37 protein-coding genes are annotated in these 42475 nt (G+C 61.4%); 19 read left to right on the forward strand and 18 right to left on the reverse strand.

Annotated elements, in window-relative coordinates; genetic code table 11:
- The first annotated feature begins 50 nt into the window (after positions 1-50).
- The 4 genes from HX801_RS15975 to HX801_RS15990 all read left to right on the forward strand — a co-directional run bounded on the left by HX801_RS15975 (position 51) and on the right by HX801_RS15990 (position 5443).
- The gene (locus tag HX801_RS15975; protein WP_177022360.1) at positions 51-500 is read left to right on the forward strand and encodes an EVE domain-containing protein; all 450 of its coding nucleotides are present in this window, start codon (positions 51-53) and stop codon (positions 498-500) included.
- Between the two features lie 140 nt (positions 501-640).
- Positions 641-1606: an HlyD family secretion protein gene (locus HX801_RS15980; protein WP_003213963.1), complete on the forward strand. Its 966-nt coding sequence runs from the start codon at positions 641-643 to the stop codon at positions 1604-1606.
- The gene (rbbA, locus tag HX801_RS15985; RefSeq protein WP_177022361.1) at positions 1603-4323 is read left to right on the forward strand and encodes a ribosome-associated ATPase/putative transporter RbbA; all 2721 of its coding nucleotides are present in this window, start codon (positions 1603-1605) and stop codon (positions 4321-4323) included. Before HX801_RS15980 ends, rbbA begins: the two co-directional genes overlap by 4 nt.
- A gap of 1 nt (position 4324) precedes the next feature.
- Entirely contained in the window at positions 4325-5443 is a 1119-nt protein-coding gene (locus HX801_RS15990) for an ABC transporter permease (RefSeq protein WP_003213965.1), read from the forward strand.
- A 118-nt stretch (positions 5444-5561) separates the two neighbouring features.
- Here the strand turns inward: HX801_RS15990 and HX801_RS15995 are convergent, their stop codons facing one another.
- Entirely contained in the window at positions 5562-5969 is a 408-nt protein-coding gene (locus HX801_RS15995) for a flagellar basal body-associated protein FliL (RefSeq protein ID WP_003213967.1), read from the reverse strand.
- A gap of 149 nt (positions 5970-6118) precedes the next feature.
- Between HX801_RS15995 and HX801_RS16000 the strand changes: the two genes are divergently transcribed.
- The 3 genes from HX801_RS16000 (at position 6119) to glpT (ending at position 9348) form a co-directional block, all read left to right on the forward strand.
- The gene (locus HX801_RS16000) at positions 6119-7096 is read left to right on the forward strand and encodes an NADPH:quinone oxidoreductase family protein (protein ID WP_003213968.1); all 978 of its coding nucleotides are present in this window, start codon (positions 6119-6121) and stop codon (positions 7094-7096) included.
- Positions 7097-7172: 76 nt separating this feature from the next.
- Complete coding sequence (locus HX801_RS16005; protein ID WP_177022362.1) at positions 7173-7790, forward strand: flagellar basal body-associated protein FliL; 618 nt, start codon at positions 7173-7175, stop codon at positions 7788-7790.
- A gap of 220 nt (positions 7791-8010) precedes the next feature.
- Positions 8011-9348, forward strand: coding sequence for a glycerol-3-phosphate transporter (gene glpT / locus HX801_RS16010; RefSeq protein WP_177022363.1), 1338 nt, complete (start codon positions 8011-8013; stop codon positions 9346-9348).
- Here the strand turns inward: glpT and HX801_RS16015 are convergent.
- Together HX801_RS16015 and HX801_RS16020 are read right to left on the reverse strand one after the other, a co-directional pair.
- On the reverse strand, positions 9345-9998 hold the full coding sequence (locus HX801_RS16015; protein WP_003213974.1) for a gamma-glutamylcyclotransferase: 654 nt from the start codon (positions 9996-9998) through the stop codon (positions 9345-9347). The genes glpT and HX801_RS16015 overlap by 4 nt on opposite strands.
- Positions 9999-10038: 40 nt before the next feature.
- Complete coding sequence (locus HX801_RS16020; protein WP_177022364.1) at positions 10039-12432, reverse strand: TonB-dependent siderophore receptor; 2394 nt, start codon at positions 12430-12432, stop codon at positions 10039-10041.
- A 329-nt stretch (positions 12433-12761) separates the two neighbouring features.
- Here HX801_RS16020 and HX801_RS16025 point away from each other — a divergent pair, with 329 nt between their 5' ends.
- The gene (locus HX801_RS16025) at positions 12762-13238 is read left to right on the forward strand and encodes a sn-glycerol-3-phosphate transporter (RefSeq protein ID WP_177020277.1); all 477 of its coding nucleotides are present in this window, start codon (positions 12762-12764) and stop codon (positions 13236-13238) included.
- A 151-nt stretch (positions 13239-13389) separates the two neighbouring features.
- Here HX801_RS16025 and HX801_RS16030 read toward each other — a convergent pair whose 3' ends face one another.
- The 6 genes from HX801_RS16030 to HX801_RS16055 all read right to left on the reverse strand — a co-directional run bounded on the left by HX801_RS16030 (position 13390) and on the right by HX801_RS16055 (position 20696).
- Entirely contained in the window at positions 13390-14358 is a 969-nt protein-coding gene (locus tag HX801_RS16030; protein ID WP_003213981.1) for a CDP-6-deoxy-delta-3,4-glucoseen reductase, read from the reverse strand.
- Positions 14358-15824, reverse strand: coding sequence for a 4-hydroxy-3-polyprenylbenzoate decarboxylase (gene ubiD, locus HX801_RS16035; RefSeq protein WP_008438879.1), 1467 nt, complete (start codon positions 15822-15824; stop codon positions 14358-14360). The genes HX801_RS16030 and ubiD overlap by 1 nt, the downstream gene beginning before the upstream one ends.
- Before the next feature lie 89 nt (positions 15825-15913).
- The gene (locus HX801_RS16040) at positions 15914-17899 is read right to left on the reverse strand and encodes an acyltransferase family protein (protein WP_177022365.1); all 1986 of its coding nucleotides are present in this window, start codon (positions 17897-17899) and stop codon (positions 15914-15916) included.
- 156 nt (positions 17900-18055) lie between these two features.
- The gene (gene rho, locus HX801_RS16045) at positions 18056-19315 is read right to left on the reverse strand and encodes a transcription termination factor Rho (RefSeq protein WP_008438874.1); all 1260 of its coding nucleotides are present in this window, start codon (positions 19313-19315) and stop codon (positions 18056-18058) included.
- 234 nt (positions 19316-19549) lie between these two features.
- Positions 19550-19879 (reverse strand): thioredoxin TrxA, encoded by a 330-nt coding sequence (trxA, locus tag HX801_RS16050; RefSeq protein ID WP_003213989.1) that lies wholly within the window; start codon positions 19877-19879, stop codon positions 19550-19552.
- A 121-nt stretch (positions 19880-20000) separates the two neighbouring features.
- Positions 20001-20696, reverse strand: coding sequence for a FadR/GntR family transcriptional regulator (locus HX801_RS16055; RefSeq protein WP_008438871.1), 696 nt, complete (start codon positions 20694-20696; stop codon positions 20001-20003).
- A 255-nt stretch (positions 20697-20951) separates the two neighbouring features.
- Between HX801_RS16055 and HX801_RS16060 the strand changes: the two genes are divergently transcribed.
- Genes HX801_RS16060 through HX801_RS16075 form a run of 4 tightly spaced genes read left to right on the forward strand, consistent with a single transcriptional unit; the run spans position 20952 to position 23799 of the window.
- Positions 20952-21737, forward strand: coding sequence for a transporter substrate-binding domain-containing protein (locus HX801_RS16060; protein WP_003213993.1), 786 nt, complete (start codon positions 20952-20954; stop codon positions 21735-21737).
- Positions 21738-21759: 22 nt separating this feature from the next.
- The gene (locus tag HX801_RS16065; RefSeq protein WP_177022366.1) at positions 21760-22428 is read left to right on the forward strand and encodes an amino acid ABC transporter permease; all 669 of its coding nucleotides are present in this window, start codon (positions 21760-21762) and stop codon (positions 22426-22428) included.
- Positions 22425-23075, forward strand: a complete 651-nt coding sequence (locus HX801_RS16070) for an amino acid ABC transporter permease (protein WP_003213996.1) — start codon at positions 22425-22427, stop codon at positions 23073-23075. Before HX801_RS16065 ends, HX801_RS16070 begins: the two co-directional genes overlap by 4 nt.
- Entirely contained in the window at positions 23062-23799 is a 738-nt protein-coding gene (locus HX801_RS16075; protein ID WP_003213999.1) for an amino acid ABC transporter ATP-binding protein, read from the forward strand. The genes HX801_RS16070 and HX801_RS16075 overlap by 14 nt, the downstream gene beginning before the upstream one ends.
- A gap of 4 nt (positions 23800-23803) precedes the next feature.
- Here HX801_RS16075 and HX801_RS16080 read toward each other — a convergent pair whose 3' ends face one another.
- From HX801_RS16080 to HX801_RS16095, 4 genes are all read right to left on the reverse strand, one after another.
- The gene (locus HX801_RS16080) at positions 23804-24394 is read right to left on the reverse strand and encodes a hypothetical protein (RefSeq protein WP_177022367.1); all 591 of its coding nucleotides are present in this window, start codon (positions 24392-24394) and stop codon (positions 23804-23806) included.
- Positions 24360-26864, reverse strand: coding sequence for a fimbria/pilus outer membrane usher protein (locus HX801_RS16085; protein ID WP_256344259.1), 2505 nt, complete (start codon positions 26862-26864; stop codon positions 24360-24362). The genes HX801_RS16080 and HX801_RS16085 overlap by 35 nt, the downstream gene beginning before the upstream one ends.
- A 7-nt stretch (positions 26865-26871) precedes the next feature.
- Positions 26872-27588, reverse strand: coding sequence for a fimbria/pilus chaperone family protein (locus tag HX801_RS16090; protein WP_177022369.1), 717 nt, complete (start codon positions 27586-27588; stop codon positions 26872-26874).
- A 123-nt stretch (positions 27589-27711) separates the two neighbouring features.
- Positions 27712-28371 (reverse strand): DUF1120 domain-containing protein, encoded by a 660-nt coding sequence (locus HX801_RS16095; protein WP_102604076.1) that lies wholly within the window; start codon positions 28369-28371, stop codon positions 27712-27714.
- 472 nt (positions 28372-28843) lie between these two features.
- Here HX801_RS16095 and ppx point away from each other — a divergent pair, with 472 nt between their 5' ends.
- Positions 28844-30346: an exopolyphosphatase gene (gene ppx / locus HX801_RS16100; protein WP_003214007.1), complete on the forward strand. Its 1503-nt coding sequence runs from the start codon at positions 28844-28846 to the stop codon at positions 30344-30346.
- A gap of 186 nt (positions 30347-30532) precedes the next feature.
- On the opposite strand, the gene ppk1 is transcribed toward ppx, so the two are convergent.
- On the reverse strand, positions 30533-32761 hold the full coding sequence (gene ppk1 / locus HX801_RS16105; RefSeq protein ID WP_003214009.1) for a polyphosphate kinase 1: 2229 nt from the start codon (positions 32759-32761) through the stop codon (positions 30533-30535).
- A gap of 18 nt (positions 32762-32779) precedes the next feature.
- Positions 32780-33793, reverse strand: coding sequence for a porphobilinogen synthase (hemB, locus tag HX801_RS16110; RefSeq protein ID WP_087693295.1), 1014 nt, complete (start codon positions 33791-33793; stop codon positions 32780-32782).
- A gap of 229 nt (positions 33794-34022) precedes the next feature.
- Between hemB and HX801_RS16115 the strand changes: the two genes are divergently transcribed.
- Positions 34023-34661: a DedA family protein gene (locus HX801_RS16115; protein WP_003214015.1), complete on the forward strand. Its 639-nt coding sequence runs from the start codon at positions 34023-34025 to the stop codon at positions 34659-34661.
- On the opposite strand, the gene HX801_RS16120 is transcribed toward HX801_RS16115, so the two are convergent.
- A complete protein-coding gene (locus tag HX801_RS16120) occupies positions 34642-35877 on the reverse strand; it encodes a sterol desaturase family protein (RefSeq protein ID WP_177022370.1) in 1236 nt (411 codons plus the stop codon). The two genes, HX801_RS16115 and HX801_RS16120, sit on opposite strands and share 20 nt — an antisense overlap.
- A gap of 115 nt (positions 35878-35992) precedes the next feature.
- Here HX801_RS16120 and elbB point away from each other — a divergent pair, with 115 nt between their 5' ends.
- Positions 35993-36658, forward strand: a complete 666-nt coding sequence (gene elbB, locus HX801_RS16125) for an isoprenoid biosynthesis glyoxalase ElbB (protein ID WP_003214018.1) — start codon at positions 35993-35995, stop codon at positions 36656-36658.
- On the opposite strand, the gene HX801_RS16130 is transcribed toward elbB, so the two are convergent.
- Positions 36655-37107 carry a YaiI/YqxD family protein gene (locus tag HX801_RS16130; protein WP_003214020.1) on the reverse strand — a complete coding sequence of 151 codons (453 nt, stop codon included), beginning with the start codon at positions 37105-37107 and terminating at the stop codon, positions 36655-36657. The two genes, elbB and HX801_RS16130, sit on opposite strands and share 4 nt — an antisense overlap.
- Positions 37108-37109: 2 nt before the next feature.
- Positions 37110-39005, reverse strand: coding sequence for an FTR1 family protein (locus tag HX801_RS16135; RefSeq protein ID WP_177022371.1), 1896 nt, complete (start codon positions 39003-39005; stop codon positions 37110-37112).
- 306 nt (positions 39006-39311) lie between these two features.
- On the opposite strand from HX801_RS16135, the gene HX801_RS16140 reads away from it, so the two are divergent.
- From HX801_RS16140 to HX801_RS16155, 4 genes are read left to right on the forward strand one after another with little or no spacing between them, the layout of a single operon-like run.
- The gene (locus HX801_RS16140; RefSeq protein WP_003214023.1) at positions 39312-40709 is read left to right on the forward strand and encodes a COG3014 family protein; all 1398 of its coding nucleotides are present in this window, start codon (positions 39312-39314) and stop codon (positions 40707-40709) included.
- A 10-nt stretch (positions 40710-40719) separates the two neighbouring features.
- A complete protein-coding gene (locus tag HX801_RS16145; RefSeq protein ID WP_003214024.1) occupies positions 40720-41091 on the forward strand; it encodes a YcfL family protein in 372 nt (123 codons plus the stop codon).
- A gap of 35 nt (positions 41092-41126) precedes the next feature.
- Complete coding sequence (gene lpoB, locus HX801_RS16150) at positions 41127-41714, forward strand: penicillin-binding protein activator LpoB (RefSeq protein ID WP_003214026.1); 588 nt, start codon at positions 41127-41129, stop codon at positions 41712-41714.
- A gap of 3 nt (positions 41715-41717) precedes the next feature.
- On the forward strand, positions 41718-42461 hold the full coding sequence (locus HX801_RS16155; RefSeq protein WP_008439305.1) for a hypothetical protein: 744 nt from the start codon (positions 41718-41720) through the stop codon (positions 42459-42461).
- Positions 42462-42475 lie beyond the last annotated feature (14 nt).

Here is a 42475-nt window from a genome sequence, read left to right on the forward strand (position 1 = left end):
TCATAAAATTGCAGGACAACTTTCCCAATCGACTTTTGAGGAGCGAAAACATGGCCTATTGGCTGATGAAATCCGAGCCCGATGAACTGTCCATCAAGGGCCTGGAAAAGCTCGGCGAGGCCCGGTGGGACGGGGTGCGCAACTACCAGGCGCGGAACTTCCTGCGGGCGATGGCGGTGGGTGACCAGTTCTTCTTCTACCACTCCAGCTGCCCGGAACCGGGGATTGCCGGCATCGGTAAAATCGTCGAGGCAGCCTACCCGGACCCGACCGCGCTGGAGCCCGACAGTCATTATTTCGACGCCAAGGCCAGCCCTGAAAAAAACCCGTGGAGCGCGATCAATGTTGCCCACGTCGAGACCTTTGCGGAGGTCCTGGGGCTGGGCTATCTGAAACAGCAAACCGCCCTCGCCGAGTTGCCCCTGGTGCAAAAAGGCAGCCGCCTTTCGGTGATGCCGGTCACCGCCGAGCAATGGGCCGCCGTACTCGGCCTGCGCTGAAACAGCAGAACCCTGCGGTCACGCCCATGGCGCATGCATCTGCGCGCCAACCGGGTTAGGCTGGCGCTTCATTTGACCCGCATCAAGGGCCTCCGGGCAGGATCGGTCAAACTAGGACGCTAACGCCGCAGGATGCACCCATGTCGACGAACCACCGTACCTCCCATCTTTTCGCCATTCCATTGATTGTCTTGCTGCTGGCCGCCGGCGGCTTCGGCTATTGGCAATCCACCCAGGACCGCCTGCCCGAAGGCTTGAGCATGGGCAATGGCCGGCTGGAATCGACTGAAGTGCAGATCGCCGCCAAGATCCCCGGTCGCCTCGCCGAAGTGCGGGTGGACGAAGGCGACAAGGTGCTCAAGGGCCAACTGCTGGCGCGCATGGACACCCGCACCCTGGAAGCCCAGCGCGCCCAAGCCGAAGCCGAAGTGCTGCGGGCCAGGGAGAATTTCGCTGCTGCCGAAGCCAATGTGCAACTGCGCCGGAGCGAACAACTGCTGGCCAGCCAGGAACTCAAGCGCACCCAGGAGCTGTACAAGCGCGGCTTCGCCAGCGGCCAGCTGATCGACCAGCAGCAGGCCCGGCAAAACACCGGCAACGCTGCCGTGGTCGCCGCCCAGGCCCAGGTCAATTCGGTAAAGGCCGCCATCGGCGCCGCCCAGGCTCAGGTCGCCCAGCTCACCAGTGAAATCGAAGACAGCAGCCTGCGGGCGCCTATCGACGGCATCATCCAGCTGCGCCTGGCCGAACCCGGCGAAGTGCTCGGCGCGGGTGGTCGCGTGTTACTGCTGATCGACCCCAACGACCAATACATGAACCTGTATCTGCCCGCTTCGGTAACCGGCGCCCTGACCGTCGGCAGTGAGGCTCGGATCGTCCTCGACGCCCTGCCGAAGCAACCGCTGCCGGCGAAAATCAGCTTCGTCGCCGCCAAATCGCAGTTCACCCCCAAGGAAGTGGAAACCCGCGACGAACGTCAGAAGCTGGTGTTCCGGGTCAAGCTGCGCCTGACCCAACCAAGCGCCGTGCCCCAAGCCAAACCGGGCATGCCCGGCGCCGGCTATGTGCGCACCGCTGACCTGGACTGGCCGGCCAACCTGCAATGAGCGGCCTGGCGCTGCACGCCACGGGGATCAACCATCGCTACGGCAAGCAACAGGCGCTGATCGACATCGCCTTCAGCCTGCCTGCCGGCACACGCTGCGGCCTGATCGGCCCGGACGGCGCCGGCAAGTCGAGCCTGCTGGGCTTGATCGCCGGGGTCAAAAAGCTTCAACAGGGCGAGCTGGAAGTACTCGGTGGCGCCATCGAAGACCGCCGCCACCGCAACAGCCTGTACCCGCGTATCGCCTTCATGCCTCAAGGCCTGGGCGGTAACCTCTACCCCGAGCTGTCCATCAGCGAAAACATCCGGTTCTTTGCCACGCTGTTCGGCCTGTCAAAAGCCGATTGCGACCAGCGCATGCACAACCTGCTGCTGGCCACTGACCTCGCACGCTTCGCCGAGCGACCTGCCGGCAAGCTCTCCGGCGGCATGAAGCAGAAACTCGGCCTGTGCTGTGCGCTGATCCACGACCCGGACCTGTTGATCCTCGACGAACCCACCACCGGCGTCGACCCGCTGTCCCGTCGACGCTTCTGGGAACTGGTGGAAACCGTACGCAGCGAACGCCCGCAGCTCACACTGCTGGTGGCCACCGCCTACATGGAAGAAGCCGAGCAGTTTGAACACTGCCTGATGCTCGACCGCGGCAAGCTGATCGCCGACGGCCTGAGCAGCGAACTCGCCGCCGCGACGCCCAGCGGCAAACTGGATGAAGCCTTCACCCATTTCCAGGGCGACAGTGCCCATAACAATGAACCGCTGGTGATTCCGCCCCGGCAAAGCGACAACACCGACATCGCCATCGAAGCCCACGACCTGACCCTGCGCTTCGGCGACTTCACGGCAGTCAACAAGGTCAGCTTCGCGATTGGCCGGGGCGAGATCTTTGGTTTCCTCGGCTCCAACGGCTGCGGCAAGACCACCACCATGAAAGTCCTCACCGGGTTGATGCCCGCCACCGAGGGCACCGCCACGCTGCTGGGCAACCCGGTCAACGCCAAGGACCTGGCCACCCGCAAGCGCGTGGGTTTCATGTCGCAAAGCTTCTCGCTGTACGGCGAACTCAGCGTGCGCCAGAACCTGGTGCTGCATGCGCAGTTGTTCGACCTGCCCAAGGCCGAGAGCGGCCAGCGCATCGACGAATTGATCAAGCGTTTTGACCTGGGCGACGTTGCCGAGCAGCCGTCCGGCGAGTTGCCGCTGGGCCTGCGCCAGCGCTTGTCCCTGGCGGTGGCGGTGCTGCACCGCCCGGAAGTGCTGATCCTCGATGAGCCGACCTCGGGCGTCGACCCGGCCGCGCGGGATGACTTCTGGCGGCTGCTGATCGAACTGTCCCGGGAACAGGGCGTGACGATCTTCCTGTCCACCCACTTCATGAACGAAGCCCAGCGCTGCGACCGCATCTCGCTGATGCACGCGGGCAAGGTGCTGGCCTGCGACACGCCGGACGCGCTGCAACAGCAGTTCCACGGCGAAACCCTGGAAGCGGCGTTCGTCACCTGCCTCGAACAGGCCCAAGGCGCGCCCGAAGCGACCACCGCGCCCTCCGAAACCGTCAGCGAACCCATGGCCCCACCCGTCAGCAAACGCGGGTTCAGCGTCGCCCGCCTGTTGGCCGTGGCCAGCCGCGAAGGCAAGGAACTGCTGCGGGACAAAGTGCGCATGGCCTTCGCCCTGTTGGGGGCGATTTTCATGATGGTGATCTTCGGCTACGGCATTTCCCTGGACGTGGAGAAACTCGCCTTCGCCGTCTACGACCAGGATCAGACGCCGCAAAGCCGGGCCTACTTGGAAGCCTTTCGCAGTTCGCGCTATTTCGCCGAACAGTCGCCGATCACTGACTCCAACGAACTGCACAAACGCCTGCAGCGCTCGGAGATCAAACTGGCGCTGGAGATTCCGCCAGGGTTCGGCCGCGATCTCTACGCCGGCCGCCAACCCGCCGTGGCCGCCTGGCTCGATGGCGGCATGCCGTTCCGTGCGGAAACCAGCCGCAATTATGTCGAGGCCGTGCACCAGGCCAACCTCCAACAACTGGCCGAACTGAACAGCACACCACTGAATCAGCAAGCCGCCGCCAAACTGGAAACCCGCTTTCGCTACAACCAGGACGTGGTCAGCGTGAACGCTATCGGTCCCGGCGTGATGGCGCTGATCCTCGCGTTTATCCCGGCGATGCTCACGGCCCTGGGGATCGTGCGCGAGAAGGAACTGGGCTCCATCACCAACTTCTACGCCACACCCCTGACCCGCCTGGAATTCCTGTTGGGCAAGCAGGCGCCGTACCTGGCCGTGAGCCTGATCAACCTGGGCCTGCTGGTGGCGATGAACCGCTGGCTGTTCGGCGTGCCGTTCAAGGGCAGCGGCGTGACCCTGGCTTTCGGCGGCCTGCTGTATGTGCTGGCCACCACCAGCATGGGCCTGCTGATTTCCGCGTTCACCCGCACCCAGATCGCAGCGATCCTCGGCACCATGATCATCACCAGCCTGCCGACCATCCAGTTCTCCGGGCTGATCGTGCCGCGCTCGTCCCTGGAAGGCGCCGCCGCGTTGATGGGCATGTTGTTCCCGGCGGGCTACTTCCTCGACATTGCGGTGGGCACCTTTACCAAGGCCCTGGACCTGCGTCAGCTATGGCCACAGTGCCTGGCGCTGTTCGGGTTTTTCCTGGGGTTCACCGGGCTTAGCCTGATCATGCTCAAGAAGCAGGAGGCCTGAGATGCACAAGTTCGCCCATATCCTGCGCCTCGGCATCAAGGAACTGACTAGCCTGCGTCACGACAGCGTGTTGCTGCTGTTCCTGTTCTACGCCTTTACCGTCGCCATCTATATGCCCGCCGCCGGCTCGGTGATCGGCGTGCACAACGCCAGCGTGGCCTTTGTGGATGAAGACCACAGCGCGCTTTCCCGGCAACTGGCCGAAGCGCTGCAACCGCCGGAATTCCAGGCGGCGGTGCCGTTGCCGTACGACCAACTGGACAAGGTGATGGACAGCGGCCAGTACACCTTCGTGATCAACGTGCCGGCGAATTTCCAGGCCGACCTGTTGGCCGGGCGCCAGCCGGGGGTGCAGGTCAACGTCGATGCCACGGCCATGAGCCAGGCATTCATGGGTGCCGGGTATATCGGACGGATTTTCCAGCGGGAATTGCTGACCTATGGCAACCAGGCCGATGCCGCCCAAAAGGCGCCGGCGCTGCTGACCACCCGGGCGTTGTTCAACACGAACCTGGAAGGCGGCTGGTTTCTGGCGGTGATCCAGATCGTCAACAACATCACCATCCTCGCCATCGTGCTGACCGGCACCGCGCTGCTGCGTGAGCGCGAACACGGCACCCTCGACCATTTGCTGGTGCTGCCGCTGACTGCGCTGGAAATCATGCTGGCGAAAATCTGGAGCAACATGCTGGTGGTGGTGCTGTGCACCTGGCTGTCACTGGAAGTGGTGGTGAAAGGCTTGCTCGGCGTGCCGCTGGCCGGGTCGCTGACTTTGTTTTTGCTGGTGACGGCGCTGTACCTGTTTGCCAGTACTGCCCTCGGCATCTTCCTCGCCACCCTCGCCCGCTCGACGCCGCAGTTTGGCCTGCTGGCGATCCCGGTGATTATCCCGATGCTGCTGTTGTCCGGCGGCAGCACGCCGCTGGACAGCATGCCGCAGTGGTTGCAATGGGTGATGCAGGGCTCGCCGTCGACGCACTTTGTGAGCCTGAGTGCGGCGATTCTGTTCCGGGATGCGGGTGTGAATGTGGTGTGGCCGGACTTGCTGGCGCTGGCGGGGATTGGGTTGCTGTTCTTTGCGGTGGCGTTGGCGCGGTTCAGGAAGAGCCTGGCTTCCTGAGGTGTCTGTCAGGGCCTCTTCGCGAGCAAGCCCGCTCCCACATTCAACCGCATTCTCATGTTAGAACTCGGTCAAGTGTGGGAGCGGGCTTGCTCGCGAAGGGCGCGAAGCGACCGGCTTACTGGATGATCAGGTTGTTGAACAACAGATCCTCAACCTGCGGCTTGCCGGTTTCGTCGTTCATCACTTGCTGGGTCTGCTTCAGGGCTTCCTGGCGCAGTTTTTCCTTCCCATCAACGCTGCTCATGGTGTCGTTGGTCTGCTGGGTAAACAGCGCCACCAACTGGTTGCGAATCAGCGCGTCGTTGGCTTTCACGGCAGCGGCTGCCTCGGGACCGGTGACCCGCAGGGCGATATCCGCCTTGAACACCCGCAGCTTCGCGGTGCCATCCAGGCCGTAGTTACCGACAAACGGCGGGCTCAGGCTGATATAGCTGACCTTCGGCGCTTCGCCTTCTTTGGCTTCTTCGGCCAGGGCTGCCGTCGGCAGTGTCAGGGCCAGCATCAACAGGATCCACGCTTTCACAGTTCATTCCTCAATTCGGTTGCCCAGTAGCATAACGGTAGCAGCCCTGAGCACAAGCTTATGGCGACTTATCAGGCCGGGGCATGCTCGTTGACCCGTCGCCCTGCCCACCTACACTTATCGGCCAACACGCCAAAAGGAATAGTCCGATGAAAGCTGTGCTGTGCAAAGCCTTCGGCCCCGCCGAAAACCTGGTGCTGGAAGACGTCGAAAGCCCGGCGATCAAGAAGAACGAAATCCTGTTGGACGTGCATGCGGCCGGGGTCAATTTCCCGGACACCCTGATCATCGAGGGCAAGTACCAGTTCAAGCCGCCCTTCCCATTTTCGCCAGGCGGTGAAGCGGCAGGCGTGATCAGCCAAGTCGGTGAGAACGTCAGCCACCTGAAGGTCGGTGACCGGGTGATGGCCCTGACCGGCTGGGGCAGCTTCGCCGAGCAGGTCGCGGTGCCGGGCTACAACGTGCTGCCGATCCCGCCGAGCATGGACTTCAACACCGCCGCCGCCTTCAGCATGACCTACGGCACGTCGATGCACGCCCTGAAGCAACGGGCCAACCTGCAACCCGGGGAAACCCTGCTGGTGCTCGGTGCCTCCGGCGGCGTCGGCCTGGCTGCGGTGGAAATCGGCAAGGCCATGGGCGCCCGGGTGATCGCCGCGGCCAGCAGCGCCGACAAGCTGGCGGTGGCCAAGGCTGCCGGTGCCGATGAGTTGATCAACTACAGCGAAGCCAGCCTCAAGGACGAGATCAAACGCCTTACCGGCGGCAACGGCGTGGATGTGATCTACGACCCGGTGGGCGGCGACCTGTTTGACCAGGCCATTCGCGGCATCGCCTGGAATGGCCGGCTGCTGGTGGTGGGCTTTGCCAGCGGGCGCATTCCTGAGTTGCCAGTAAACCTGGCGCTGCTCAAGGGCGCGGCGGTGGTCGGGGTGTTCTGGGGTTCGTTTGCCCAGCGCCAGCCGCAAGACAATGCCGCCAACTTCCAGCAACTGTTCGGCTGGTTCGCCGAGGGCAAGTTGAAGCCGCTGGTGTCCCAGGTGTACCCGCTGGAGCAGGCGGCGCAGGCGATCAACGACCTCGGCCAGCGCAAGGCTGTGGGCAAGGTCGTGGTGCAGCTACGCTGACTATTGTTTCATTTTGTCCGCGGAGTGCCTGGGCCCATGATCGGCCGAGGCACTCACTCACTGGCAGGAATGAATAATGGTCACACCGCTGCGCGCGCTGTTTCTGGGGTTGTTGATGATGGTGTCGGCTCACGCCTTTGCCCATAAAGAGGGCAAGGATGTACGCGGGCTGAACAACGTGACGGTGCTGATCGTGCGCCATGCGGAAAAACCCGATGAAGGTCCGTTGCTGAGCCCCAAGGGCGAACAGCGGGCGGCGGCCTACGCCAGCTATTTCGACCCGCTGCTGTTGAACGGCATCTCCGTGGTGCCCCAGCGGCTGATCGCTACCAGCGACAGCAAGGAAAGCTCCCGCCCGCGCCTGACCCTGACACCCCTGGCCCAGCGCCTGCAGCTCCCGCTTGAAACACCCTACTCAGACGATCAAGTCGGCAAGCTGGTGAAGTCCCTGCGCAAGTCCAACCAGGCGCAGACCGTGTTGATCGCCTGGCATCACGGGCATATCGACAAGTTGATCGAGGCCTTCGGCGGTGACGGCGCGGCGCTGACCGGCATGAAGAAATGGCCGGAAAATGTGTATGACTGGCTGATCGTGTTGCGCTTCGACGACCAGGGTCAACTGGTGGAATCCCGCAGCCAGAAGATCCAGGAACAGCTGCTTCCAGGTGATATCGCAGCCGCCAACGGCAACTGAACCGAATCACTGCCTGTGGTAAGGGAGCTTGCTCCCTCACCACAGCTTCTTGGCATCCCCTCCTGAAAACGCCCCTCACTTGCCTCTAAGCGACATGTTCGTAAAAGAACATGCAATTGCACTCAATTCCTATGCCCGCAGATAAGAGGCGGTGCTATTTTCGGTAACGAAACTGTAACATTCGCATCCGCAGTCAAAACAAGAAATCTGGAGCTCTTGAATGTTTGCTTTCTTCCGTCCTGCCGCACATCAGGCGCCCCTGCCTGAAGAAAAAATAGACAGCACGTACCGACGCCTGCGCTGGCAGATCTTCGCCGGTATTTTCTTCGGTTACGCCGGGTACTACCTGCTGCGCAAGAACTTCTCCCTGGCCATGCCGTACCTGATCGACGAGGGTTACACCCGTGGCCAGCTGGGCCTGGCAATGTCGGCGATCGCAATTGCCTACGGCCTGTCCAAGTTCCTCATGGGCCTGGTGTCCGACCGCTCCAACCCGCGCTACTTCCTGCCCTTCGGCCTGTTGATGTCCGCCGGGGTGATGTTCATTTTCGGTTTCGCACCTTGGGCTACCTCCAGCGTGACCATGATGTTCATTCTGCTGTTCATCAACGGCTGGGCCCAGGGCATGGGCTGGCCGCCAAGTGGGCGGACCATGGTGCACTGGTGGTCGCAGAAAGAACGTGGCGGTGTGGTTTCCGTATGGAACGTGGCGCATAACGTCGGCGGCGGCTTGATCGGCCCGCTGTTCCTGCTGGGCATGGCCTGGTTCAACGACTGGCACGCGGCGTTCTACGTCCCGGCTACCGTGGCCCTGCTGGTGGCGGCATTTGCCTTCATCACCATGCGCGACACCCCGCAATCGGTGGGCCTGCCGCCCATCGAGCAATACAAGAACGACTACCCGGAAGGCTACGACGCCAGCCACGAGGACGAATTCAGCGCCAAGGAAATCTTCGTCAAGTACGTGCTGCGCAACAAAATGCTCTGGTACATCGCCTTCGCCAACGTCTTCGTCTACCTGCTGCGCTACGGCGTGCTGGACTGGGCACCGACGTACCTCAAGGAAGCCAAGCACTTCGACGTGGATAAAACCTCGTGGGCGTACTTCTTCTACGAGTGGGCGGGCATTCCGGGCACGCTGCTGTGCGGCTGGATGTCGGACAAGATCTTCCGTGGCAACCGTGGCCTGACCGGCATTGTGTTCATGGGCCTGGTCACCGTGGCGACCCTGGTTTACTGGCTCAACCCGCCGGGCAACCCGATGATCGACATGATCGCGCTGTTCTCCATCGGCTTCCTGATCTACGGCCCGGTGATGCTGATCGGCCTGCAGGCGCTGGAACTGGCACCGAAGAAAGCCGCCGGTACCGCAGCGGGCTTTACGGGCCTGTTCGGTTACCTGGGTGGTTCAGTGGCAGCGAGTGCGGCCATGGGCTACACCGTTGACCATTTCGGTTGGGACGGTGGTTTCGTGCTGCTGATCGGCGCGTGCCTGCTGGCCATCGCGTTCCTGATCCCCACCTTGTGGCACACCAATAGCGTCAGTGCCGCACGTTAATCGTCGGAACAGCCTTTGGAACACCGCTTGAGCCGCGCCTCCAGATTCTTGTCTGGCATGGCGTGGCTACGCAGGGCGTTGACGGTCTGCTCGACATAATCGCGCGTAGTGCCGTAACGCCCGCAAGCGCTTTGCAACACGTGATTCAGCACGATGTCGGGCAAATTGCCAGCATAACTGGGCAGGTGCCGCTCCAGGACAAATCCCAATGCCTGCACCTGGCTGCCATCTTCCAGACGACAGCTGAGCCAGTGCGGCCGGTACGAGGGGTACGGCATCTCGCGCTGCCACAGGGCATAGAGCGAGGCCTCCAGTTGATCTTCCGGCAAGCGGTAGGCAAACCCGCTGCACGAGCCGCCGCGATCCAGGCCAAACACCAACCCCGGTATTTCCGGCGTGCCCCGGTGCTCATGAGACCACAGGTACAAGCCCCGGTGATAACCGTGGACCCGCGCCCGCATCCGCTGTGTCGACGAACATTCAGGCCGCCAGATCAGCGAACCGTAAGCGAATAGCCAGACCGGCCCACCCTTGTGCAGCGCCATGGTGGCTTGCATCGAGCTCATCAACTGTTCGTGAGTGAGTTGCGGCCCCAGATCGAGCCGCGGAGGGTAAGCCAATTGCAAAAGATCAGATTCAATGGCGGTCATGGCAGATCGCTTAGGTCTCCTTTGTTGTTACGAGAAGCTGTTACCAGTTGTAAGCAACTTTACCGTAATAGAACGCGCCGCTGTAACCGTACGGCGAAAAAGTGCTATAGGCCAGATTGCCACCACTGCTGGCGTAGGCATTGAGTTTTTCCGGGTATTTGTCGGTGACGTTGTCGCCGCCAACGGTGAAGGTCCAGTTTTTCAGCTTGTAGTCGGCTGACAGATCCAACAGCCAGGCGGCCTTGAAGCGCTGGTCGTTGGTCGGGTCGGCCTGGTAGCTGGTGAATGAACCATAGCGCACCAAATTACTGTGCAGCGCCCAGTTGCCAAAACTCAGGTCGTTGCCCAGGCTCAGCTTGTGCTGTGGCGTGGTATCGCCCAGCAGGCCGATGCGCTCGCGACGATCCACCCGAACCAGGCTCGCGCCCAGGCTATCCAGTACAGCCGGGTTGGCTTTTACGTCGGTGACCTTGGTGTGGTTGTAGTTGTAGCCCACGGTGCTGTTCCAGCGCACACCGTTGTCCAGTTGGTAGCGATAGTTGGCCACCAGGTCGACGCCATTGGTGGTGGTGTCGGTGGCGTTGGTGAAGTAGCGCACCGTGGTGTAGTTGATGTTGCCGACGCCATTGGCCTGCAGATACGCGAGCGCAGCCGGGTTCTTGCTCAGGTCCAGGTTGGAGGACAGGCTGATGCGGTCGCTGATGTCGATACGGTAGACATCGGCGGTCACGGTCAGGTTGTCGGTCGGCTCCAGCACCAGGCCGAGACTGTAGTTGCGGGACTTCTCGGCTTTCAGGTCTTCAGCGCCGAGCAGGCGCGCCACCTGGCTGTTGGCCGGGAAGGTGCCGGCTTCCTGGATGGTGTTGCCGATCAGTTGCGACGAGGTGTAGGCGAAGTTTTGCTGGGCCAGGGACGGCGCACGGAAACCGTTGGAAACACTGCCGCGCAAGGCCACTTGCGGGGTGAAGTCGTAGCGCGCCGAGAGCGAGCCGCTGACGTTGGAGCCAAAATCACTGTAGTCCTCGTGACGCACGGCGGCGGAGGCACTGAGTTTTTCGGTGAAGTTGGTTTCCAGGTCCAGGTACTGCGCCCAGTTGTGGCGCGTGCTGGTGCCGGCGTCGGAATCACGGAAGCCGCCCAGGCCCGAGCTGCCGGTCTGGTAGTAGGACGCCGGGTCGCCCGCCTTGATCTGGTAACCCTGGTCCAGGTATTCGCCGCCAAACGCCACCGACACTGGATACGGCAACCAGCCCAGGCTGAATTCCCGCGACAGGTCCAGGCTGAGTTGCTTCTGGTCATTGACCAACGTGCCGTTGTCGAACTTGCGCGGCGTGGCCAGGCCCAGCGAGGTGTTGATGGTTTCGGTACCGATCTGGTACTGGTTCTTGCCGTAGTTGACCGACACATCGTAGTGCCAGTCATAGGCCAACAAGCCGCGCAAGCCGACCGCCAGGGACGTGTCTTCCACGTCACCGCGAATCAACGGCAGGTAACCATTGGGGTTGAGCGCAGGAATGTTGTTGCTCGCGTTGCTGGCCCGGTAGAACGCCGCCGTCTCGCCGCGGGTCTTGCTGTAGCCGCCAAACGCATAGAACTCGGCCGCATCGCTGAAGGAATATTCCGAGTTGAGAAACAGCTTGCCCTGGTCAGTGGCCGGCTCGCCCTGGCGGAACACCCGCTGGCCGTAGGTCGTCGAACCAACGCTGCCCGGACGCAGGTCCTTGCCGGCGCGGTTGGTGTAATCGTTGTCGGCGCCTTCGGCAGAGATGTTGATAAACCCGTTATCGCCCAGCGCCACACCGGTGTTGCCGCTGAGGTTGCGCTGGATACCGTCGCCCTTCTTGTACTCACCAAACTTGCTGGTGATCGAGCCGCCGTGGTCGTCATGCTTGAGGATCACGTTGATCACCCCGGCAATCGCATCGGAGCCGTAGCGGGCCGATGCGCCGTCACGCAGCACCTCGATATGGTCGACCGCCGACAACGGGATCGCATTCAAATCCGCCGGCGCCGAGCCACGCCCAACCGCACCGCCGAGATTGACGAAGGCACTGGTGTGGCGGCGCTTGCCGTTGACCAGCACCAACACCTGGTCCGGTGACAGGCCACGCAGCTGCGCCGGGCGCACCAGTTCGGCACCGTCTACCAGGCTCGGGCGTGGAAAGTTGATGGAAGGAATCAATCGGGCCAACACCGCGCCCAACTCATCAGAGCCGGTGCTGCGCAAGGTGTCGCCGGAAATCACATCGATAGGTGACAACGAGGCACTGGCGGTGCGCTCTTGGGCGCGGGTGCCGGTGACAATGACTGTATCGAGTTTGGGTACATCGGCAGTGGCCGTTTCGGCGGATGCCACTGGACTGAATCCCACAGCGGTCAGCAAATTAGCCGAAAAAATCGCCGTGTACAGCAGGTGCTGCTTGTTGCTCCCCATACCGCTCCCCTTGGAATCAAAAGCCAGAACGTCAATGCTCTGAGCTCGTACGATCGATCCGTGTGGCGGACGGTGGCGGTCATTTATTGGTTATTGGCAGAAAGTCGGTAGTCCGTTGGCATATAGCTTAATGATATTTATGTAACAAATTAAATACCTTTAAAGAATAAGCGAATGCATAAGCCCAGGCCGCTCCGCTCATCAGGATTGGCTGCCTCAATCCCTGTAGTTTCAGCGCAGGTTCAGCCTGGGGGCACGCTGAGCCTTCAAAATAGGCGCCTGTCACGACCCACCTGGCCGCCAACCGAATCGACTACCGAGGTCACTCCATGAAATACCGACTGCCCAGCCTGTTGTTCCTGGCACAGGCCACCACCGCCCTGGCGGCGGAAGTGCCGACCCAGGACGAAAAAGGCTTCTGGTATGCCCAGACGAGCGTCTACACCCGGCATTTTGCGCCGGACAAGGACCACAACAACAACCAGGACCTGATCGGCCTGGAGCGCAATGAAGCGTCAGGCCTGGTGTATGGCGGGGCGACGTTTCGCAACTCGTTCAGCCAGCGTTCGTACTACGCCTATGCCGGCAAACGCTACGACATGCCCGATTACCCGGTGTACGTGAAGCTGACAGGGGGTTTGATTCAGGGCTATCGCGGCAAGTACCGCGACAAGATTCCGCTGAATGGACTGGGGGTAGCGCCGGTGATCATCCCCTCGGTGGGCACCCACTACGGGCCGGTCGCCGCCGAGCTGGTGTTGCTCGGGTTCAATGCGGCGATGGTGACCACGGGCGTTCGTTTCTGATCGAGCCGCTGAAGGGCTTCTGTGGCGAGGGAGCTTGCTCCCGCTGGGTCGCGAAGCGGCCCCTGAAGTTCATGCGGTCTTACAGATAGAACCCAGCGACTGTTTCGGGGCCGCTGCGCAGCCCAGCGGGAGCAAGCTCCCTCGCCACACGTTACGGGCGGGGTGCGTAGGCAAATACGTCAGCACGCATCTGGTGTGCATCCATGCCGGCCTCGACAAGCGCATCCAGGGTGCCGTAGATCATCGCCGGTGAACCGCTGGCGTAGACATGCACGGCCTTGAGGTCGCTGATGTCTTCGCACACCGCTTCATGCAACAGCCCGCAGCGCCCTTCCCAGCCACACAGGTCGCTGACCACTTTGTGCAGGAACAGGTTGGGCAGTTGCAGCCACTGGTCCCAGTGCTCGATGTCGTAGAAGTCTTCCGGTCGACGTACACCCCAATACAGATGCACCGGGTGCTTGAAGCCACTGGCGCGACAGTGTTCGATCAGGCTATGCATCTGGGCCATGCCGGTGCCGGCGGCGATCAGCACCAGCGGCCCGTCGGGCAGTTCCGCCAGGTGGGTGTCGCCAAACGGCATTTCGATGCGGGCCATCTGGTTGCGCTGCAACTGCTCCAGCAGGCTGCGGGCGCTGTCTTCCCGGGCCAGCACGTGCAATTCCAGCTCGCGCCCGGCGTGGGGCGCCGAGGCCAGGGAGAATGCCGACTTCTCGCCGTTTTCCCGCTCGATCATCAGGTATTGCCCGGCGTGGTAGCGCACCGCCTTGCCGGCCGGAGCCCGCAGGCGCACGCGCCATACGTCACCGCCCACCTCGACGCATTCACTCAGTTGGCAAGACAGTTTGCGCACCGGCAACTCTCCCGGCGCCAGCACGCCATCCCACAACACAATGCAATCTTCCAGCGGTTCGGCAATGCAGGTATAGAACTCGCCATGGTCACGCACCTCACCGGCTTGCTGCACCCGGCCTTCCACCAGCAGCGCCGCGCACACGTGGCACACGCCATTGCGGCAGGCCTGGGGGCAATCGTAGCCCAGGCGGCGCGCGCCCTCGAGGATCCGCTCGCCAGGCGTCAGTTCAAGTACCGCACCGGAAGGCTGCAGGGTTACACGCATCAATCTATTCCTAATTCTTTCCAGAGCGCATCGACACGGGCAGTGACCGCTTCGTCCTTGACGATCACGCGGCCCCATTCGCGGGTGGTTTCACCCGGCCATTTATGGGTGGCGTCCAGGCCCATTTTCGAGCCGAGGCCCGATACCGGGGAAGCAAAGTCGAGGTAGTCGATCGGCGTGTTGTCGATCATCACCGTGTCGCGCTTGGGGTCCATACGCGTGGTGATGGCCCAGATCACGTCGTTCCAGTCCCGGGCGTTGATGTCGTCGTCGGTGACAATAACGAACTTGGTGTACATGAACTGTCGCAAAAACGACCACACACCCAGCATTACCCGCTTGGCGTGGCCGGGGTACGACTTCTTCATCGTCACGATGGCCATGCGATACGAGCAGCCTTCGGGCGGCAGGTAGAAGTCAGTGATTTCCGGAAACTGCTTTTGCAGGATCGGCACAAACACTTCGTTCAACGCCACGCCGAGGATCGCCGGCTCATCCGGCGGGCGGCCGGTGTAGGTGCTGTGGTAGATCGGCTTGATCCGGTGGGTGATGCGCTCGACGGTGAACACCGGGAAGCTGTCGACTTCGTTGTAGTAGCCGGTGTGGTCGCCGTAGGGGCCTTCATCGGCCATCTCGCCCGGGTGAATCACGCCTTCGAGGATGATTTCGGCGGTGGCCGGCACTTGCAGGTCGTTACCGCGGCACTTCACCAGCTCAGTGCGATTGCCGCGCAACAGGCCCGCGAAAGCGTACTCGGACAGGCTGTCGGGCACCGGCGTGACGGCGCCAAGGATGGTCGCCGGGTCGGCGCCCAGGGCCACGGAAACAGGGAATGGCTGGCCGGGGTGCTTTTCGCACCACTCACGGAAATCCAGGGCGCCGCCACGGTGGCTCAGCCAGCGCATGATGACCTTGTTGCGGCCGATCACTTGCTGACGGTAGATGCCGAGGTTCTGGCGGTCCTTGTTCGGGCCCTTGGTGACGGTCAGGCCCCATGTGATCAGCGGGCCGACATCGCCAGGCCAACAGGTCTGCACGGGGAGCATGCCGAGGTCGACATCCTCGCCTTCGATCACCACTTCCTGGCAAACCGCGTCTTTCACGACCTTGGGGGCCATGGCGATGATCTTGCGGAAGATGGGCAGCTTCGACCAGGCGTCCTTGAGCCCCTTGGGTGGCTCGGGTTCCTTGAGGAAGGCCAGCAGCTTGCCGATCTCGCGCAGTTCGCTGACCGACTCGGCGCCCATGCCAAACGCCACGCGGTCGGGGGTGCCGAACAGGTTGCCGAGCACCGGTATATCAAAGCCCACCGGGTTTTCGAACAGCAGCGCCGGGCCCTTGTTGCGCAAGGTGCGGTCGCAAATCTCAGTCATCTCCAGGACCGGGGAAATCGGCACCTGGATACGTTTCAACTCTCCGCGCTGCTCAAGTTGCTGCACGAAATCCCGAAGATCCTTGAATTTCATTAACCATGCCACCCGTAAAATAGGCGTACATCCTACCTGCTCTTACGGTCGCTGGCAGCTTATTGAGCAGCATTGCCGACGACACAGACTCAAAGAGCCGATGCCTGGGTTTCATCGCGCAAGGCTTTGAACAAGGGTTCAAGAAACGCCTCGACATACCGCGAACCAACCGCCGAGAGGTGATTGTCGTCGGTGTACAGCGACTGACCGTCCAGTTCCACCCGGCACCAGTCATTCGCACTGCATAACTTGGGCGCCGGATCCATTACCTTTACCCCGGGATCAGCCGCCGCCATGCGCTCGAATACGCTGCTGATATAGGCCTGGCGCTGGAGGTGCTCATCCAGGGGCATGCCTTCTTTGTCGGTGGGCCGGCCGAGCATCGCCAGGCGACTCAGGCGGTAAGGCGGACTGAATTCCTGCAGGGGGACTTCCTTGACCAGCCACACCCGATGACCGCTGGCGCGCAATTGCTGCACAAGGGCGCCCAGACTTTCAGCGAAGCGCCGCTCGGCGAAGGCGCGGTCATAGGTTCCGGTCGCCGGGTCCAGCAACGAAGCCTCGGTATCACCATCGCGCTGCCCATAGACATACAGGCTCCAGCGCGCCACCAGCACCACGTCGCTAAAGGTTTCCTTGCCGAGCAGCTGCGTGACCTGCTGGTTAAAGGCCAGGCAGCCCGGAACGCTTTCCTTGCGATTAAACGGCAGGCAACCGGCATAACCTGCCTGGGTGACGCTGACACCGTACTTGCTCGCGCCGTCTTGCAACGCCGGAACCAGCGCCGTGGCATGGCTATCGCCCCAGACCAGCGCGCGCGTCGGCGCGGACTGAGGCCCGAAATGACAAAATCCATGGTGGCGATTTTTCCCACCATCCACCAGGCAGGCCATAAGGTCCGGGCTCCACTCGCGCGCCTGGGCAAATTGCAGCGCCTCGGGCGACAGGCGCCAAGGCAAGCCCTTCGTCATGACCAGGCCTTTGCCGAGCAGTCCCACCCCAAGCAGCGCGATACCCGCCGCCACCAGGATTTGCTTGCGCCCTGCCAACAGCCGACGTTCACGGAACGGCGCCTCGACAAACCGCCAGGACGCATAACCCAGCACCAGGCTCAACACAAACAGTGCACCAAGCTCCCACGGGCCCAGCCCGTCGACACTGGCGTACTTGCCAAACACGTACACCGGCCAGTGCCACAGGTACCAGGAGTAGGAGATCAGGCCAATCCCCACCAGCAAGCGGCTACCCAGCAGCTTGCTCGTCAGGGTAGTTTGCTGGCCGTTGGCCCAAATCAGGCAGACCACGCCCACCACCGGCAACAGCGCTGCGGCGCCGGGAAACGGCGTGCTCGGGTCATACGCGAAGACCGCCAGCAGGATCAGGCCGAGGCCGGCAAGGCTGACGGCCTGCGCCAACGCCGGGCTGGCGCGGTACTCGCGTACCGGCATTACCGCCAGCATTGCGCCCGCCAACAGCTCCCAGGCACGCATCTGCAGCAGGAAAAAGGCTCTTTCCGGAGCGTGGGCCACCGCCCATGTACTCATGCCGAATGACACCAGCAACAACACGAACAGCGCCGTGCGCCAATATTTGAGCCGGCTCGACAGCAGTGTCAGCAGGAGTGGGAAGAGGATGTAGAACTGTTCTTCAACCGACAATGACCAGGTATGCAGCAACGGTTTGATATCGGAGGCCACATCAAAGTAACCGTCCTGACGCATGAAAAACAGGTTGGAGATAAACACCACCTGGTTATGTATCGAGCGCCCCAACTCGCTGTAATCCTTGGGCGCCAGCAGGAACCAGCCCACCACCAGCGCGCCGAGCATCATCACGAACAGTGCCGGCAGGATACGCCGCGCTCGCCTGGCCCAGAAGCTGACAAAACTGAAACGGCCGGCCTCACGCTCGCGCCAGATGATCGAGGTGATCAAGTAGCCGGAGATCACGAAAAACACGTCGACGCCGACAAAGCCGCCGGTAAAGCCCGGTACACCAAAATGAAACAGCACAACAGCGAGCACAGCTATGGCACGCAGGCCGTCAATGTCCCTGCGATAAGCGAGAATGGTCATAAAATCTTGTAATTTGCCTGATCGGATGGACAGCGAGTGTAGTAACACACGCGAATTTGTTTCTAAACAGACACACACTAAAGCCAAAACTCCTTTTCCAGAAACAAAAAAAATGGCGCCCCATGGGGCGCCATCCTTTTTGACCGAAGCGTCGTGTTACTTGCGCTTCATCGACAGGAAGAACTCGTCGTTGGTCTTGGTGGTTTTCAGCTTGTCGATCAGGAACTCGATGGCCGCAACTTCGTCCATCGGGTGCAGCAGCTTGCGCAGGATCCACATGCGCTGCAGTTCGTCATCGGCGGTCAGCAACTCTTCGCGCCGCGTGCCGGAACGGTTGATGTTGATGGCCGGGAACACCCGCTTCTCGGCGATACGACGGTCCAAAGGCAGTTCCATGTTGCCGGTACCTTTGAACTCTTCGTAGATCACTTCATCCATCTTCGAACCGGTTTCAACCAGTGCGGTGGCGATGATGGTCAGCGAGCCGCCTTCTTCGATGTTCCGCGCAGCGCCGAAGAAACGTTTCGGTTTCTCCAGGGCGTGGGCATCGACACCACCGGTAAGCACCTTGCCGGAGCTTGGGATCACGGTGTTGTAGGCACGGGCCAGACGGGTGATGGAGTCGAGCAGGATCACCACGTCTTTCTTGTGTTCGACCAGGCGCTTGGCCTTCTCGATCACCATTTCGGCAACCTGCACGTGGCGGGTTGGCGGCTCATCGAACGTCGAGGCAACCACTTCGCCGCGCACGGTGCGCTGCATTTCGGTTACTTCTTCCGGACGCTCATCGATCAGCAACACGATCAGGTGAACTTCAGGGTTATTACGGGCGATGTTCGCTGCGATGTTCTGCAGCATGATGGTCTTGCCGGCTTTCGGCGGGGCCACGATCAGGCCGCGCTGGCCTTTGCCGATCGGGGCACACAGGTCGATGACGCGACCGGTCAAGTCTTCGGTGGAACCGTTGCCGGCTTCCATCTTCATGCGCACGGTCGGGAACAGCGGCGTCAGGTTCTCGAAGAGAATCTTGTTTTTCGCGTTCTCGGGACGATCGTAGTTGATCGTGTCGACCTTGAGCAGGGCGAAATAACGCTCGCCTTCCTTTGGAGGGCGGATCTTGCCAACGATGGTGTCACCGGTGCGCAAGTTGAAGCGACGGATCTGGCTCGGCGAGACGTAGATATCGTCTGGGCCGGCGAGATAGGAAGCGTCTGCAGAGCGGAGGAAGCCGAAGCCGTCCTGGAGAATCTCCAGCACGCCATCACCGGAGATTTCCTCGCCGCTTTTCGCGTGCTTTTTCAGCAGGGAGAAAATCACGTCCTGCTTGCGCGAACGGGCCATATTTTCTATGCCCATCTGTTCGGCCAATTCGAGCAGTTCGGTAATCGGCTTTTGCTTGAGTTCAGTCAGATTCATATAGGAATGACGTAATCATTTATGGAGGGGGGGAAATTAAGCTTTTGGCTTAATGAGGCCGCGCCGCAGAGAAGGCGACAGGATCGCGTACTAATCGAAAAGGAGAGCGTCGGCGACGGCTTGCAGGGGGCAGTGGAGAAACCAGTGCGGGGCCGAATGTACCACCTGAGTTTCAGAGCGTCTAGCCCTGTTTCACGAAAAAGCCCCGCAAATTGCGGGGCTTTTTGAGGACGCTTAGATATTGGCGTCGAGGAAAGCTTGCAGCTGGGACTTCGACAGCGCGCCGACCTTGGTGGCCTCGACGTTGCCGTTCTTGAACAGCATCAGGGTCGGGATACCACGCACGCCGTGCTTGGCCGGAGTTTCCTGGTTGTCATCGATGTTCAGCTTGGCAATGGTCAACTTGCCTTCGTAAGTGGTGGCAATGTCGTCCAGGACCGGAGCGATCATTTTGCAAGGACCGCACCACTCAGCCCAGTAGTCAACCAGCACCGGGCCCTGGGCCTTCAGTACTTCGGCCTCGAAGGTCGCGTCGGTGACGTGCTTGATAAGATCGTTGCTCATGGATGTCTCCGGGTTGTAAGCAAAAAAAACGTTGCCCATCATAGCCGCCCTTCCCGCGTTCAGGAAGCTGCAGCTGATTGACTCTTCCTATGATGGCGCATGAGTTTGGGTATAGCCCAACTCATGGGGTTACGGGAGTGATGAAGGCAATCCCTGTACGCAACGCCGCGTTACGCACATGTTCCTGCATGCTTTTCTGCGCCGCCCCGCTGGCGCGTCGGGCCAGGGCACGGAGGACCTTGCGGTGCTCCTGCCAGGTCTCCATGGCCCGCTCCGGCCGGATGAACGGTAGTTTCTGGCTCTCCAGGAACACCTCGGCACTGGCGCTGAGGATGCTCACCATCGCCTGATTGCCGCTGGCCAGCAGGATGCGCCGGTGGAATTCGAAGTCCAGCCGGGCGGCTGCCTCGAAATCACCGGCCTTCAGCTCCTTGCGCATCGCCTCGACGTTATCTTCCAGGATGTCCAACTCCCCGGTGGTCAGCGTCACCGCCGCCAGCCCCGCCGCAAAACCTTCCAGGGCGTAGCGCAGTTGAAAGATATCCAGCGGCGTCGCCTGTGCCGTAAACGGCCAGGCCAACCCCGGCAGCTCTTCGACTGCTTGCACGAACACGCCTTTGCCCGGCTGCACACTTACCACGCCCAAGGCACTGAGTGACGACAAGGCTTCACGCAAAGAGGCCCGGCTCACGCCCAATTGCAGCGCCAGGTCGCGCTGGGAGGGCAACGCATCACCCGGCCCGAAGCCCTCGTCAGCGATCAATTTGCGGATGGCCTGTAGCGCCACTTCCGGTACGGCTTGGGCGATGGAATTCATAAGAAACTCAGGTTTCCAGTCAACTGAGCGGCTAGTTGTAAAGCTATTCGCAGCGCCCGGCAAGCCACGCCCCAAAGGGGCTCGCGCGGTTTTGACGGCGCTCGAAAAGGGTGCAGAAAACCCAGTAACTGTTCAGACCAGTAAGACCGCCAAGACTCAACAGCCACCGGCTCTGGCGCGAAATACGGCGGTGCTGGCATGGGCTGTGCACTGGCAAAAACCGGAAAATCCTTTCGTCCTTTTCGGAGAGTCGCCATGACCAAGCGTTGCAGCGCCCTGCTCACTGCCCTGTTTGCCAGCCTGATGCTGAGCCAGGCGCCCGCCCAGGCCAACGGTCTGGACGATATCGTCGCCCGTGGCACCCTCAAGGTGGCCGTGCCCCAGGATTTCCCGCCGTTCGGCTCGGTCGGCCCGGACATGAAGCCCCGCGGCCTGGACATCGACACCGCAAAGCTTTTGGCCGACCAGCTCAAGGTCAAGCTTGAACTGACCCCGGTCAACAGCACCAACCGCATCCCGTTCCTCACCACCGGCAAGGTCGACCTGGTGATTTCCAGCCTGGGCAAGAACGCCGAGCGCGAGAAGGTCATCGACTTCTCCAAGGCCTACGCGCCCTTCTACCTCGCCGTATTCGGCCCTCCCGATGCGCCGATCAGCACCGTTGACGACCTCAAGGGCAAAACCATCAGCGTGACCCGTGGCGCCATCGAAGACATCGAGCTGACCGCCGTGGCGCCTAAAGAGGCGACGATCAAGCGCTTTGAAGACAACAACTCGACCATCGCCGCCTACCTCGCCGGCCAGGTGGACCTGATCGCCAGCGGCAACGTGGTGATGGTGGCCATCAGCGAACGCAACCCCAAGCGCGTGCCGGCACTGAAGGTGAAGCTCAAGGACTCGCCGGTGTACGTGGGCGTGAACAAGAACGAGCCGGCGCTGCTGGACAAGGTGAACCAGATCCTGGTCGCGGCCAAGGCCGACGGCAGCCTGGAAAAGAATGCATTGCAGTGGCTCAAAGAGCCGCTGCCGGCTGATCTCTGAGCGCGGTAACGAGGGTTAGCCTATGGCCTATCAATTCAACTTTGTGCCGGTCCTGGCCAATACCGATCTGTTGCTGCGCGGCGCGCTGTTCACACTTGAACTGACCGCCATCGGCGCCGTGCTGGGTGTGGCGCTGGGAATCGTCGGCGCTGTGGTGCGGGCGTGGAAGATCCAGCCGTTCAGTTGGATCTTCGGCGTGTACGTCGAGTTGATCCGCAACACGCCGTTCCTGGTGCAGTTGTTTTTCATCTTCTTCGGCCTGCCGTCCCTCGGCCTGAAAATCACCGAATGGCAGGCGGCAGTGCTGGCGATGGTGATCAACCTGGGGGCGTACTCCACCGAGATCATCCGCGCCGGGATCCAGGCGATCCCCCGCGGGCAACTGGAAGCGGCGGCCGCGCTGGCGATGACACGTTTCGAGGCGTTCCGCCATGTGGTGTTGCTGCCCGCGCTGGGCAAGGTCTGGCCGGCCCTGAGCAGCCAGATCATCATCGTGATGCTCGGCTCGGCGGTCTGCTCGCAGATCGCCACCGAGGAACTGAGCTTTGCCGCCAACTTTATCCAGTCGCGCAACTTCCGCGCCTTTGAAACCTATGCGCTGACGACCCTGGTCTACCTGTGCATGGCGCTGATGATCCGCCAATTGCTGAACTGGATCGGCCGGCGCTATGTCATGAGGAACGCCCGATGAGTGATTTTTCGTTCTGGGACATCGTGCGCAACCTGCTCACCGGTTTGCAGTGGACCTTGCTGCTGTCGCTGGTAGCGTTCATCGGCGGCGGCGTGATCGGTTTGCTGGTGATGACTATGCGCATCAGCACCAAGGCGTTCCCGCGCAATGTCGCCCGCACCTATATCGAACTGTTCCAGGGCACGCCGCTGTTGATGCAACTGTTCCTGGTGTTCTTCGGCATCGCCTTGCTCGGCGTGGACATTTCGCCCTGGCTGGCGGCGGCGATTGCCTTGACCCTGTTCACCAGCGCCTACCTGGCCGAAATCTGGCGTGGCTGCGTCGACTCCATCGCCCACGGCCAATGGGAGGCGTCCGCGAGCCTGGCCCTGAACCCGCTGGAGCAATTGCGCTATGTAATCCTGCCCCAGGCCCTGCGCATTGCCGTGGCGCCAACCGTGGGTTTCTCGGTGCAAGTGGTCAAGGGCACCGCCGTGACCTCGATCATCGGCTTCACCGAGCTGACCAAGACCGGCGGCATGCTCGCCAACGCTACCTTCGAACCCTTCATGGTCTATGGCCTGGTGGCGCTGGGTTACTTCCTGCTCTGCTACCCCTTGTCCCTCAGTGCGCGCTACCTGGAAAGGAGACTGCATGCCTCTGCTTAGAATTTCCGCCCTGCATAAGTATTACGGCGATCACCACGTACTCAAGGGCATCGACCTGAGTGTCGAAGAAGGCCAGGTGGTGGCGATCATCGGTCGCAGCGGCTCGGGCAAATCCACCCTGCTGCGCACCCTCAATGGCCTGGAGTCGATCAACGACGGCGTGATCGAGGTCGACGGCGAATACCTCGACGCCGCCCGCGCCGACCTGCGCACCCTGCGGCAGAAAGTCGGCATGGTGTTCCAGCAGTTCAACCTGTTCCCACACCTGACGGTGGGCGAAAACGTCATGCTTGCGCCGCAAGTGGTGCAGAAAGTGCCGAAAGCCAAGGCCGCACAATTGGCGCGACAGATGCTTGAGCGCGTTGGGCTGGGGGAGAAGTTCGACGCGTTCCCCGATCGTTTGTCCGGCGGCCAGCAGCAGCGGGTAGCAATCGCCCGGGCTCTGGCGATGTCGCCCAAAGTGCTGCTGTGCGATGAAATCACCTCGGCCCTGGACCCGGAGCTGGTCAACGAAGTGCTCAGCGTAGTGCGCCAACTGGCCAAGGATGGCATGACACTGATCATGGTCACCCATGAGATGCGTTTTGCCCGGGAAGTGGGTGACAAGCTGGTGTTCATGCACCAGGGCAAGGTGCATGAAGTGGGCGACCCGAAAATCCTGTTTGCCAATCCGCAGACCGCCGAGCTGGCCAACTTCATTGGTTCGGTGGAGCGCACGGACTGAGGCATCAAGCCCCGGGCGCCCACTCAAAACCGCCCTGCCCCTCAAATGTCGTTTCATCCCTGACGGCCAGCAAAGCCGCAGGCAGGAAGGTCTCGACGTTGACCAGGGCGGTGAAGCGGCGCCCATGCACCGGCATATCCGCTACGTGTGCAACAAGCCTATGGCCCGGCAGCAATCGTCCGGTCGCCGGCTCTTCAGACAGGTGCGGCATTACCAGCTCAACGGATTTTCCATCGACTTGAGCGGACTGCAGGCTCAGGGTGAAATGCCCCTGGCGCCCAAACCGAAAGCCCTCCAGGCCTGCGGGTACGCCCGTAAAGCGCAGCGCCATGGATACCGGCACCTCACAGGCCATGCTCAGGCGAAGCGTGCGCTTGCCCAGCGCGATCTGTGGGTCGCCCCGCTCGGCCTGGCGAACCAGACCGTAATCAACCCGGGGCTGGCTCAAGGACACCTGGCAGTTATTTGCCCGCGCCTCATTGGCCAACACCACGACAAACAGCAGCAGGTAAAGGATAAGCCCATGACGCAGGCGTCCACCGTCAAAAGGCCCCACCGGCTCAGAGGGTACGGCAGAGCGCCGAACCTGTTTCATAGAATTTGTCGTCATTGGATTCTGGCTCAAGGTTCAGTTGCAACAAGCAGGTGCTTGAATCTGGCAAGGAGATGTTCAGCGCTCGCGACTCATCCAGGCTGTTAAGGAAGACCATGCCCTCGCCCACGACGCTGGTCAGGAAAGCATTGTTGCTGTCGAAAACCGAGGCTCCCTGGGGCAAGGGTTGGCCCCGCGCGTCACGGACCTCAAGCAATACACGGCGCACTTTCACTACTTCGAAATCGATCGTGTTGAAAGAACCGCGTCCGGCCGCAAGGACCTTGGTGCCGTTTTTCAGATCGATGCGCTTGGGCAGGGATTGGGTTTGCACCTCGACATTGCTGCTGCGGTAGGCAGGCAGGCTGGCGATCACCGCCTGCCCGCGGTAGTCAGTCCAGACCGGCCCCTGCGGCGTCGAAACCTTGGCTGCCCCGACATTACCCACCGAGACAATTCCAAAGGTGTCCTGGACGGCATATGGCGAGAACGTCATGCCTCTGTCGTGGGCCACCACGCCGCCCTGCAATTGGCCGTTATACCCGGTGCTCAATGAATCATGTCGCACACCCAACCCTATCTGGGTGTAACGCGGCATGGCATTCACGCGGGCGTGAACAGCCTGTGTACGGCTCGCCTGTTCACGCGCACCCCCCACTTCATAGTTCACATAGTCGTTGACCCGATCGCTGAAGGCGGTCCCAAGATCGAACCTGTCGCCCCGCCGACTGGCATACGAGGTGACGCGGCGATCCCCACCGAACGGCACGGTGACCTGCAACCGAAGCGAAAGCCCCTTATCCGACACATCGCTGCGCTCATCTCGAACGGTGTTCTTGACCTTGCGCGGTCGAGAGCCGCCCACCCGGGAATCCGCAATCAAAGCCACCTGGGTGCCATTGAACTGCTGGTTCCATGAGGCAAAGACGTGTTCGGCGGAGCGATCATCAAATTGCGAGCTGCGGGAATAACTGACGGAAAAGCCTCCCAGGGACGGGTCGACCCAACTCAAACCTACCGTGTATTGGTCCTTGAAGCGGGCATCCCGCTGGTCACGCCGCGTCGACTGCCCCACTTCCAGTACTTCGCGATAATCCCGCGTCTGGGTAGTGGCACTCGACGTCATTTCAATGCCGGCGAACAGCGGACTTCCCACGGTGACTGAGCTGCGAGCCCCGGTAACTTCGTCCCGGCCATCGCGAGACAGGTTCTGGCGCACGCCAACCGAAAGGTGCTGGAAAAAAACACTGCTCCACACGCCACCCGCCGCCTGGTATTCGTCGGTACTCAACAGGCCGAATCCCAGTGACGAGTTGCGCCCCAATCCCCAGGTCCCACTGCCCATCGCCACGACCGGAGGCTCCCCGGCACCCGGATTTGCCCCGCGCACCTTGCCCAGGGAGAAGTAATAACCGGGCTCTATCGGTACCGCCCCCGCAAAGGACGCGGCAGGGACGGTGAACCCATGCCTGCCACCGCGAGTGCCAATGACACTGACCTCAAGATCGCTGGTGCCATTGAGTATGGGTAATCCGGTCAACGTGAACGGGCCTTCCGGTACCAGTGTGGTATGGATCAACACCCCGGCCTGGCGCACCTCGACCCGGGATGGGCTCTGGGCCAAACCTTCGACCACCACGCTGCTGCCACCCGGGCTGCGCGATTGGCCATCCGGCGAGAGCTGGAAACCCGACAGCTGTAACCCACCGAACACCGGGTTGTTGCTGGAAATCTGCCCGACCTGGAAGGTCGACTTCAGGGGCGCGAAATCGCGTTGGGCGTAGGCATTCACATGCTCGCTGCTGCGCTTGCCGTTATCGGAGACAAAGAATTGGCGGCTTCGGACGATCCAGTTGCCGATATTGAATCCCGCCTCGGTGTAGGCCGAAACCGAGCGGGAAGAGCCGCTGTTGAAGCGCTCTTCGAATCCCTGCACATCGTAATTGAACAAGGCTGCCGTGCCGCCCTGGGAGAAACTGCCGACATCCCATTCGGCCTCGCGCATTGACTGAGTAGGCACCACCAGCGATACCTCATCGCTGCCGGGGCGCAACTTGACGATGGTCGCGGGGTAAGCACCGAGAAAGTCATGACACGCCTGATCGGGCGCGATACCCGGCCGAATAATCGCGGCTGGCAACCGCAACCCGGCCTTGTCCAGCAGGACCGGGGTAAAACACAACTGCCCCTGGTAGTCGAAGCGTGCCTCCACCAGGCCCAATGAGGTGCCGTTGACCTGCAGCCCCACCACGTGCACGCCCTCGCGGAATCGCGCAGCACTGCGAAAATAATGGGCAACCTTCGGGTCGATCCCGTTCGCCGACAAGACCGCCAGATCAAAACCCGATCCGAGCTCCAGCGCGTAGGCGGGAAGGCTCCACAGCGTTGCCAGGCCGATACAAGTCCGGGAAACCGAGGTTCGAATGGGTCGTACAGAGAGGCTCCAATCGTTTGCATGGGTAGCATTTCTCATAGACCGCTCAACCCGCCTCGACAACAACGGAGGCTTCGTAGGCGGTTGCCGAATACCCGTAGACCGTCGCCGGTTGAATCTCGACACCACTGACCTGGGCCACCGCCTCTTCGATGCGGGTCGATAACACTTCGCCAGGCAGGATATAGGTGCGCGGCAATATCGCCGGGTGCCTCGACGGCAGCAGGTGCACCTCCAGCCCCATCCGGACCACGTAGGCACTGTCGTTATGAACCGTCAGCCGATTACCCCGCAGCTTCCACTTCAGCAACTTCCATGGCTCCTGATGCCGCGGCAAGCCCTGGGGATGCAGGATCAGCGGTAAGTCCTGTCGAATGGTCACTCCAATGGTCGAGCGCCCTTCGGCGCGCGCCTGCGGAATACCTTCAAAGGTGACGCGCTTCAATCGCTGAGTCTTGAGCGGCTGCTTCAAGGTACTGATAAACCGCACAAGTTGTGTTTCGCCCGGTTCGACACGGGCGATAGGGGGCGTAACGATCAAGAGTGTCTCCGGATCTTCCGGGACGTTTTGAATGACTGTGTGAAGTAAAGCAGGGCCAGCGTCCGTATTTTTTACGTTGATCGTCGCTTCACCGTTCTCTTCATAAAGAATAACAACGGATGTTTCCGGCTCCATCCCATCCGCTCTTACACTGCCAGAAACCAAAAAACAAAGATTCGCACACCAGAACAGAGCATTAACTGTATTTAAAAGACGACTCATCGAACTCTACCCGCAACCAGATAACGCACCGTTGACAATCACGAAATACCTATACGCATATAAAGAGCCAGCACGAAGCCACGGTGCGCGACCGCCTGCTAAATGCTGGCCATGTTTATAGAGTTAGATTCGAGTTACTACCAAAGTAGCAGCTCCATTCAATTGAATATCCCTGCTGAGATCCAGTGCATCGCCGCGATTGATCACAGCCTTGACTACGAGAGTGCCGGTAACGGAAGAGACCGCGGCTGGAGTTGTGTTGTTATTACGGCTCCAGGAGTGCTGGTAAGGAGATTTTTCGACCTTGCCGTCACTGGTGCTCCAGGCACCGCCGGAGCTTGTCCTTCTAAGCGGGTACAGCGTAGCGCCGACAGTGGTCAAGGTGGCGAGCCTGATCGAATAGCCACCGGTATTCCTGGTTCCGACCGCGCCAAGACCAAAGTTGTGGTTGTCGGTGAAGCCGGTTCCCAGGATCCCCCTTACGACACTGTTTGTTTGTGAGTCAGTAACGGACAGTGCCATCTGGGCAGCCGCCGCACCACAGTTGACGTTTAACGGCAGCGACTTTTCCGGCAGAGGATAGAAAGAGGTCAGCGGAATGCTCGACGCATTGATCGTACCGTAATCAACGGTGCCGCCTGTGGCGCCGAGGTTTACCGTGCATGCAGCTGGTTTAATGGTTCCGGTGACTCTCAGGTTTCCGGCACCACTTGTATTTGCTTGAGCACCCATGCTTACCGCCAGGCCAACGACCACTATTGCCAAACCAAATGTTCTGTTCATGTTCATCCTGTCACTGAAGTTCTCAGGTGCATGTGGTTCGCCGGGCTATTCCATGCCCAACTTCTATCAACCTTGATAGGCAAACTACAAATAGTTAACACCACGGCTTAATTGCCGAGTGACAGTCTCTCTCGTAAACACCCGAAGAAAGAATGAGACGACGCCTGAACTAGTGTCAGAGCGGTAAAAAAACAATGTCCCCTTAGATCATCCTTGCAGTAGTCCTGACTTAATTATCGACTGGAACAAATAACCCAGCCATGTAGGCATATTCAGGAAGCCTATTAAAGCTGGAGATTTCCGTTACTCCACTTGCCCTACGGAACAATCGCCAGGCGCATCAAGAATCGCCCTACATATCCTGCAGATTTTCCTCCAAGACACCGATGAGCGAATTCCGGAAGCACTACGCGTTGGCGTCAGCGGTTGATCGTGGCACGATGGCGAGGTTATCGACCGAGACCCCTTAACCATGCCGCAATCCCAAGCCAAGAATCTGTCCCTGATCGCCGCCATCGACCTGGGCTCCAACAGCTTTCACATGGTCGTGGCCAAGGCCCAGAACGGCGAAATCCGCATCCTTGAGCGGCTCGGCGAGAAAGTGCAGCTGGCTGCCGGGATCGACGACGAGCGTCAGCTCAATGAAGAATCCATGCAGCGCGGGCTCGATTGCCTGAAGCGCTTTGCCCAACTGATCAACGGCATGCCCCCGGGCGCCGTGCGGATCGTCGGCACCAACGCCCTGCGCGAAGCCCGCAACCGGGGCGAGTTCATCCGCCGCGCCGAGGAGATCCTCGGGCACCCGGTAGAGGTCATCTCCGGCCGCGAGGAAGCACGCCTGATCTACCTCGGCGTGTCCCACACCCTGGCCGACACTCCGGGCAAGCGCCTGGTGGCCGACATCGGCGGTGGCAGTACCGAATTCATTATTGGCCAGCGCTTCGAGCCGCTGCTGCGCGAAAGCCTGCAAATGGGCTGCGTCAGCTACACCCAGCGCTATTTCAAGGACGGCAAGATCACCCCGGCCCGCTACGCCCAGGCTTATACGGCGGCGCGGCTGGAGATCATGAGCATCGAGCACGCCCTGCACCGCCTGACCTGGGATGAGGCCATCGGTTCGTCCGGCACCATCCGCGCCATCGGCCTGGCCCTCAAGGCCGGCGGCCATGGCACTGGCGAGGTCAACGCCGAAGGCCTGGCCTGGCTCAAGCGCAAGCTGTTCAAGCTGGGGGATGCCGAGAAGATCGACTTCGAAGGCATCAAGCCTGATCGCCGCACCATTTTCCCGGCGGGCCTGGCGATTCTCGAAGCGATTTTCGACGCCCTTGAACTGCAACGCATGGACCACTGCGATGGCGCCCTGCGTGAAGGGGTGCTCTACGACCTGCTGGGCCGTCATCATCATGAAGACGTCCGTGAGCGCACCCTCAGCTCGTTGATGGAGCGTTACCACGTCGACCTGGAACAGGCGGCGCGGGTTGAACGCAAGGCGCTGCATGCTTTCGACCAGGTCGCAGCGGATTGGGACCTGGAAGACGGCGTGTGGCGTGAACTGCTGGGCTGGGCGGCCAAGGTCCATGAAGTGGGGCTGGACATCGCCCACTACCATTACCACAAGCACGGCGCCTACCTGATCGAGCACTCGGACCTGGCGGGTTTCTCCCGTGAAGACCAGCAGATGCTCGCGCTGCTGGTACGCGGCCACCGCCGCAACATCCCCCGGGACAAGTTTGCCGAGTTCGGTGCCGAGGGCATCAAGCTGATTCGCCTGTGCGCGCTGCTGCGGTTTGCGATCCTGTTCCACCACATCCGTGGTACCCAGGAAATGCCGCAAGTGGTCCTGCGGGCCAATGCCGACAGCCTGGACGTGGTATTCCCGAAGAACTGGCTGGATGAAAACCAGCTGACCCAGGCGGATTTCGCCCAGGAAGCCGAGTGGCTGACGCGGGTTGGGTTCACGCTGAACGTGCGCTGATATGAGTGAGTGACGCGGAGCGTCACAGGATGTATTCCCACGCAGAGCGTGGGAACAATCCAACGCCACAAAACAAATGTGGGAGCGGGCTTGCTCGCGAAGGCGGTGGATCAGTCGATGAATCTGTTGACTGAAACTCCGCTATCGCGAGCAAGCCCGCTCCCACATTTTTGACCGCGTCGGTTTTTAGTTCACCGTCAGAATCGGGCTGCCCAGCTTCTCCAGCAACGTCGCCTGGGCGCTGCGCGGGTTCTGGTTGCCGGTCGGGGTGTTGCGCACGTAGCGCCCGTCCGACTGCAGGCTCCAGCTGTGGGTGTTATCGGTGAGATAACTTTCCAGCTCCTTCTTGACCCGCATGATCAGTTTCTTGCCTTCCACCGGGAAGCAGGTCTCCACGCGTTTGTCGAGGTTGCGCTCCATCCAGTCGGCACTGGAGAGGAACATCTGCTCCTCGCCGCCATTGAGGAAGTAGAACACCCGCGTGTGCTCCAGGAAGCGCCCGATGATCGAACGCACGTGGATGTTATGGGAGACCCCGGCGATGCCCGGCCGCAGGCAGCACATGCCACGCACCACCAAATCGATACGCACACCCGACTGGCTGGCCTTGTACAACGCGCGGATGATCTTCGGATCGGTCAGCGAGTTGAACTTGGCGATGATGTGCGCCGGCTTGCCTTCGAGGGCGAACTGGGTCTCGCGGGCAATCATGTCGAGCATGCCCTTCTTCAGGGTGAACGGCGCGTGCAGCAGTTTCTTCATGCGCAAGGTCTTGCCCATGCCGATCAACTGGCTGAACAGCTTGCCGACGTCTTCACACAAGGCGTCGTCGGAGGTCAGGAGGCTGTAGTCGGTGTAGAGCTTGGCGTTGCCGGCGTGGTAGTTGCCGGTGCCCAAGTGGGCGTAGCGCACGATCTCACCGGCTTCGCGGCGCAGGATCAGCATCATCTTGGCGTGGGTCTTGAAGCCGACCACGCCGTAGATCACCACCGCGCCGGCCGCTTGCAGGCGGCTGGCCAGTTGCAGGTTGGACTCTTCGTCGAACCGCGCCCGCAGTTCGATCACCGCCGTCACTTCCTTGCCGTTACGCGCGGCGTCTACCAGCGCATCGACGATTTCCGAGTTGGCGCCGGAGCGGTACAGGGTTTGGCGCACAGCCAGCACGTGCGGGTCCTTGGCGGCCTGGCGCAGCAGGTCGACCACCGGGGTGAAGGACTCGAACGGGTGCAGCAGCAGAATGTCCTGCTTGCTCACCACACTGAAGATGTTCTCGCTGTTTTGCAGCAGTTTCGGGATCTGCGGGGTGAACGGCGTGTATTGCAGCTCCGGGTGGCTGTCCAGGCCAGTAATGCTGAACAGGCGCGTCAGGTTCACCGGGCCATTGACCTGGTACAGCTCGGTCTCGCTCAGGTTGAACTGCTTGAGCAGGTAGTCGGACAGGTGTTTCGGGCAGGTGTCTGCCACTTCCAGGCGCACCGCATCACCGTAGCGACGGGAGAACAGCTCGCCGCGCAGGGCACGGGCCAGGTCTTCGACGTCTTCGGAGTCCAGCGCCAGGTCGGCGTTACGGGTCAGGCGGAACTGGTAGCAGCCCTTGACCTTCATGCCCTGGAACAGGTCATCGGCGTGGGCGTGGATCATCGACGAAAGGAATACATAGTTATCGCCAGCGCCCCCCACCTCTTCCGGTACCTTGATGATCCTTGGCAACAGGCGCGGTGCCGGAATGATCGCAAGGCCCGAGTCGCGACCGAAGGCATCGATACCTTCCAGCTCGACGATGAAGTTCAGGCTCTTGTTCACCAGCAGCGGGAACGGGTGCGTCGGGTCGAGGCCGATGGGGGTGATGATCGGCGAGATTTCGTCGCGGAAGTAGCGGCGCACCCAGGTCTTGATCTTGGTGGTCCAGTGACGGCGCCGGATGAAGCGCACGTGATGCTTTTCCAGTTCCGGCAGGAGGATGTCATTGAGGATCGCGTATTGGCGGTCCACGTGGCCGTGTACCAGCTCGCTGATGCGGGCCAGGGCCTGATGCGGTTGCAGGCCGTCGGCACCGGCTTGTTCACGGGCGAACGTGATCTGCTTCTTCAGGCCGGCGACACGGATCTCGAAGAACTCGTCCAGGTTGCTGGAGAAGATCAGCAGGAATTTCAGCCGCTCCAGCAACGGATAGGACTCATCCAGTGCCTGTTCCAGCACGCGGATGTTGAATTGCAGTTGTGACAGCTCGCGATGGATGTACAGGCTGCTGTCATCCAGGTTGGTAACCGCAACCACCGGTACCGGCGCGGCAGCGGGCGCTTCGGCCACCACGGCAGGCGGGGCCGGCTCCAGCTCCGGCGGGGTCTCGGTAGCTTGTTCGACCACCGGGTGAGCGTCTTTTACGGCAACTTCTGTGAGTCCTTCGGTATTCATCGAGTGTTCCTGTGAGGGCTAGTGTTGCTCTCTAAGCAATTGGGCAGCGCGGGCGGCGAAGTAAGTCAGGATGCCATCGGCACCCGCGCGTTTAAAGGCAGTCAGGGATTCAAGGATCACCCCTTCACTCAACCAACCATTCTGGATCGCGGCCATGTGCATGGCGTATTCACCGCTGACCTGATAGACAAAGGTCGGCACCTTGAATTCCTCTTTGACCCGATAAAGGATGTCGAGGTACGGCATCCCGGGCTTGACCATCACCATGTCGGCGCCTTCGGCCAGGTCCGCGGCCACTTCGTGCAGGGCTTCGTGGCTGTTGGCCGGGTCCATCTGGTACGAGGCCTTGTTGGCCTTGCCCAGGTTCAGCGCCGAACCCACCGCATCGCGGAACGGGCCGTAATAGGCGCTGGCGTACTTGGCCGAGTAGGCCATGATGCGCACGTTGACGTGACCGGCCAGCTCCAGGGCTTCGCGAATCGCCTGGATGCGACCGTCCATCATGTCCGAGGGGGCCACCACCTGGGCGCCCGCTGCGGCGTGGGACAAGGCCTGTTTTACCAGCGCATCAACGGTGATGTCGTTCTGAACATAGCCTTCTTCGTCGAGAATGCCATCCTGCCCGTGGGTGGTGAACGGGTCCAGCGCCACATCGGTAATCACCCCCAGCTCCGGAAAGCGTTCACGCAAGGCGCGGGTGGCGCGCTGGGCGATGCCGTCGGGGTTCCAGGCTTCGGCGGCGTCCAGGGACTTGAGCCCGGACGGCGTGACCGGGAACAGCGCCAGCGCCGGAATCCCCAGTTCAACCCAGTTCGCGGCCTCTTCGAGCAGCAAATCAATGGTCAAGCGCTCCACGCCCGGCATCGACGCCACCGCTTCCCGACGATTTTCACCGTCCAGCACAAACACCGGCAGGATCAGATCATTCACCGTCAGCACGTTTTCACGCACCAGGCGCCGGGAAAAATCATCACGACGGTTGCGACGCAGACGAGTGGCGGGAAACAGGCGGTTGGCGGGGGTAAAGCTCACGGCAGACTCCTGAGCCCGGCTTGACGGGCGAGCGTGACAGTTATAAGCGGCCATTATGACGAAGGAATTACAGTTGTGGTTAGCTCATGCGCCGTAAGGCAACCGGCGTGCGACCTGTAGTCGCATTCGTCGTTTATGTAGGAATTGTTCACTTCGTGACACATCTCGATACTTTCATGAATGTTCACGAAGGCGTAGGCTGCGCGTTCATTTCGCCAGCACCCAGACCATGCTTCAACAATTTCTGCATGACTTCGGCTACTTTGCGCTGTTCCTAGGCACCTTCTTCGAAGGCGAAACCATCCTGGTTCTCGCAGGCTTCCTGGCGTTCCGTGGATACATGGATATCAACCTGGTGGTGGTCGTTGCCTTTTTCGGCAGCTACGCCGGCGACCAGTTGTGGTACTTCCTGGGACGCAAGCACGGCCGCAAACTGTTGGCGCGCAAGCCGCGCTGGCAACTGCTGGGCGACAAGGCCCTGGAGCATATTCGCAAGCACCCGGACATCTGGGTGCTGAGCTTCCGGTTTGTCTACGGTTTGCGCACGGTGATGCCTGTGGCCATTGGTTTGTCGGGCTATCCGCCGGGCCGCTACCTGTTGCTCAACGGGATTGGCGCCGCCGTGTGGGCCGCAGCGCTGGGGGCTGCGGCTTACCATTTCGGCGCGGTACTGGAAGGCATGCTGGGCAGCGTCAAGAAATACGAGCTGTGGGTGCTGGGCGCACTGCTGGTGCTGGGCCTGGGCTTGTGGATTCGCCGGCGCGTCAAGAACGCCCGCCTGACCCGCGAAGCCTGTGCCGCCGAGAAGGTTCGCCTGGCGGCCGGCGAACCTGAAAAAGCCGAAAAGCCTACGACGCCAGTCGAGTAAGCCGGTCTCTGCAACAGTAGAGGCCGATGCCGCTGAGCAAGCTGTAACTGACCAGCCCCAGCCAGCCCAACGCGCTGGCCGGCCACAGCCCCACCAGCGGCGCCAGCCACACCAAAGGCACATTCAGTGCCAGGCGCAGCAGTTCAGCCTTCAACGCCCACGGGCGGTTCTCCAGCGCCACCCCCAGGGTAAACAACCCCAATGCCATCGCGCTCCAGCCCAACACCAGGGCAGCGGTCGGCAAGCCCTCGCCGAAATTCATCAGGTAGCTGCCAAAACCCACGTACGCGGCAAACTGCAGCGCGATGTAAATCTGTTGGCGCCCATCCAGCGGCACCTCGAACTTGCGGAACTGGCTCAAGTCCGGCTTGGCCATCGGGTACTTTGCCGCCACATCCGCCGGGCGCCAACCGGTGCGCATGAACCAGATCCGCAGCTTGTCCCACCCACTTTCGGTGCGCCGTGCATCACTCCACAGCTGCGCATAAAACTGCAGGTTGGCCCACAGCGGGTTCCAACTGGCCAAGGGCGTGGTCACGCCAAAGATTACCGGCTCGTTATCGTCTTCTTCCTGGAAGGAGCCAAACAGGCGGTCCCAAATAATGAACACCCCGCCGTAGTTGCGATCCATGTAGAGAGCGTTCTGTGCATGGTGGGCCCGATGATTGGATGGCGTGACGAAGAACCACTCGTACCAGCCGAGCTTCGGCACATGCCGCGTATGCACCCAGAATTGATACAGCAGGTTGAGGGACGCCACGCTGATAAACACCACCAGCGGCACGCCCAACACGGCCAGCGGCAAGTAGAAGATCCAGCTCAGCAGGAAGCCGGTGCTGGTCTGGCGCAAGGCGGTGCTGAGGTTGTAGTCCTCGCTCTGGTGATGCACGGAATGCGCGGCCCAGAGGATGTTGCGCTCATGGCCCATGCGATGCAGCCAGTAGTAGCAGAAGTCATAGAACACAAAGGCGAACACCCAGGTCCAGACGCTCTGGACCGACAGCTCGATGATCGCCAGGTGCTTGAGGGCGAAGGCATAGGTGAGGATGCCCACCCCTTTGGTCAGCAGCCCTGTGGTGGTGGACAGCACGCCGGTGCTGAGGCTGTTGATGGCGTCAGCCACCCGGTAGTTGCGTTGGCCGCGCCGGTAGTCGGCCAGCAGCTCGACCACGATCAAGGCAATGAAAAACGGTACCGCGTAAGGGACGAAGTCCATGGGCAAGTCCGGTCAATTGTTGTTACATCTAGAGTAGGTGTAGCGGCTGGATATCCCATTGGCAATGAGTGACAAATGAGTAGACATTTAACGCCATGAATCAGGAGAAATGCCCATGAGCAAAAAGATTGCAGTGATCCTTTCCGGCTGTGGCGTGTACGACGGGGCTGAGGTTCATGAAAGCGTGATCACCCTGCTGCGCCTGGACCAGCGCGGCGCCGAGGTGCAGTGTTTTGCGCCGAACATTGCCCAGTTGCATGTGATCAACCACCTGACGGGGGAGGAGATGCCCGAGTCGCGCAATGTGCTGGTGGAGTCGGCGCGCATTGCCCGTGGCGAGGTGAAGGACATTCGTGAGGCCAACGCCGAGGATTTCGACGCACTGATCGTGCCCGGGGGGTTTGGCGCGGCGAAGAACCTGTCGAACTTTGCCGTGGAAGGCGCCGGGTGCAGCGTCAACCCGCAGGTGCTGGAACTGGCCGAGGCGTTTGCCGAAGCGGGCAAGCCCGTCGGGCTGATCTGCATCTCGCCGGCGCTGGCAGCGAAGATCTATGGCCCAGGCGTGACCTGCACCATCGGCAATGACGCCGACACCGCAGCCGCCATGGACAAGATGGGCGCCACCCACCAGGAATGCGCGGTCGACGACATCGTCGAAGACAAGGCGCGCAAGCTGGTGAGTACCCCGGCCTACATGCTGGGCAAACGCATCAGCGAAGTGGCGTCAGGCATCAACAAGCTGGTGGACCGGGTGCTGGAACTCACCCACGAGAACGATTAGGCCTTCATCAGCCGGGTCAGAATCCGATCCAGCGAATTGGCAAACGCCTGCTTGTCCTTGTCCCCATGGGGCGGCGGGCCACCGCCCATCTGCCCCTGCTCCCGCAGATCGGTGAACAGGTTACGCACCGCCAGCCGCTCGCTCATGTTCTGCGGGCTGAACTCCTTGCCTCGTGGGTCGAGCGCAGCCACGCCATTCTTCACCAAGCGGTCGGCCAACGGCACATCGCTGCAGATCACCAGGTCACCGGGCACGGCGTGCTCCACCAGGTAGTCATCGGCCGCGTCCGGGCCGCTGGGCACCACGATCAACTTCACGCACGAGAAGCTCGGCTTGATCTGGCTCTGCCCGGCCACCAGCACCACTTCGAACTGGCGCTTGAGGGCGAACTTCACCACCTGATCCTTGGCCGCCCGGGGGCAGGCGTCTGCATCGATCCACACGCGCATGGTTAAGCCACCACCCGGCGCTTTTCAGCGAGCCGGCTGCGACCGTACAGCACCACAATCGCCAGGATCGCCACAGCCTGGGCGCTCAGGGAATAGGCATCGGCGTGAATGCCCAGCCAGTCGAAGTCAAAGAACGCGACCGGCCGGGTGCCGAAGATCCCGGCTTCCTGCAACGCCTTGACGCCATGCCCGGCGAATACCACCGACAGCGCGCACAGCAACGCCGCGTTTATGCCGAAGAACAGCGCCAGCGGCAGTTTCGCCGAGCCCCGCAGAATCACCCAGGCCAGGCCCACCAACAGCACCAGCGCCGTGGCGCCACCGGCCAATACCGCGTTGTGCCCGGCAGGGCCGGCCTGCAACCACAGGGTTTCGTAGAACAGGATCACTTCGAACAGCTCGCGGTACACCGAGAAGAACGCCAGCATCGCAAAACCGAAGCGCCCGCCACCGCCTACCAGGCTGCTCTTGATGTAGTCCTGCCAGGCGGCCGCGTGACGGCGGTCGTGCATCCACACCCCGAGCCACAGCACCATCACGCTGGCAAACAGCGCCGTGCAGCCTTCCAGCAACTCGCGCTGGGCGCCGCTGACGTCGATCACATAAGCCGCCAACGCCCACGTCGCCAAGCCGGCCAACAGCGCCAGGCCCCAGCCGACGTTGACGCTGCGCACCGCCGATTGCTGGCCGGTGTTACGCAGGAACGCGAGAATCGCCGCCAACACCAGGATCGCTTCCAGGCCTTCGCGCAGCAGGATCAGCAAACCGGAGATGTAGCTCAGGGACCAGCTCAAGCCATCGCTGCCCAGCAGGCCGGCCGACTCGGTGAGCTTGCCCTTGGCCACATCCAGGCGCTGCTGCACTTGCTCGATCGGCAAGCCGTCCTGCAATGACTGCCGGTAGGCCATCAGGGCCTTTTCGGTGTCCTTGCGCACGTTGGCATCAACGTTATCGAGGGAGCTTTCAACCAGCTCGAAACCTTCCAGGTAGGCGGCTACCGACAGGTCGTAGGCCTGCTCGTGCTCGCCATTGCGGAACGCGGCGAGGCTTTTGTCGAGGGTGGCCGCGGTGTAATCAAGCAACTGCGCCGGGCCACGCTTGACCTGCGGCGGTTGGGCGCGCTGGGCGCGGAAGGTGGCAACTGCGCCGGGACCTTCGGCAGCCAGCACTTCGTTGGGGGTCTGGCGCGCGAGGTCGGCGAGATTGAAGGACTTTTCACTGTTCGCGGCAGCCGGGTCGGCGGTGAAGCCGGCGATATAGGTCGCCAGGTCCCAGCGCTGGCGGTCGTCCAGTTGATCGGCAAACGACGGCATGTCGGTGCCTTCCACGCCCAGACCCAGGGTGTTGTAGATCGCGTAGAGGCTCAAGCGATCGAGGCGTGCAGCGTCCCGCAGGTTGGCGGGCGGCGGCGTCATGCCCACGCTTGCGGGGCCATCGCCGGCGCCTGTGGCGCCGTGGCACACCGAGCAGTTCTGCGCGTACAGCGGCGCACCGCGCGTCGGATCGGGGGTAATGGCCGGGGCCTGGCTGACTTCATAGGCCACTGCCAACTTGGCGCCCAATTGCCGGGCCTGGTGCGCAACTGCCGCGCCGTCCTGATGGGCCGTTACGGCGGCCAGCAGTTCATCCACGCCTTTGATCAGTTCGGCGCGCTCGGGCTTTTCCGGTAGATCGGTCACCAGCCCCTGCAACACCCCGAGAAACTCTACCTGTTCACGGTATTCGGAATCATCGATAACCTTGCCCGCCTCCACTGTCGGGGGGTAGTCCGCACCGATGTAGTCCAGTAAATGCAGGGCTTGGGGCGCGCCCTCGGCAGTTGCAGCCAGCAGGTTGAAACTGCACGACATCAACGCCGGCAGCACCAGCCAGGCAAGAAAACGGAAGGGGGCAATCATGAATGGATCTCAAATGGAAATACGAAGTAACACATTGTCAAACCTTACGGGGTTTGACTCAAGTTGTAAGTGATGTGGGCCTGGGTTTACCAAGAGGCGGATGATGGCCTCGTTACCGGAAAATGGATCCAAAAGGCCATTGTTTTGCCAGTAATCGGGCTTATAATGCCGCGCCTTCGTTATTGCGAAATGGCATTTTCGCTCCTCTTTTTATGAGGAATTGGCAGGATGCAACGCCTTCCTGCCATTGGTGATTCGGCCCGACCAGCACATTCGGCCGATTACGTTCAGGGAAGAAGCTCTTCGATGGCATCTCGCGCCTTTACCTCGCTCGCGCTCGCGGCAGTGACCTTGCTGTCCGGTTGTTCGATGTTTCGCAGCTACGACACCGAGCTGCAAGCCACCAATCAGCAGTTGGCCACCGGCAACGTCGACGCCGCGCTGACCCTGCTTGAGAAGAACAACACCGGCGACGACAAGGACCTTCTCTACTACTTCGAAAAGGGTGAGTTGCTGCGCGCCAAGGGCGACCTGACCGGCAGCCAGGTCGCCTGGCGCAGCGCCGACCTGCAAGTCTACAAGTGGGAAGAGTCGGTCAAGTTCGACACCGACAAGTACCTCGCGCAGTTCGGCGCCTTCCTGGTCAATGACAAGGTCCGCCGTTACGAAGGCTACGACTACGAAAAGGTCATGCTGACCACCCAGATGGCCCTGAACCTGCTGGCGCTGAATGACTTCGACGGTGCCCGCACCGAGATCAAGAAGACCCACGAACGCGAAGCGGTGATTGCCGACCTGCGGGACAAGGAATACCTCAAGAGCGAAAACGAGGCCGAGCGCCAGGGCATCGCGACCCAGTTCAAGGACCTGCGCGGCTACCCGGTGGAAAGCCTCAACGCCCCTGAAGTGGTAGGCCTGAAGAACAGCTACCAGAGCGCTTTCAGCCACTACCTGGCCGGCTTCGTCTACGAAGCCCTGGGCGAAAAAGACTTGGCCGCACCGGGTTATCGCAAGGCCGCCGAACTGCGCCCCAACACACCGCTGCTGGAACAGGCCCTGCTCGACCTGGACAAATCCAAGGTCGGTGCGGACGAGACTGACGTGCTGATCGTGGTGCAAAGCGGCCTGGCGCCGGCCCGCGACTCGATTCGCCTGCCGTTGCCGATCCCCATCGACGGCCACCTGGTGATCACGCCACTGTCGTTCCCGGTGATCAAGCCCGACACCTCGACCGCGCCCTTCGCCCAGATCGGTGTCGACGGCCGGCAACAGAACCTCACTGCCCTCAACAGCACCACCGCCATGTCCCGCCGCGCCCTGCGGGATGACATGCCGGGGATCATCCTGCGCACCACCGTGCGCGCCGTCACTCGCGGCATCACCCAGAACAACCTGAACAAGACCAACCCGATGGCAGGCCTGGTACTCGGTATTGCCTCGGCCGTCACCGAAGGCGCCGACACCCGCACCTGGCGCACCCTGCCGGACATGACCCAGGTGACACGCCTGCGCCTCAAGCACGGCGAGCACCAGGTCAGCCTGCCCAACGCCCTGGGCGGCACGCTGGTGACGGTCAAGGCCGATCAGCGCTACCAGGTGATCACCCTGCGCGTGGTCGGCAACCAGGTCTTCGCCGGCGGTCTTGCAGCCCACGTGGTGCAGAACAATCCGCCCCAGGCCGTCGCCACTCTCAAACAACCTTAAGGAGCACGCTATGCGTCATTTCATCCTCGGCGCCCTGGCGCTGATCCTGCTGGCCGGTTGCGCCACCCCGCCACCGCCGGAACCCGGAAGCGCCGCGAGCAAGATCGTGGTGATGGGCAAGTTCAAGGGCATCGCCGTCGGCGCCATCCGGGTCGCCCGGGAAAACGGCTTCCTGACCGCCAAGGTGCAGTTGAGCAACATCACCAGCAGCAACCAGATGATGTATTACCGCTTCGCCTGGCTGGGTGCCGACGGTTTCCCGGTGGGTGATGAAGAGACCTGGAAGGTGCTGAACCTCTACGCAAACCAGGCGACCTTCCTGCCGGCCATCGCCAACCTGCCCCAGGCTGCCGACTTCCGCCTTGAAGTGAAGACGCCTTGATCCACCCACTCATTCAGTTTCAGAGAGACATCCCCATGTTTGCACGCTTCTCGTTCCTCGCCGTGGTGGCCGTCCTGGCCAGCGGCTGCGCCAACACCTCGCCAGTCCTGGGCGGTAAAAACATCAGCTACGGCGACAGCAAGGCCGTGGAACTGGTGACCAACGAGTTCGGCTCCACCGACCTGCAGATGATCGCCGAAAGCATGACCCGCTCCCTGGCCCAGTCCGGCATCCTGCAAGGCCGTCCGGTGGTGCAGGTGTATGACGTGAAGAACAAGACCAGCGAGTACATCGATACCCGCGAGATCACCACGTCGATCAAGACCCAGCTGATGAAGACCGGCACCGCCCGCTTCGCCAGCGACAACACCGACATGCAAAGCCAGGTCGACCAACTGAAGCTGCAGAACCAGAGCGGCCTGTACAAGAAGTCGACCGTCAGCAAGACCGGCAACATGGTCGCCGCCAAGTACCGCCTGGAAGGCTCCATCAGCTCCATCGTCAAGCGCAGCTCGGACTACAAGGACGTGTTCTACAAGTTCAGCCTGCAACTGGTCGACGTCGAAAGCGGCCTGGCCGAATGGATGGACGAAAAAGAAATCCGCAAGACCACGGAGCGCTAAGCAATGCGTGCATGGATCGGCATGATCGGCCTGCTGTGCGCCTTTGGCGCCTCGGCCGCACCGAAGATCGCGGTAACCGACCTGGCCTACGAGGCTCGCGTGGAGGAATACATCCACCAGGTCGCGGCCAGCAACAATTTCCAGGCCAGCGCCTACAACGCCAGCGGCGGCTCGAGCTACAGCGAGTATGAAAGCCGTACCAGCTACATCGAGCAGACCGAGCTGCGCAAGTTCAGCGGCGACATCAAGGGGGAAATCCTCAAGTCGCGGCAGTTCCAGCTGGTGCAGGGCACGCCTTACACCGCAGACGCCAAGGGCGATGTGTATGACGTGATCAAGCGGATCAAGGCCGGTAACTTCAAGGGTGCGGACTACGTGCTGTTCGGCACCTTGTCGGACATCGACTTCACCCAGGACATCAACGCGCTGGACCACACCAACAGCTACTCGGCGGTGCTGGGCCTGACGCTGGTGGCGGATTTCAGCCTGATCAACACCCGCACCTTTGAGATCACCTCGGCGTTTACCGCCATGGGCGAAGGCCAGGACACCAAGCTGGTGAACAACCGTGACGTGCGCGTGAGCCTGAACCGGCCTCGCGTGGTGCGGGAAGTGTCGAAGGCGTTGGGCGAGGATGTGGCGCGGCAGTTGGCCGAACAACTCGGCGGTGGTTATCAGGAAGCACCTGGACAGCCTGCATTGCGCAATAACCTGCCACGGGATGAAGCGCCGAAGATCCTGCGCTGAACGAAAATCCCGCT

It is taken from the genome of Pseudomonas sp. G1002, assembly GCF_013385455.1.
Taxonomy (GTDB): Bacteria; Pseudomonadota; Gammaproteobacteria; order Pseudomonadales; family Pseudomonadaceae; genus Aquipseudomonas.

What these genes read in the sequence shown, in the direction of transcription:
- HX801_RS15975 (WP_177022360.1), top strand. Translation starts at nt 51, where the DNA reads ATGGCCTATTGGCTGATGAAATCCGAGCCCGATGAACTGTCCATCAAG.
- HX801_RS15980 (WP_003213963.1), top strand. Translation starts at nt 641, where the DNA reads ATGTCGACGAACCACCGTACCTCCCATCTTTTCGCCATTCCATTGATT.
- rbbA (WP_177022361.1), top strand. Translation starts at nt 1,603, where the DNA reads ATGAGCGGCCTGGCGCTGCACGCCACGGGGATCAACCATCGCTACGGC.
- HX801_RS15990 (WP_003213965.1), top strand. Translation starts at nt 4,325, where the DNA reads ATGCACAAGTTCGCCCATATCCTGCGCCTCGGCATCAAGGAACTGACT.
- HX801_RS16000 (WP_003213968.1), top strand. Translation starts at nt 6,119, where the DNA reads ATGAAAGCTGTGCTGTGCAAAGCCTTCGGCCCCGCCGAAAACCTGGTG.
- HX801_RS16005 (WP_177022362.1), top strand. Translation starts at nt 7,173, where the DNA reads ATGGTCACACCGCTGCGCGCGCTGTTTCTGGGGTTGTTGATGATGGTG.
- glpT (WP_177022363.1), top strand. Translation starts at nt 8,011, where the DNA reads ATGTTTGCTTTCTTCCGTCCTGCCGCACATCAGGCGCCCCTGCCTGAA.
- HX801_RS16015 (WP_003213974.1), bottom strand. Translation starts at nt 9,998, where the DNA reads ATGACCGCCATTGAATCTGATCTTTTGCAATTGGCTTACCCTCCGCGG.
- HX801_RS16020 (WP_177022364.1), bottom strand. Translation starts at nt 12,432, where the DNA reads ATGGGGAGCAACAAGCAGCACCTGCTGTACACGGCGATTTTTTCGGCT.
- HX801_RS16025 (WP_177020277.1), top strand. Translation starts at nt 12,762, where the DNA reads ATGAAATACCGACTGCCCAGCCTGTTGTTCCTGGCACAGGCCACCACC.
- HX801_RS16030 (WP_003213981.1), bottom strand. Translation starts at nt 14,358, where the DNA reads ATGCGTGTAACCCTGCAGCCTTCCGGTGCGGTACTTGAACTGACGCCT.
- ubiD (WP_008438879.1), bottom strand. Translation starts at nt 15,824, where the DNA reads ATGAAATTCAAGGATCTTCGGGATTTCGTGCAGCAACTTGAGCAGCGC.
- HX801_RS16040 (WP_177022365.1), bottom strand. Translation starts at nt 17,899, where the DNA reads ATGACCATTCTCGCTTATCGCAGGGACATTGACGGCCTGCGTGCCATA.
- rho (WP_008438874.1), bottom strand. Translation starts at nt 19,315, where the DNA reads ATGAATCTGACTGAACTCAAGCAAAAGCCGATTACCGAACTGCTCGAA.
- trxA (WP_003213989.1), bottom strand. Translation starts at nt 19,879, where the DNA reads ATGAGCAACGATCTTATCAAGCACGTCACCGACGCGACCTTCGAGGCC.
- HX801_RS16055 (WP_008438871.1), bottom strand. Translation starts at nt 20,696, where the DNA reads ATGAATTCCATCGCCCAAGCCGTACCGGAAGTGGCGCTACAGGCCATC.
- HX801_RS16060 (WP_003213993.1), top strand. Translation starts at nt 20,952, where the DNA reads ATGACCAAGCGTTGCAGCGCCCTGCTCACTGCCCTGTTTGCCAGCCTG.
- HX801_RS16065 (WP_177022366.1), top strand. Translation starts at nt 21,760, where the DNA reads ATGGCCTATCAATTCAACTTTGTGCCGGTCCTGGCCAATACCGATCTG.
- HX801_RS16070 (WP_003213996.1), top strand. Translation starts at nt 22,425, where the DNA reads ATGAGTGATTTTTCGTTCTGGGACATCGTGCGCAACCTGCTCACCGGT.
- HX801_RS16075 (WP_003213999.1), top strand. Translation starts at nt 23,062, where the DNA reads ATGCCTCTGCTTAGAATTTCCGCCCTGCATAAGTATTACGGCGATCAC.
- HX801_RS16080 (WP_177022367.1), bottom strand. Translation starts at nt 24,394, where the DNA reads ATGAAACAGGTTCGGCGCTCTGCCGTACCCTCTGAGCCGGTGGGGCCT.
- HX801_RS16085 (WP_256344259.1), bottom strand. Translation starts at nt 26,864, where the DNA reads ATGAGAAATGCTACCCATGCAAACGATTGGAGCCTCTCTGTACGACCC.
- HX801_RS16090 (WP_177022369.1), bottom strand. Translation starts at nt 27,588, where the DNA reads ATGAGTCGTCTTTTAAATACAGTTAATGCTCTGTTCTGGTGTGCGAAT.
- HX801_RS16095 (WP_102604076.1), bottom strand. Translation starts at nt 28,371, where the DNA reads ATGAACAGAACATTTGGTTTGGCAATAGTGGTCGTTGGCCTGGCGGTA.
- ppx (WP_003214007.1), top strand. Translation starts at nt 28,844, where the DNA reads ATGCCGCAATCCCAAGCCAAGAATCTGTCCCTGATCGCCGCCATCGAC.
- ppk1 (WP_003214009.1), bottom strand. Translation starts at nt 32,761, where the DNA reads ATGAATACCGAAGGACTCACAGAAGTTGCCGTAAAAGACGCTCACCCG.
- HX801_RS16115 (WP_003214015.1), top strand. Translation starts at nt 34,023, where the DNA reads ATGCTTCAACAATTTCTGCATGACTTCGGCTACTTTGCGCTGTTCCTA.
- HX801_RS16120 (WP_177022370.1), bottom strand. Translation starts at nt 35,877, where the DNA reads ATGGACTTCGTCCCTTACGCGGTACCGTTTTTCATTGCCTTGATCGTG.
- elbB (WP_003214018.1), top strand. Translation starts at nt 35,993, where the DNA reads ATGAGCAAAAAGATTGCAGTGATCCTTTCCGGCTGTGGCGTGTACGAC.
- HX801_RS16130 (WP_003214020.1), bottom strand. Translation starts at nt 37,107, where the DNA reads ATGCGCGTGTGGATCGATGCAGACGCCTGCCCCCGGGCGGCCAAGGAT.
- HX801_RS16135 (WP_177022371.1), bottom strand. Translation starts at nt 39,005, where the DNA reads ATGATTGCCCCCTTCCGTTTTCTTGCCTGGCTGGTGCTGCCGGCGTTG.
- HX801_RS16140 (WP_003214023.1), top strand. Translation starts at nt 39,312, where the DNA reads ATGGCATCTCGCGCCTTTACCTCGCTCGCGCTCGCGGCAGTGACCTTG.
- HX801_RS16145 (WP_003214024.1), top strand. Translation starts at nt 40,720, where the DNA reads ATGCGTCATTTCATCCTCGGCGCCCTGGCGCTGATCCTGCTGGCCGGT.
- lpoB (WP_003214026.1), top strand. Translation starts at nt 41,127, where the DNA reads ATGTTTGCACGCTTCTCGTTCCTCGCCGTGGTGGCCGTCCTGGCCAGC.
- HX801_RS16155 (WP_008439305.1), top strand. Translation starts at nt 41,718, where the DNA reads ATGCGTGCATGGATCGGCATGATCGGCCTGCTGTGCGCCTTTGGCGCC.